Origin of the sequence: Fortiea sp. LEGE XX443 (genome assembly GCF_015206815.1) — a bacterium.
GTDB lineage: Bacteria > Cyanobacteriota > Cyanobacteriia > Cyanobacteriales > Nostocaceae > Nostoc_B.
The window spans coordinates 1-57,671 of record NZ_JADEXZ010000018.1; the positions used below are offsets into that span (position 1 = coordinate 1).

A 57,671-nucleotide genomic window follows, 5' to 3' on the forward strand; every position below is an offset into this window, starting at 1 on the left:
CCTAAAGCCAGATTCTCACGCGTTACTCACCCGTCCGCCACTAAATGCCTAAGCATTCCGTTCGACTTGCATGTGTTAAGCATACCGCCAGCGTTCATCCTGAGCCAGGATCAAACTCTCCGTTTTGAATTGTTTGCTTTTAGCTCTTTCTTGGCTGCTCTTTTTTAACCTCAGCCTGGTTACTTTATTTTCTTGACGCAGGCTATTTGCCTTATAATGGCTTTCAAACTATAATATTTTCAAGGTTCGGCTCCCTCGGACTCCGCTTTGCAGCGCTCGTCTCTCAGGCACTTATCTAATATATCTATCTTCTTTGAGCGTGTCAACCTTTTTTTTAACTTTTTTTATCCCCTCTTAACTACCCAGAAATAGTTTTCTTCTCAATGACTTGTTCACGTTGTGATGGAAAAACCGCTGTAAATACGTAACAGCTTAATTAATTGAGATTTTTGACTTTGCTCATGATTTCTTAATATAGCCAAGAGCTAAATAGACGCGTCACCCTTGGCATGACAATGTAGGTCAACAGTCCAACCATGATAACGGAAATGATCAATGAAATAATTAAAGGAGGTAAGTTACCAAGCAGAGGTGCTATGAGTTTATTTAACAAATTACTCAATATATATACGACTGCCCAAGTCAGCAATGCTGTTTTATAACGAGGTGGAGTCTTTAGTGGCTGACCAGGAATAGAAAACCAAGCTTCTAATCCACTGATTTGTTGAACATAAGGGTCAGATTGAACCAACTGTTGACCCTGAGTGAGCCAGTATTTGCGATCGCGTGACTCCATCCATACCTTTAAATTTTCATAACTGTCAAAACGGAAAATAATCACATATTCTGATCGCACACCTGGTTGTGGTCGAATCACATTTGTACCTAAGTGACCAGGATAAATTCTAGAAACACCAGTAATATCTTTTAACCACGCCTCATAAGTGCTTTCACATCCTGGTTTAACAATTTGTGAAATGACTACGGTTACAGATTGATCTTCTTGTTCCATCTCATCCTTATTTCACCATTAGGCTTTCTTTATAGTTTTTTTCGTACCAAGATCACAAAAGGCATACCTCAATACTCAAAAGTATCAACAGTGTGAAACTCCACCCCAGTCCATACCTGAATGGCGCGTTGATTAAATAGTGCGATCGTCACCCGCACAATAGAAGGTGCAAACATCCGTTGAGCAAAATCTAAAACTGCTGCAACATAGTAATGCCCTCGACCTTGTCCTGTTAGATTTGGGCGAATACCCATGCCAATATCTAGTCCTGGCATACTGTAATCACCTCCAGGCACTTGACCGTCTTCGCCAAAACTACAATAGCCAACAAACTCTCTTGGCTCTTCAAAAATACTGTAGAACTTGTTTCGAGGAGCAAGAAAATATTTGATATTCTGTTCAATTTCGTTGGGGTTTAAATTGTAGAAATCATAAGGTGGATCGTAATGCCACCCAGTTATCTCTCGCGCATTGGCTTTGTTTAAAAGTTGAATACTCAAGGGCATTGCCAGCCTCTCACATAATTCTGAGCTAGGCTATTAAAAGACATAGCCAGTTTTACCCACTTCAATTCGGACAACATTAGCAGCAACTATCCCTGTAGGTGGCGGTAAAAACATTCCGCCATTCATTACAACGTAGATAGCGGTGCGATCGCTTTCTGTTTGACCAAAAGCAACTGCTGTACTTCCAATTACGCCTTGTTCGGCTTGAGCAATAATAGTTGTACTACCATCTGGTGCAATCTTCACCACACTGTTGTAGATGTGTGTTGCTCCGTAAAGATTACCTTCCACATCAAAGGCAAAGTCATCAATATTAGTCTGCTCTACAAAAATTTCCGGCTCACCAGGTTCATTGGCATTACCAATAGGAATCCGCAGTAACAACATTTTTTCCGTATTTGAAACGTAGAGGGATTTACCAAAACGCTTCAACCCATTAGCAGCAGGAATGACGTTTTCTGAATTGCTACGAGCCAGTAAAGAATGTTCGAGCCAGATGGCGCTACGGCGTTGAGCAATATCAACCAACCAGATTGCCCCTTTGTAGGAATCGGCTGCTAAATACTGAGTATCAGAAAGAGGAGTAATGCCGTTGAGAAATATTGCATCTGGTAGTGTCAGCAAAGTTTCCACCGTCCCATCTGCGGTCACTAGTGAAACTACAGGTATAGAATCAGTATTCCATCCAGTCACCACCAAATTCCCGTTATTAGTCAAAGCCAAACCACTTACTTTACCTTCAACACTGGCATGAATTTGCTGATTCCCATCTGGGGTAATACGAACAATTTTACCTGCTTCATGATTAGTCACAAATATTGTGCCATCTGGCGCGATCGCTAGATTTTCTAAAAAAGTATTGGCTGGAAACGAGGTAATAATTTTAGCAGGAGCCAATTCTATCGGCGTATCCGCGTAAATAGGGGGCAACATTGCTGAATTTTCCATAAAAACCTACCACTGTAATTGAATCGGCCCACCAAACTTTCGCATCTCTGCAAAGAATAGTCCTTGCGCTCCTCCATCGGTCAGCGTTGCTAAATAGACAGCGGTTTCGGCTCCTTCTTCTGCTGTAAACGGCGCATTTTCGCCTCCCATGTCAGTTTTCATCCAACCTGGAGAGTAGGCATTAACGAGAATATTATCACCTTGGAGTTCCTTTGCCAGAAGGACAGTTAGCCCGTTTACTCCTAGCTTGGAAAGTCTATAGGAAGGAGCTAGTGGGTAATAATCATTAGTAATTGTACTTAGAGATGCCATTTCAGTAGAAACATTGACGATGCGACCGTAGTTGTTAACTTTCATCAATGGTATTAAAGCTTGAGAAATTCTCAGTACCGCTAGAACATTGGTTTCAAATGTGAATCGCATTGTTTCCAGTTGAACTGTCAATAAGCTGGATTCTTCTGGCTTGGCTGTGGGATTAATGCCCGCATTATTGACTAAAATATCTACCCTGCCGTAGGTTTCCCTTAGCCAATGAGTAAACTGTGTCACACTTGCATCACTGGTAACATCGAGTAAGTGATAGTTCACATCAAGCCCTTCACTAGATAATTGCTGCTTGGCAGCAAGACCATCTGTTTCATTTCGACTCGTCAGCACGACATGAATGCCAATTTGAGACAATTTCCGAGAAATCGCATATCCTAATCCACGATTACTTCCTGTAACCACAGCAATCTTTGTTTGATTTGTCATTTTGATAATTTTTACAACTTTTAGCTTTACTTTACTGAGGTGTTATAAATTAATCAAATTAATTAAAATAATACATTTAATCGATGGAATTAATAGATTTGTCAGCCATTGATCTGAACCTACTTGTTGCCTTTGAAGTGCTTTTTGAAGAAAGGAGTGTCACAGCAGCAGCAACACGATTGTATTTAGGGCAACCAGCTATGAGTGCGGCACTGGGAAGGCTACGCACGCTATTCCAAGATGAGTTATTTATCCGAATTGGTAGAGAAATGCAGCCCACAGCAAAAGCGCTGGAAATTGCTCCTGGTTTAAGAGCCGCTTTACAACAAATTCGGCAGACATTAGAAGCAAGCCAAACATTTGACTCAACTACTTCTAAAAGCACCTTTACAATTGGCAGTTCAGATTACACCAGCTATGTCGTCATGCCTAAGCTTTTGGAAGTTTGCCACCGAATCGCACCAAACATTGATTTTCGCTTAATTGGTTTTGCAAAAGACTGTGTGGGAGAACTATTAGAGCAACGAAAGATTGATATAGCCTTAGGTGTTTTCCAAGATCCGCCCAGACAGACGATGCAGATGCCATTATTTCCAGAACACTTTGTTGGTATTTGTCGTCGTGGGCATCCCGTTATTAATCAGGATACGATCTGCGCTTCTTTGGAAGATGCTACGCGATCGCAGCAGCGCTACGCGATCGCACCAGAAATTTTCGCTAATCTTCTCCATGCTCTTTTCACTATTAGACAAGATGATGTTGGTGAAATCGACAAGGTGCTGGCTCAATGCAACCTCCAGCGTCGAGTTGTTTTGACAACTCCCCATTTACTAGTGCTACCAGCAATCATTTCATCAAGTGACTTGGTTGCTGCTGTTCCATCGCGATTGGTAGAACCGTTTGTATGTCAAGGCAAATTAGACATTTTTGAACTTCCTGTACAAACTGAACCGTGGATGATTTCGATGTTGTGGAGCAAACTTACAGATCAGGATCAGGCAAATCGTTGGTTACGACAAATGCTCAAAAGTGTTTGTGAAGGAATTTAACAATGACTATTGACTATTGACAAATGACCATTACCTACCAACTTTCGCTAAATTGGAACAAGGTAAACTTAAGGAAATGTTAAATGTCAGCACAATTGTTACTGGTAGATGATGAACCAGGATTGAGAGAAGCCGTGAAAGATTATTTACAAGAAAGCGGCTTTAGTGTTCAAGTTGCCAGTAACGCCCGTGAAGGCTGGGAGTTAATGGAACAGAACACACCTGATTTAGTGATTTCTGATATCATGATGCCTCAGGTAGATGGCTATCAGTTCCTGAAGCAACTACGGGAAGATCCCCGCTTTCAAGCACTACCAGTTGTCTTTTTAACTGCTAAAGGAATGACAGGCGATCGCATTCAAGGCTATCAAGCAGGTGTGGATGCCTATCTACCTAAGCCTTTTGATCCAGATGAATTAGTAGCAATAGTAGAAAACTTACTTTCGCGCCGCCCTATTAAACCTACCTTTACCGGCGAAGACAGCGAAACTCCAGATATTGCCGAACTAGCAAACCAGATTGCCCAAATCAAAGCATTATTAACACAAAGAAGTGCGATCGCTCAATCTCCAGCTCCTTTCAAAATTGATTTGACCCCCAGAGAACAGAGTGTTTTAAACTTAGTAGCTGAAGGGCTGATGAATAAAGAAATTGCTCGTCGCTTAGAGACTAGCGTTCGTAATGTAGAAAAATATGTCAGCCGCTTGTTCAGTAAAACTGGCACAAATAGCCGTACAGAGTTAGTTCGTTTTGCACTAGAACATGGTCTTGCTAAGTAGATGCGTTTTGAGATATTTCATTCCACATCAGGACTCAATGGCTGTTTTAGCCATCTCAAGTAACACAGCTTATCCTAAGTTGGTAGAAGAGAGCTTATATTGGGAATCTACATAGCGTAGTATAGCCACTTTTAAACATGGCATAAGCAGGAGCGCTGATAACAAGCTAACTTCTGCCTTGAGAGTGCTGAATGCTAAATTTTTAGGTGCTGAGTAAAAATACTAGCTTCTAATTTCGGTGTTGCTAAATCATGGGATGATTTCACCCAATTTGGAACGAATTTTCAATGGTTTCAACCGCCAATTCATCCCGCATTTATGCAACGCCGCCTCTTTTTTATTGATTGTCGGCATACGCTGACCTAATTAATTGAACCTTACACTTGATCAAAAAACCCCTTGTGCCAGATTGAACGGCGAAATTTGGTTAAGTCTCAGATTAAAATTGCTCAAATACATGAGCCATCAATAATATTTGCTTAATATTTTAGATTGGCCAGGTAATTAACAAACAAATATGGTTACTAGCTAATGATGTTTTCTATTGAAGCAAAACCCTGGTTGGCGAAATCGCACTGGTAGATAAATCTTCATAAACCATAACCCGCCCTGAAAGCAAAGCATTACCGTATTGTATTGGTTGGCTTCCAAGTATCTTTGTAGTGCAAAGGGTAAGGGCTACCGCAGATGCTTAATCCAGCTTTTCTAAGAGCAATGTGAACTTCAGCTTGTAGCTTTCTAGGAGAGTATACAAGCCGATTCATGATGAGGTAGCACAGCACAGGCAAATGAGCGAACCGATAGAATTTACCATTGCGATGCCTAATATAGGAACTTCCACTACTCAACTGCTTGCTTTAGTGTCAACTATTGAGTGTTATCAACAGCATTGCGTAAGCGCATCAGTTGACGGCGCATTTGAGGTGAGGCTTTGAATTCCGAGACTTCTTGAGCCTTAACAGAGGCTTGTAGTGTCTCTAGAAAGTCATCAGACCCTTCAGTTAATGCGTCTAGTAGCACCTGCAACAGTTGTTCTCGATCGCCCAAGAGGCTCTTTTCTTCAATCAATCGGAATTTGAGATGAATTTCGCACTCATAAACACCTACTTCAATATTATTTATCTGGCGTGGTAATGCTTTCGAGTTCATAGTTTTGCGGATTCCTGTATTTGGTGGTCATCGAGGTGAGGAACTATTATCCTCAGCAAACATGCTTTATATTTTTTTTGAATCCATACTGCTGCAATTAAAGATTTTTTTTTCAATCCATAATGATATGGATTTCATTTCTATCTCCTGTGTTTTTTTCAGCTAGTCTTTCACTGTCTAAGTTGTGATCTTCCTCCGCCAGACGTGGTTTAGGTAAGCCATCACTATTATTCAGTTTTTAAGATTCTATACAATAAAGTTTTTGTAAGAAGTTGTTCTAGCTTTTTAAAGCTTTTTACATCAACTTTATCTTCACGTCAATAAAAGTTTGAGTTTTTACTTACTTTTTAGTAATTATACGTAAGTAAATCCGCTTATTTTTTCCAATTTAATTAACCATAGAGGAAGCTTCACCATAATTACGTAAAAACACTTGATGTTAGTTTTATTCATCAATAATTTCAGGAGATTTTGATGAATAATTTATCAAGAGTAAAATAATGCTTCCTAGTAGGAAGATATACTTGAACCCTAGCAGTAAAAAACAAAGTCACAACTTACCCATCCAAATTAAAAATAAAAAAGCAGGGGGGAAGGGAGCTCTTAGCAGGGGAGAAAAGCCACCTACAAGAGATGGGGTTTTAACCAAAGGTGAAAGGGAGCAAGGGAGCCTTCACCCACAAGGGGTGAGGTTTGTACCTACAGTCCCCTCTTCTCCCTGCTCCCTGCCCCCTGCCTCTAATCAACAGTCTAGGCAATGGTATATGAGTTTCAGTGATTTAGATGGAAATAAACGAGTATTTGAGCATTAGCGGAATCAGCACTCAAGAGTTTCACCCAAAAGATACAAAAAGGAACCAGGGTACAAGGGAGAGAATAACAAATAAATAATCACCAATTAATTAAAGCTTATAGTTAGAGCAGATTAAGGACTAGGCAAACGTCTACAATGATTTCAGTGTAATCAACTCAAACCTTACACATTCTATGGACAATCCAATGCTGCTCAAGTCCACAACCCGACATATCCGCATTTTTGCCGCAGAAATTGACCGGGATGGCGAACTAGTTCCTAGTAATCAAGTCTTAACGTTGGATGTTGACCCAGACAACGAATTCAACTGGAATGAAGATGCTCTACAAAAGATTTATCGTAAGTTTGATGAACTAGTAGAATCATCGAGTGGGGCAGACCTGACAGACTACAACTTACGCCGCATTGGTTCAGATTTGGAGCATTATCTGCGATCGCTCCTTCAAAAAGGCGAAATCAGTTACAATCTAACCGCTCGCGTCACCAACTACAGCATGGGAGTTCCCCAAGTCGCAGTAGACGATAAGTAGTATCAGACTGCACAGAACGCACAGAAGCACAAATCCAAAATTGCGAGTACTCCCCATAACTCAGCATTTTTCCCAAAATTGTAAATTCAACGTTTATCTGTGCATAGGTCTTTTTGTTCAAGAGTTAGGAGTGATGTGTGTTCTCACTCCTAACTACTTAGGGGCAGAATAATGCCCCTAATAATTTAAAAATGTTAATTTATACGACTTTCTGTAACTCTGTGAGGTCTTCTTAGTCAACTTTTTTGAGAAAAACCCTTAAAAAATTTATATTTTCATTTTTTTTAGCAACATCGAAAATTACATCGCCTGATCATAGGGAAAAACTCTAGACACAATTATTGTGTTCCAATGATTGGACTACGCTTCTAATGCTGATTTTATCTTTGAAGTATCAAAATTTTTGACCTTTAACAGCAAGCCACAATAATTTGTGAATTGGCTAAGTTGAACAATACAGAGGTTTTATGATTTGTACAGCACAGTGCTGGCTGTAAGTTTGGTATTTCAGCAAACAATTTGTTAATTCTTAAACAAAATTAATTTAAGTTTCGCAAGCGATCGCCCAACATAATTTAGTAAAGCACATCTGCTTGGTTTAAATTAGGGTTTGTGGTGTAACTCAATGGGTAAATTTGGAGATTTTTAACTTTAACTAAACCATATTGACTTAAAAATTAAAGAAAAGACTGCATTATGTGTCCCTTTCTAATGGTCTAATTTAATCAAAGCAAACAGTTACAGATGAGTAGAGGTTAAGCTTTGTTGACAGGGTTAGAGTTAGTTGCTCTGGCCACGGAAAGTCACAGAACAATAGAAGTTATGATGAGGCTGTAGAATTGGCCAAGGAGTGTGGTATTTGCATAAATTCACAAAATCAATTATTGGCATTAGCTGCGAAATACCAGCTAGAATCATGATCCCCAGTTGGATGCGTCTATTTGCAAAAACAAGAGTGGTCTAGATTACTGCTCACTGCCTATGCTTTTGAAGAAATGGCCAATCGCTGATCTGTGCGAAAACTATGGAAAATGATGCGGCAACTCTCTACTGCCCAAATGAACTTTGTCAGGCTGCCAACCCCCTGACTCACAAGTTTTGCCAACGATGTTCTACACCCTTGCCCAAACGATATCTCTGGGCTGTGGGTGATGTTCTAAATGTGGGTAGTCCTGGAGAAATCTTAGCCGATCGCTATTTAGTCATCAATGAATCTGTGGTTTTAGATACTAAGCCTGGATTACTCCCTCAAGGATTAGAAGCAGAAAATTTACAAACCATTAGAGCTTATTTGAGATTAATTCCCTACAGCTTACATATACCGCAGGTATATGGGATGCTCTCTCTTCAGGACGGACTCTCTCGAAAAGAAATTCTACTTTTGGAAAAACCGCCGTTATTGGTAGAACCGACAACAGACACACAATTACGGCTGTGTCCCCAGTTAACTACTGCTTGGCGCACTGCTACATCTATGCGTCAACTGAATTGGCTGTGGCAGTTAGCTCATCTATGGCAACCTCTGGTGAGTGAAGGTGTTGCTTCTAGCTTAATTGACAGTCACTTATTAAGAGTAGAAGGTTCTTTAGTACGCTTATTGGAATTACGGTTTGACACCTCAACAGCGCCACAGCTATCGCATTTAGGAGATTTTTGGCAGCAGTTGTTGCCAGACACAAAACCAGTCATAGCGGAATTTGTTAACCAAGTTAGCAATTTTCTTATTCAGGGAGACATCAATTCACCTGAAGTACTAATTGCAGTCTTAGATCGCGGATTGGCAGAATTAGGAAAATTGCAATCTCCGACAATTAAAATTATCACGAAAACTGACACTGGCCCCAAACGGCAACGTAACGAAGATGCCTGTTACCCACCCAGCGGCACACTGTTGAGTAAACCACCCCAAGCAACAGCCTTGGCTATTGTTTGTGACGGAATTGGTGGACACGAAGGCGGTAATGTCGCGTCCAATTTAGCAATTGAAACAATTCAACAGCAAGTACAGCAACTTACCAAAGTTCCTTACGATCATCTAGAACCCTCGCTGCTACTGGCTGATTTAGAGCAAGCTGCGGCAGTTGCCAATGATAAAATTAGCCAGCGCAATGACAACGAAAATCGTCAGGGCAGAAAGCGCATGGGTACAACCTTGGTGATGGCATTGCCAGTAGCTCACGAAATTTATATTACTCATGTTGGTGATAGTCGTGCTTATTGGATTACACGAGATTCTTGCTACCAAGTCACCCTTGATGATGATGTTGCTTCTAGGGAAGTCCGCCTGGGATATGCTATTTATCGTGAAGCTGTACAACAAAGTGGTTCAGGCTCCTTGGTTCAGGCATTAGGGATGAGTCCCAGTGCAGCGTTACATCCGACAGCACAGAGGTTTATTCTTGACGAAGATGCAGTGTTTCTGCTGACATCGGATGGCTTAAGTGACTTTGACCGTGTAGAAGAATATTGGGAAACAGAAATATTACCAATTTTGACAGAAGAAACAGACTTAGTAACAGTTGCTGACAAATTACTGGAAATTGCTAACACCAAAAATGGACATGATAATGTGACGATCGCCTTAGTCCATTATCAAGTTAAATATGTTGAGCCAGAGCTAACTCTCAAAGCTACTATTGTTGAGCCTCCTACCATCACATCTGCCAATATAGAGCCTAAACCTCTACAGCCTACCTTACTAGAAGACATTTCCGAGCAGAAAACTTTAATTCCTGAAGACAAGCCTGGTTTCTTTCGCAAACTACCATTACACTTGATTGTTCCCATAATGATCATGATCGCCGCAGGTTGGTTGGGGCTTTTAGTGCGAGGATTCCTTTGGCAATCACAGCCAGTACCTACTTTTTCTTCTAGTCCGTCTACCACTATCAAGCCTGCAACTAACCAGCGATCGCTGGCTAACCTCGCTCCTGGTTGGGTAATTACTAACAGCCAAGAAATTACCTTAGGTAATCAGAAGTTACCACCAGGCAGTTTTTTGCAAGTGGTTGAGCCAGAGCCTAGCACTACACCAAATTCTCAGGAATCTTTAGTAGATTTGCGGCTTTGCTCCCCAGAAAACAGCCCACCTGACCAAACCGAGAAAATAATTCGTCGAGTAAAATTAGCTCAACTCCAACGCCCAGACATCGCTGTATTACAATCGAACGAAACCAGCAGCTGTGAAGCTTTATCACCACAGCCAGATAGTTAAACTCCCGCGTCTGCCCAAAGTCCAGGAGAATAATATCAGTGAAAATAAGACCAATACTCGATAAACTTGTAGAAGCCTGGAATAATACATCTAATAACCAGATTAAAAACTCACAGGGTAAGAGTTTTCCGCGAGGAAAATTGTTATCGCAAGTTGTTGGTTTCTACCTTTTAGTTTAAAGAACCCATGCCATCCCTGAACTTGGCGATCGCCCGTCTCATCAACACTGGCACAGATAGCTTTGCCATTTGGGTGGTCAAAGCTCCCTACCCTAGTGGCTATGTTCTGCGTGACTGTGTATGGCCTTCAGAACTCAATCAAGTTTGGCAAGAGTGGCAGCAAATGTTTGCTGGACACAGTGGTTTAAATATTACAGCCAACACAGCACCTCAATCAGCTAATCCTCTCTCGTTCAACTTGGGTTCGGCTGCATCTGGCCACATGCCTGGTTACGGCGGTCGTTTGATGCAGCACTTAGGAATTTATTTGTGGCGTTGGGTATTCGACGGGCCAATTCTCAGCAGTTTGGAACGCAGTTGTGGGATTGCTATGGGGCAGCATACACGTTTGCGCTTTCAATTAGAAATTCGTGACCCAGATTTAATCGCCCTACCTTGGGAAATTATGCAGCCTAAACCTGGCCAATCAGCAATTTCTCTCTCTCAAGATTTGCTCTTTAGCCGCACTACAAGCGAGGTTGAACCCCTGCCTTATTTACGCACGGATCAGGCAATTAATATCTTATTAGTTTTAGGTCATGATGAAAACCTACAACTTGAACAAGAAGCAACAATCCTCCAACAAATCTTGGCGAATCACCCGCTCATAAATCGCAACTCTTCAGGATTCGCGCCTTGTATGGTGAAAACTCTCATTCAACCAACACCACAGGAGTTGATTCAAGATTTAGAGACTAAAGCTTATAATGTGTTTTTTTACGCTGGTCACGGATTGCCAGGCCCAGATGGAGGACTTTTATTTTTACGTCCAAATAAGACTCTCAACGGCATAGAATTGGCCCAAGCATTAACTCGGAGTGGATTAAAATTGGCTGTTTTCAATGCTTGTTGGGGCGCACAACCAGCAGCAGTTAATCACCAAGCAATTCCAGCTAGTAGTTTAGCAGAAGTGTTAATTCGGCACGGTGTACCCGCAGTTTTGGCAATGCGAGATGTAATTGCTGACCATGAAAGTCACAGTTTTATTAAAGCCTTTGCTGAAGCTTTGCGATCGCGCAAGCCAATTGATGAAGCTGTAGCAGAAGCTCGACAAGAAATGCTAACACTATATAAGTTTAACCAGCCCGCTTGGACTTTACCAGTTCTGTATTTGCATCCAGAGTTCAATGGCGAACTCGTGAAAAGCATTGATGAGGGGGGAATTACAGAGTTACCGGATACTTCAGTTATCAATATCAATATTGTTACTTCTAAGGCTTGTTTGCGATCGCTCTCTCCAGAAGGTAGAACTTGGTTTTTACGAACAGGTGTAACTCGCATTGGACGCACCCAAGATAATGATATCGTGATTCCTGAACCATCGGTTTCTAAACGTCATGCCGAAATTTTATGCCGAAATACTTTCGCTGGCACAACTCCAGTCAGAACTTATTACTTACAAGATTTCTCAACTTACGGCACAACTTGGTGTTTAAGTTCTAATGGTTGGCAACAAATCCTTCGAGAGGAAGTACCTTTACAATCAGGAATGAAGTTAAAGTTTGGGAATTCGCGTAGTGAAATTTGGGAGTTTATTATCGAAAATTAAGGACTATCTCAGGATAAAGAATGAAATTTTATGCTGGATACTTCATACTTTCTTGTTTCTCAACTTTAAATAAAATCAATTTAATTTTTGCGGAAACTCTAATTTACAACTTGTATCAGTCAGTACTGCTAAATAATTCATCAGGAGTCGAAAAATGATTAAAAAAATCAACAATTCTCATAATGTTCCATCCTTGACAAATCAAGTGGAATTAGAGCTACTAGAAGTACTCCTGCAACCTGAAGATAGTGCTTATCCTTGGAATCCTGCTGATGATCAAGCAGAAGCATATTTTGATGAATTAGAACAGCAGTTTGTGAAGCAGGATTTATTGGAGGATGAACTACATATCAGAGCGCAGTCTTTTTACGAAAAACTAGACACTCTATGGTCTGAGGTTGCCAGTTGTTCAGACTACAAATGTAATACAAGAGTGGGAATTTTCGAGAGTCTTTGTGAAACTTTACATAACACTTTTGCTGTTGGAGTACCTACAGGCTGGCTCAATGCGATCGCCCAAAAAGCCACAGAAGTTGTGGCAGCGCAGCAATCAATAGGCGAACAACTGGTAGAGTGTGTTCAAACCGTATTACCTACTTGGGGTGCAGAGGATCTAGCAGTTTTTTCCCGTCCTTATGTTTATACTATGCGTAGCAGCGAACCGCAAAACCTCACATCTATCATCAAAAAAATTGAGAACCGAGATTGGACAACTTTATCAGAAATCGAGCAAGCAAAGGTGAGTGTAGCGATCGCCTATTATGCTCTCAGACAGCTAGACAAATTGGAAACTGAAGCTTAAGTTCTGGGCTGAAATTAATTCTTCGTGGCAATTGATTGTTTTATATGTGCTATTTGTATTGCTAATCCCAAAATTTCCAACTATCTTTCTTTAGGTAGAAAAAAACTAAAGATGATCTCACATTAAGCTAATTCTTCAACGAGTGCTATCTATCTTCAGATAGAAAAAACCGTTGAGTTCACAAAGCCGGAAAAAACTACGCCTTGTAAGTAGATTAACTTATTTTATGCTTGCCATTGAGAGTTGCTTGTTTGAGCAAAGTATTTTGAGGTAAATCACCAGTCCATAGCCATTCATTCGTCTCTGTTGGGGTTTGGACACGCAACAACTGCGATCGCAGTTGTTCTCCTTCTAAAACTTCTTTTTCTAATAAAGCTTCTGCTGTCTCAATCAACAACTGCCGATTTTGTTCCAAAATTGTTAGGGCGATATGGTGTGCGCCATCGACAATTTCTTTCACTTCTTTGTCAATTTCCTCAGCAAGTCTGGGACTTACTGCCCGTCGCGGATTAGTTAAACTGTCGAGAAACTGTTGTTGAATCTTCTCAAAGGCGATCGGCCCGAGTTCACGACTCATGCCATAAAGAGTGACAAATCGCTCTGCTAAGTCGGTGGCTTTTTGGATATCATCACTAGCACCAGTAGATGATCTGCCAAAAATTAATTCTTCTGCGGCGCGTCCACCCAATAGTGTGACAATTCTGCCGCGAATTTCATCTTCTGTCATCAAAAAACGGTCTTCTTCTGGTAGTTGCAAGGTGTAGCCCAAAGAACCCACGCCACGAGGTACGACAGAAATTTTTTCTACTGTACCAGCACCAGGCATTAAAGCACCAATCAGTGCGTGACCAACTTCATGATAAGCAACTGTCTTTTTCTCAGTTTCGTTGAGAATGCGTGACTTTTTCTCTAATCCTGTTAACACTCGTTCGATCGCTTCATTAAAGTTAGCCATTGTCACGGCATCATTATTATTACGGGCTGCTAATAGTGCTGCTTCATTCACCAAGTTAGCTAAATCTGCCCCAGCAAAACCTGGAGTCCGGGCTGCCAACTTTGACCAATCCACATCAGCTGCTAGTTTCACATCTTTAGAATGGATTTTGAGAATTGCTTCTCGACCAATTTTATCTGGGCGATCTACCATAATTTGACGATCAAAACGACCGGGACGACGTAAAGCCGAGTCCAGAACTTCCGGGCGGTTGGTCGCCGCGAGGAGAATTACCCCGGTGTTGGCATCAAAACCATCCATTTCTGATAGTAGTTGGTTGAGTGTTTGTTCCCGCTCATCATTGCCGCCGAGAAGAGGACTACCACTAGCGCGTGATTTGCCTAAAGCATCTAACTCATCAATAAACACAATACAAGGTGCTTGCTTCTTGGCCTGCTCAAATAAATCCCGTACCCTGGCTGCACCAATGCCAACAAATAGTTCAATAAATTCCGAACCAGAAATACTGAAAAAAGGTACACTAGCTTCGCCAGCGATCGCTTTTGCGAGCAATGTCTTGCCTGTTCCTGGCGGCCCCACCAGCAAAACACCTTTAGGAATTTTTGCACCTAAGCGAGTATACTTGCTGGCATTTTTGAGAAAATCTACAATCTCTTGAAGTTCTGCTTTGGCTTCATCTACACCAGCCACATCGTCAAATTTTACGCCTGTAGTTCCTTGAGAATAAATCCGCGCATTACTCTTACCAACAGTTAAAGCGGCGGGGCCACCAATTTGACTGCGACTCAACAACAAGCCCCAAATAGCAAAGAAAATCACTGGTGGTAAAATCCAACTAAATAAGGTAGAAATCCAACCTGTGCCACTGGGTGGTGCGGCTGCAAACTCAACTTGATGTTTTCGCAGAATTTTTGGTAATTCTAAATCCATTGGCACAGGTAGGGTAACAAAGACTTGATTGGGTTGAGTGTCTGGTTGTAATGTAGTTGTTTCTGGTTTAAGTTCATATTCAATGCGCTCAGAACTGATGACGGCACGAGAAACCTTACCCGCTTCTACCTGAGCTACAAAGTCACTGTAGGGTACTCTGGGATAGCGAGGTTCACTAAAGAAAATCAAATTTAAACAGACAATTAATGCTAACCAGAGCAGTAAACCCCCACCAAATTGTCTGGGTTCAGGTGATTCAACGTTGCGTTCGCCATCAGTTTTCACTGGCATGGTGAATTACTCCTTGATGAAAAAGTTAATTCAGCGACATATTATCTAAGTCTCTTTCTCCTGGCTGAGATGATTGGAGGTAGTGTTTAAACCATTGACTTGCCAATCGTGCTACTTCTTCTAAAGCTCCGGGTTCTCCAAACTGATGAGTTGCTCCTGAAATAATCTCTAGTTGTTTGTTGAGTACGGGAATATTTGCTAGTGCATCCTCATTCATCGCGATGATGGGCAAGTCGTTACCACCGACAATTAACAAAGTCGGAGCTTGCACACAAGCTATAGCTTCACTGACTAAATCAGTTTGTCCGCTACGGGAAACAATTGCCTTCACAACCATCGGACGTGTTGCAGCTGCTAGTAATGCTGCACCAGCACCCGTGTCTGCACCAAAATAGCCGAGTTTGAGATGGCGAGTGTAGGGATTTTCTGACAACCAGTCTGTGACAGCAACTAAGCGGTTGCTAAGGAAGCTGATGTCGCTGCGAAAATGTTTGGTACGCTGGTCTATTGCTTCTTCTTCTTTGGTGAGTAAGTCTATTAATAGAGTTGCTAGTTTAGCTTCCTGACGCAATACATGGGCAAGATAGTGATTGCGAGTACTGTAGCTACTACTTGCACTGCCATGTGCAAACAATACAATGCCTTCAGCACCAGCTGGCACAACTAATTCGCCTTTGAGCTTGATGTTTCCCAGTTCGATAATGACTATTTGCTCTTCAACGTTCAATAATAATGTTGTATTCATGGCTTTACCTTCTAATTAATTTAGATCAGGACTTACGCAACAGGATTTTTATGGAGGTATAGCAGTAGCCAAGACAGTTAGGACATCGGCCAATGATAAAACTCATGCACTAAAAGACTTTTCACCCTGTCACCTGTCACCTGTTCCCTGTCACCTGCTATATGGTATGAGCAGTTTGATCGCTTATACTCCCATCCCTGCATTAGTGTTCATAACTGACTGTCTTGCCAATAAGTTGCGTACTTCTGTGTCGGTTGTTTGGGAAAAGTCTTCGTACCAAAGACCGATCGCATAGAATGGCTCTGGCGTGACTAAACAAACTACTTCGTCTACTTCGGCTTGCAACTGTTCACAAGTTATAGGTGGCGCGACAGGAACAGCCACGATCAGGTACTGGGGTTGCTGTTGTTGAACTATGGCAATAGCAGCACTTATAGTTGAACCTGTGGCGATGCCATCATCTACTAAAATTACAGTCCGATTTTTGATTTTTGGTGGGAGTTTATCACCTCGATAAGCGCGATCGCGTCGCTGTAATTCCTGCAATTCTTTGGCTGCAACTTCGTCAATTGTCTGGCGATCGATACCCAAACTATTGACAACATCGTAATTTAACACTCGCACTCCACCCGAAGCGATTGCACCCATCGCCAGTTCTTCATGATCAGGTACGCCAAGTTTTCTGACTAAACATATATCTAGTGGTGCATTTAGGCTTTTCGCGATTTCAAATGCTACTGGAACACCGCCACGAGGTAACCCTAACACTAACAAGTCTTGACGGTTAGCATAGGCTGTTAGTCGTTTTGCTAACATTTTGCCAGCTGCTTGGCGATCGCGGAATTTATTCGTCATAATTTTAAGCTCCCGTGGAGAGGGACGCATGGCTGACATTGGCAATGAAAACTTGTCATTGGGTTCACCCTTGTTTGCTGATTCGATCAAGGGTGTAAATTACTAGTTCAGCTAAAAATTTATCCAATACGGTTTGGTGGTTGATTAGACTTCTATTTTTGGCGAGATATCTTGAAATTAATACTCATCACATAGGCTAAAAATATCTCTTTCCTTCTCCCCACACTCTTATCCGAACTAGCTCTCCTGCTTTTGGATTTAGAAACTAATTTTGAGGTACTTGTGAATTTTGAAGATTAACCCTTGAACATTGAAATAAAACTTAATGTCATTGGTTAACATTTTTACCTTGCGTTCATATTTTTCTTCTACTTTAATATTAGCTCCATATCACATTAATTGTTTCCAGTCGATAAAAATCCCAAAAAAATTACATGCTTAAATAACGTGAGTTCGACGGAGATCAAAAACCCCTCTCCAAACCTCTCCTCTGCAAGGAGGAGCCACTGCGTTGGGCGGCTTTGCCGACTCCCTCAGTGGCGTTAGAGGCTTTAAAACTCTGATTTTTCCGTTGGAAACTAGTAATATTTCTGCCCCTCTCCGCGTCGGAGAGGGGTTGGGGAGAGGTTCATCGAATTCACGCTTAAATAATATTTACTGAATGTATTGATGCAACACTTAGAAAAAACTGACTTCTGCTTTTTGGCTTATTTTCCGACTATTCCATTGAGCATATTTAAGGACAGCCGTACATTTCATTCTTATTCAGACTCATCAATATTTAGATGCGATCGCCTTGGAGGATCTGAGTCTCTAAAGTTTTACAAACAAATTAGATATGATTGCCATATGACCCATCATTACACAGCCATTTACCGATGGGTACAGCTTTCCCAAAAGCTTTTTAATGAATAAAATGCGGCAGGCAAATTTTTCAGTTTGTCGAAACCCTAAAATATTTTGCAAAATCTGATAAACTGTTCTTTTACTATTTGCTTGGAATTCCGGAAACAAAATTCCAACCTTTTCTAAAAAAATCAGATATTGTGAATAATCAACAAATAAAGACTCTCTAGCAAGGTCAAACTCTTACACTGCCACATTTAATGTGAGTTGTGATTCTGTGATATTAGAGCAGATTTCTGACCTATATAAGGAATTTCTTCGATGGGGAAGTTATCGTTATCGAGGTCATCGTAAATTAGCAGCAATTGTTTTTCGCCTAAATAATTGAGTATCTTACCGTTGTACTTACTGGCATCTGCTCCCAGACCTTGAATGCGAATTATGCCATTAAATACGGTAGCTCTGGCTAGATAAATTACAGGGTCATCACGAAAAGGAACGTTAACCGTGGTGGTGGCGGTGAGATGTGCCATGCCTCTCTCGTCCATTTCCTTACTTAAAGCCATAGCTGTTTTTTCCAGTCCGCGAATGGCAACGATCGCCGCCGCAACTGCCATTGTAATATCTGTCCCATCGTCAGCTATAACCTGACGGGAAGAGAGAAACTCATAATTCTCTTCTCCTAGGTCATGGCGTATGCGTTGATGTACGATGTTACGTGGATTGTAATGGGTAAGTGCGCCCACAATTGCCCCACAGGCTGCACGGGGTTGTCGCCAAGGAGATTCTTGGGTTTTGCCGTAGATTAGTTGTTCTTCTAAATCTAAACGTCCCACATGGGTTTTTAAATCTAGGGCGGCGAGGATAAAGGACTGGGAATTCCCTTCATAAATTTGCGTGCGCCAATTTTCGTCTAATTGGTGGGCAATGGTGACATGAGCTAAGGTAGCACCATCATCAGTACCGCCACCCGTAGGGAAAAACGCCTCTGTTTTTAACTCGCCAATTTCCGATAGGGTAGCAAACCGGGAAGCAATCACATCACGATAAACTCTGGTTGACTCTCCTTGATGAATGCGATCGCCACAGTTAGTATATGCCAGGGTTGTCACCACACTGGGCAAGGTCAAATCTGCCCCACAAGCTTTTAAATCAGAAATACTAGCACCGGCAAACTGTAATTCATCTCGGAGTATTTGCAGGCCATTGACCAGAGTATAGCGATCGCTGACAATCTCATTCAAGTAAATGTTTTTTGAACTATCCTCCTGCCCAAATCTGGCAGATAGTTCCCAAAACTTTTTAATTCTGGCACTCGCTAAAGATGGATCAAATGTTGAAGAAGGCATGGTTTTTGGCTGTAGAGATTGGATAAGAAAACGAGAAAGCAAAAGATCAACCCAGTGAAAAACCTCTAGCAACTGTCTGTGTCTTGGTGCGAAACTTTAATCAGGTAACTCATACTCCCCAACAATCCGCTTGGCAAACTCTGGTACATGCGCCTCCAACTTCTCCTGATGATGCCGCTTCACATACAGATAATTTCTTGTAAAGTGCGAATCAATGGAAAACCGTGCATATTCCAAACCTTTGGGGCCGATTTTATCAATCACCACAGCCATCAGTTTTGCCACCCACATCGGTAATGTTACAGCCTTGTCGTAAGCAGGAATACCCTGTTGTACAGCTTCTTTGCGGTTTCCTTGGGACATGACTGGCTGAGTGTCTATCTGGTCTTTTACTAAGTCCAGCATTTGTTTACCTGTATCATTTCTCACTACAATCCATTGCCAGCCAAAGGGTGCGCCCATATAACCTACAACTAAATCTGCTAGGGAGTTGACGTAATCGAAGCAACTCATACAGGAAGGGGCGAAGACATCTTTGAGTTGATTGGTTTTTAAGCCAAAGAAGGGTACTTTCTCGATTGAGCCATCTTCATGCTTGAAGTGAATGCGGAAGTCTTGCATAAATTCGTAGTGTACTACTGTGTCAGGCGATCGGCTGGTGGTTTCTAAGAATTTTTGCAGTCCGGCGCGGGTCACATTGTCTACGCAAGGTGTCCCTAAAACGTATAATTTTTCTAATCCCAGTTGCTTTTCTACTGCCCTGAGTGCCTGAATTTGACAACCAACACCAATTACTAATAGTCGCTTCATTCCCGATTTTTCTACCTGTTCCAAAATCGAAAGGTTGGGAGAGAGTGTTGGTTTATTTACCCGCGCTGCTAGTATTTCTGCTGGGGTACGGGCAATTACAGGCATGGGTTGGAAGCGGTCTTCTTTGGTATTTTGGACACAGACAACACCTTCTACTAAGCGGCGATTCAGCATTTCTATGGCAATGGTGCTGACAATGCCTGTCCATTGTGCGCCTTCGATGGGCTGCTGTTTCCGCGCCGCCATCATGTCTTGATGCACACCAAAGTAGAGTTCATCGGGGTTGTCGAGATGGCGAGAACGAGTGTGGGTTTGTGCTTCGAGGGTGTCTATTTGCTGATTGATAAAAGCGCAGGCTTCCTTGACATAGTGAATATAGTATGTATCACATAGTCCACATTCGCTGCACAGTTCTTTGGCAGGACGACGACTACCGGGTTTTAAGGCTTTGGCTTTTGTATGCTTGCCAGAATCAACTGAGGTCATATATATAAATGTTTGTTTTATCCAGGAATCCTTTTATTACAATACCTTTACAGCCTATAAACTTGACGATAGAAATTGAAAAAGCATTGCTGGCAGAATATTTAGATTCATGCTCTTAATATTTCGCAATAATAACTAACTGTAAACCGAAATTTATCTGATTGTTTGTTAACAAGTATTAAGCAAAAATTGGTAGATAATCTGTATAACCCCGTGATGTAAGATCCAGGAGATAGTAAAAGGCGATAACAGAGTCTGAATAGCAATGGCACAGGATCGGAAGTCAACGGTTGTAATCACAGGTGCATCCTCTGGGGTGGGTTTGTACGCTGCAAAAGCATTTGCTAGAAGAGGATGGCATGTTGTCATGGCCTGCCGAGATTTGGCAAAGGCACAAAAAGCTGCCCAAGATGTAGGCATACCCCAGGACAGCTATACCATCATGCACATTGACCTGGGTTCTTTAGATAGTGTGCGCCAGTTTGTCAATAACTTTAGAGCCAGTGGCAAATCCTTAGATGCATTGGTGGGGAACGCAGCTATTTATATGCCATTAATCAAAGAGCCGTTACGTAGCCCAGAAGGTTACGAGTTAACCATGACCACCAATCACCTTGGTCATTTTCTGCTGTGCAACCTCATGCTTGAGGATCTGAAAAATTCCTCGGCTGCGGATAAGCGACTGGTGATTTTGGGAACTGTCACCCACAACCCAGACGAACTGGGCGGTAAAATTCCGCCGCGTCCTGACTTGGGTGAATTGGAAGGCTTTGTGGCAGGGTTTAAACCACCGATTTCGATGATTGACGGCAAGAAATTTGAACCTGTCAAAGCTTATAAAGACAGCAAAGTTTGTAACGTGCTAACCATGCGGGAACTGCATCGGCGCTATCACGAATCAACTGGTATTAGCTTCACTTCTCTCTATCCGGGATGTGTGGCAGAAACGCCCCTATTCCGCAACCACTATCCTTTGTTCCAGAAAATCTTCCCCTTGTTCCAGAAATACATCACTGGGGGATATGTGTCTCAGGATTTGGCAGGAGAAAGAGTTGCCGCAGTGGTTATCGAGCCGGAATACAAGCAATCTGGTGCTTATTGGAGTTGGGGAAATCGCCAGAAAAAAGATGGTAAATCTTTTGTGCAGAGAGTTTCTCCTCAAGCACGAGATGATGAAAAAGCTGAACGCCTGTGGGATTTGAGCGAGAAGTTGGTTGGGTTAGCGTAAACAGTGCTGAGTCCCCAGCTTTTAAGCAAGGTTGGGGGCGATCGCATCACACAGCCGAGAAACTTGTTAGAGTGAAAAAAACTAGAAGATAACTAACTGATTTCACACTTCAGACTTCATAATTGACTCTAACTTAAGACAGATGTAGTATTTTATTAAATCGAAGGGGAGTAGCTACTGGCAGAAAGTTTCCAGCCAGTTCGTCTGAATCAACATACTGGTGATGAACCTGGTTCAGATGTCAAATGTTAAATATTTGAAAGCGAGACCTTCACTAAGTTCACAGACAAGATGTGAGCTTGGTGAGGTCTTTTGGCTCTCTTCAAGCTCACATCGGTAAGGATTCTTCAGGAGCTTGAGAGAGTGATAACAGCTTTTACCGCAGGTTTATTATTAATTACCGTTTCAGAGCTTGGTGATAAAACATTTTTTATCGCTGTGATTTTGGCAATGCACCATTCGAGGCGGTTGGTGTTTGCTGGGGTGACAGCTGCCTTAGCTGCCATGACCATCCTTTCGGTGCTATTTGGGCAAGTTGCATCTTTGCTGCCAAAAATTTACATTCATTACGCCGAAATAGCTTTGTTTCTTGCCTTCGGTATTAAGCTGTTGTACGACGCTAGTAAAATGCCTACTGCTACTTGTAATACAGATGTGGTAGAAGAAGCAGAAGCGGCTGTCAAACAAGCAGACTTGCAACTACCAAAGCGAAAAACGCCTTGGGCAATTATAACAGAAGCTTTCTTATTAACATTTGTAGCAGAGTGGGGCGATCGCACACAAATTGCCACCATTGCTTTAGCCGCTGGCAATAACCCGATTGGGGTGAGTATTGGAGCTATTTTAGGACATGCTATTTGTGCTGCGATCGCAGTTATCGGTGGTAAATTCATTGCCGGCCGTATTTCCGAACGTCAACTCACCTTCATCGGTGGATGCTTGTTTCTGATTTTTGGTGTGCTTGCTGCGGTAGAAGGCGTGTGATTTAAGGCAAAAGTCAAAAGGTAAAAGTAAAAACAGAAAATTTCTTTTACCTTTTGCCTTTTTACTTTTTACTTGCAGGAGCAGGAGTTGGGGTAGCAGTTGCGGCTTTGTTAATTTCGTCTCTATATTGAGTCGGCGCTAAACCCACAGCACTATCAAACAGAGGTTTAGCTTGCGTCATTTTCCCCTGTTCTTTCAAAAGCATGGCTTTAGCTAGGACAGGGCGGAAATCCTTGGGATCTTTCTTGATGGCTTGGTCATAGACGGTAATAGCTTGAGGATAGCGTTTTTGAGCAGCATAAATATTGCCCAGTAGTACCTGCACGGCCACTACATTCACACTTCCAGGCTGAATGGTATTAGCTTGGTTAGCATTAGTTAACGTGTCTTGCAATAAGCCAATAGCTGCTTCCGGGCGTTGTTGATCTAACAGCAGCGCCACCATACCCTGTAAAGCCTTTAAATCTCCAGGTTGAGTATCGAGAATCGTGCGATAAGCTTGGGCGGCTCCTTCTTTATCACCAATTTGCTGCTTGGCTTGTGCTAGTAATACTCCATACTCCGACCTTTCGGGATTCAGTTTAGCTAGTTTTTCTAAAGGGGCAATTACCCCTTGAACATCACCTTGATTCAGACTTAAAAGTTGTAGCCGCGCTTGTAATACACCTTTAAGGGCAGTTTGATTTTCAGGTTCCCGTTGTAAAACCAGTTCATAGCCCCGTACCTCGTCTTGCAATTTTGATTTTTGGTCAGAGGAGGCTAAGTTACCTTGAGGACTTGCAGTATTCTGGTTTATAGATGTCGTGTTATTAAATGCGCCAATTATGGGAACCACGGATACACCCACAAACATTAGAACTGCTAATGCCAAGATGACCCGAACTATCCAACGATTACGCGATTGAGACACAGTTTTGTAATTCTCCAGAACTTTAATGACATTATCTATTGACACAATTGGGAAATTAAAAATTTCCAAAACTTTGCGGAATACCGCCAATTGTCTGTGAATTTTATAACAAATAACTATTTACGCTGCTAAAGTAAGTGATGACTTTAGGGGGAGCCGTCAGAGTTGTACCTATGATATGCTTCCGAAACTGGTGTCTAGACGCTAGATTAAACATTTAGAGTATAAATGTAAATTTAGCGTTTTTAAAATTGTATTGGGCGCTCTCGTGTGGCTTTGTAGAAAACAAATATACTTTACATCAGCCGCACAAACGCTCTTTCCATCTGCTTAGTAAAATCCCACAATGGGATGTGTCTCCGCCGCAAGGAGTTTTTATGAATTCCGACCTGATGCCTTCGCCTGAATCTTCTAATTTGCCTGAGTCCAATCAACCTGAAACCAATATTGAGACGACCGCTAATGTACCAACACTAGCAGCCCCAGTCTCTGAATCGGAAAATTCAACTGTTGACCCTAGCGAGACCACCAGTGATGGGAACTTAGCCAATCGACAGCAACCGATTCCACCGCCCAGTGAACCAATGCAGTACAGAGCCATCGGCTTAGTCCGAGGTCGCTACATTGCAACTAGTGAACAGTTTACTCAAGGTACGCTCCTGACTGCTGATGGGGTGGAACTCCAAGCCGTTCTGCTCGGTCGAATTATGAGCTTAGTCAAGAACCACCTTGATTTAGAAAAAAATCATCTGTGGGTAGTTTATCCCCGGACTAAACAAGAAAACGATGCCTTACACATCCAAATCGTTGGTGTATGGGAACCAGAAAATCTAGCTAAACAGCAAACACAAGATTCGGCGGCTAGTGAATTGCCAACAGCCGATGCTGCTGTAACTGAGAACTCTGAAGCAACTAAAAGCGACATTAAACCCTCATCAGATATTCCCGATGGTGGTTTTTCTGTGCGCGGCGAGGTAGTTTACCAGTCTTTCGATGACAAGAACTTAGTTGTCAAAATTAAGCAGGCTCCTCGCAAACAAGATGAAAAACCCAAGTATTTTAAGCTAAAACTCAAAGGTGTCCTGACCACCAAAGCTGTGGGCAAATTTTGGGACTTCCAAGTAAAACGAGATGGCGATTTATTAGCTATAGAAACGGCTGAAGCGATCGCAGATTTGCCCAAAAAACGCAGACCACCCCTAAGAGGAGGCGGTGGTGGTGGGTTTCGTGGTGGTGGTGGCGGTGGTCGCCGGCCATTCCCTCCCAGACGCAATGGAGACAGCCAAAGCCCAAGCCCACGGCCAATCAAGAAAATAGGCGGTGGCGAAGCTTCTGCGGTGTCAAAACCCCTACCAAAAACCTCTACGCCTGCTCCTAAGCCGATTAAGCGACAAAAACCAACGCAAGAGTAGTGCTGAGTAGTGAGTGCTGAGTGCTGAGTAGTTTTTTTCTACTCAGCACGTTGGTTTAAAAATCTGTCCAACGGTCTTGGGGTAAAAACGATCGCTCCATTGGAATTGGGGCGACTGGTTCTGTCAGAGTAAAAGTGCCAGCTGCAATCCATTGTTTTAACTCTATGGCAACTTGCCGAGATAAAAACATACTGGCTAAAGGTGCAGTTCGCACAGTTTTATTTTCAATGGTGAGTCGCCCAGATTTGAGTTGGGCGTAACTCACCAAACCAAAGGTAGGACGCACGCGCCTGGGAATAGAAAAATCGACGATTGGTGCTACTAAATCTTTGTCTTGCACTGCACAGCGTTCAACTACAACTTCGTTTAATACGGGGAATGGTACACCAACACCCAACATCAACGAAGCCCCATAACTTTTGAAGTAACAACCACGCACCCATCGCTCTGCCATTTGCTTGGCATCCCCAATTAAGGCTAAGGTTGCAGATGGGCCGATGGGTGTACGATTGGCTAACCGCTTTTGTAAGGGGAAGTGTTGTGTACCTTCCCAAGCTATGTAGCCGATACCGCCGCCTAAGAAAATCCGCGTTCCAATACCCACTAGTTGCAAATCGGGGTCGTTGAACAGAGGAGAAATTGCCCCTGGGTTAGAGTAGACTGCGTTTCCTAAATGGGGTTGTAAGGAACCGAGATAGGTAAACAGTGGGCGATCGCCACCATTCACACCCACGATAAAATTTTGATAAAGGTTGCGGGGATTGAATAAATAAAACTGATTTATGGTGTCACGGGTAATTGTAGTTTCAAATGTTGCCCGTGGGTAACAATCTGTGACTTGTCCCTGCGCCCTGACGTGTACTTGTTTACCTGCAATCAAATCTTCAATAACGTGACCACCACCACGTTCCCGGACTTCTTCTCCGTCCATTGTATCAACAGCACAACTAGCACCCAGGTATAAATCTACAGCCCCAAAACCTGTATATGCGGGTACACCATCTATCCAACAACGGCGAATTTTGATTGGGGGATCAGTGTGTCCCAAATTAATAATCGCACCGCTGGATTCCATTGGCTCAAATGTGCCAGTGGTAATCACATCAACTTCTTTTGCCACTTTGCTCACGCCGACTTCTGCGACTCGTGCTTTTACTTCTTCAACTGTCAAAACGACTGCACGCTGGCGGCTGATTTTCTCGTTAATTTCGGCGATCGTTCGCATAATATACCAAATTGGGATGGGTAGGTATTTTACCTTACACAGTTTTTTTATTATGGGGTCTTCAACTGTTAACGCTTATCTTTCCCCTGTTCCCTTTTAATAGGCTGACACAGACTTCGAGGAAGTTAAATTGCGATCGCTCTCTCACTCAAAAACCCAGTCATCCAGACTGGGTTTTTGATGGGTCTATATTCACCAATAGACTATAATAATCCCAAGAGGAAGAGGCTTTCTTTACTTGTTAGAGGCGATAGTGAAATCAACTAACAAGGGTATTTTACAAGTTCATCACATCATCTGTTTACTTCAAGTCATGCTTGTTGGTCTATCAATTCATCATGGACTTGTGAAATCCTACTATATTCAGCCACTTTCTGCTCAGGTAAACGATTTTCTGGTATCTGCGGATCAACAAAACATCCAGCAGAAGAAGTAAAACGATTCACTTCTACTCGTAAACTTAAAGGTGTGACGTGTACAGTAATAATTCCATCATACTTTGTCAGCACAGCTAAAAAAGTACCGAACAAAGTCAAATAAACAAAATACTTATAATAGCGATTGCTTAGTGGACTCACTTTCCCCTCCAGATCCTTAATTTGGTGATTATGAAGTCGGGTGTCTGCCAATATACTTTGCCAGTATATTGGCAGACACCCAAAGATAAAGCAGACAGTTGAAGTGGTTAGCTGCTTCTGTCGCTAAAAGCCTCACTTAAAAGACTATGTTATTCATATAACATAGTCTTTTAAATTTCGTCAAGTAAAAGCCTCATATAAAAGAAGCATTTAAAAAACACATGTTTTTTTATGAAGAGTGGCATAAAAATGCTATCTTATCGTGAGGTGCAAATAAGTGAGGCTTTTGTAAGTTAGCAGGTTCACAGATGACTCAAATTTCGGAAGACACTGTTAAAGACTTAGTTGCCAAAGAAGGTGTAACTGATAGCGAGCTAGAAGTTCTAGTTTTAGCTTTAAACGGTAAGTTACCAGCAGAGATTAAGACAATCTTAGGAAGGCAGTCTGAGAATGCAGTGCAGAAAACAATGTCTCGAATTTATACCAAATTCCGAATTCCTGGTGCCGGTCCTGGAAAACTATCTAAATTGCAGAATATTCTCTTAGATCGCCTTCAAGCCAAGCAAGGTAAGCGAAAAGTCCTAATTGCTTGGGCTGGTAGTAATAGTAAGCACCAAGCTGAACAAATTCGAGATGTCATTTTTAAGCATCCACAGATTGAAACCTTCATTTTAGATATTGATGAAAGTTTAAACCCAGCTTGGCTTTCAGACACTGAACAGCTTATTTCAAATATAGACTTTGGTATTCTGTGCTTGCCCAAGGAATGCTTTGAATACACATGGGTCAATTTCCTTATAGGCTTATTTTATGGAAAACTCCAGAATTTTAGGGTTTTACGCTTCATTAAAAAGGTTAATTTTAAAGCTCCAATGTACTATCCCTCAATTGATGGTACAGATAAAAATAATTTAATAGATTTACTGCATGAAATAATCGGTGGGGATGTAGAAGAAGCAAAGGATTGGATTAACTACAAACTTTCTACTTCTAACTGGTTTAAAAAAATACTTGAAGAAGAATTAGATGATTTCTATCAAACTGAACTTTCAACAGATGGAATTATCTTAAAAACCTTACAGCCAATATTAAAAAATAATGATTTTTATCAAACAAACAAAATATTCCAGCAAGTTATCATTAACGATATTACTAATATAGAGCGACGGATTGAATTTTTGGTTTCCAATGGCTTAGTTTACAAGATGCCATTAGAGTTATATCCGCGCCATCTTGCTGCTTTGCAGCAAAAGTACCAAGTTCGCGTAAAAGCAGTGGCAATTGTTGATGGAGTAGAATCTTTTTGGGCAAGTGATGAAGGAGATGAAGTTGCAAAAACTGCTAATCCTGAAAGTGAGAGACTTTTTGTTTTTTCAAATGAGAGAGATTTTGAAAATAGCTACCATTTTCTACTAAGACACGCCTCTTATTACAAGGTATTTGTAACAACAAAAGATATATATATGCCCTATGCACAAGAATTTTCTATTAGAGATGTTTCCAATATATTGAATGTTAAGTATTTAGATTCCAATCTACCTACTACAGAATATGCAATTATTGAAAGTAGCGATGAAATGTATCAATTAATTGTATGGTACGACCAGGACAATATTAGGGAAAGTAGGAGTATAAGGGTGGTTAATTTCTCTCCTCTAGAGGGTAATATTTCCCAGTACAAAAAAATTCTCTCAGATTTCTTAGCACGAGCTAATAGGAATAATGAAAAAATATATCAGATCACATTGCAAAATTCAAATCAAAAAATCAAATCAGGAAAAGCGCTGGAGCAAATAGTAGCTCAAAAATTTGAACAAATTAGAGATAATCTTTTCAGGAAATCACTAGATGAGTGTCTGAAATATCCAAATAAATTGCTAAAAGATTTACAAAAAGTCAGAAATAGCTTAAAGCGTTTAGATGATAAGGATCATGTTATTGAAAAAGCTCTTCAACTTGTACGCGAGAGGCTCAATTCTCAAACTGCGGCTATTTTTTTATTTTCAAAGGATGGATACTTACATCGTCAGAAAATATTAGGTGTTGATGCAAATAGCTATGAAATTGATGAGAAATGGTTTGAAGATGAAGCTTATAAACCTGGTGAAAGTTTCACAGGTAAAGCGGCTATTCCTAGTGAAGATAGTTTTGGGAAACCTTACTCAGCGAATGATCTGAGTGAAATACTGCTAGATACTAAAAGCAAAGAGAAGTATTCAGAAAAACTTGGAGGTATTTATTCTGCTATTGCTGTTCCTTTAGATGGTGAACACAAAACTTTTGGAGTACTTGAGGTTATTAATAAATTTGATCCACTCAGAAAACAACCTATTACAGATTCTGGTTTTTCTCAAGAAGAAATTCATTGGTTATCTACAATAGGCTTATCAGTTGCTTCTGCAATATCAAATTTACGAAAAAAAATTCAGGTAAAACTGCTTGGAGATTTGTCAGATTCTTTAGTAGGCTCTTGTAATAATGATTCTGATATAAAAGAAGCATATAGAAGTGTTGTTCAACGTCTAATTTCAGAGAATACAGCTTTTGAAGTATGTATACTACGAGTAAAAAATAAGAAGGGTTTCCTTGAGGTGGTGGATAAAGCAGGTGTTGAGAGAATTATCTGGAACAAAAGATTAGATGAACCTAGAAGTAATGAAGATGGATTAGTGGGAAATGTCATGAGTATAAAAAAATATGTCATAATTCAAGGAATAAATAATCAAAATATAAAAGAGTTCAAAAATCAGGATTGGATAAGACTTAACGAATTCAAATCTTTTGGCTGTTTTCCGCTTATCTATAAAGCAGAAGTAGTGGGAGCAATTTCTTTATATACCGGGTACGAATATGATTTTCATCCTGGCTGCCAAGAATTCTTGCAGAGAGTAGCATCCCTAGTTGCTGCTTTTATAGGAAGAGTAAAAGAGTCAGAGGCTGTGAATCACATAGTCCAAGAACTTGACAATTGCCCTACTCAATCTATGGATTTATTACAGCTTAAGGAAGAAGAGTTACGTGAGCAATTGTTTGTTGTTCAACAACGTTATGATACTATTCGGCAAAGACTTGGTGAAACCTTTGGGCATCCACAGGAATCCAATAATTTAGAATCTAGTGAAGAACCTCCTCAAAAGATAGCCACCAAGTACTGTTCTTAACAATGCTTAATTAGCTGTACAATCCACTCGTAACCTGCTTACTCCAAGCTTCAGGCGTGTAGTAAAGCTTGTGCTTACCAACAAAGCACTAAACCTTCACTGTGACCTGTTCTCTTTTACTAAATTGTTTCTGGGTCAATATTTAATTCTCGCAGTTTAGCTGCTAACCTTTCGGCTCGTTCTTGAGCTATTTCTTTTTGTAGGCGTTCTGATTCTGCTTCTTCTTCGGGAGTGGGAACTAACTGACCTTCTGGTGTAAAAAATCGCAATAAATTCTCATAAATACCCAAGTATAAACCTAACTGCTGACTCCACAAATGTCCTTGAGTATTTGCATCTAAAGCTTGGTATTGACCATCGACTAAATGAAACCCAGCAAATTCTTGAGTTTCTGGGTCAAACCAAAAATAATCGGGTGTACGGAAGGTGTTTTGGTAAAGTTTTTTCTTCAAATCTTTATCTGTTTTAGCAGTTGATTCCGAAAGAATTTCTAAAATTATGTTAGGATACTTGCCTTCTTCTTCCCAAACTACCCAACTTTTACGGGTTCTGCGTTCGGTGTCTAGTACAACAAAAAAATCTGGGCCTCGGAAGTCTTCTGTTTTGTGTTTGTTCCAACTATAGTAGATGGTAAGATTTCCGGCAGTGTAAAAATCATTTCTGTCTCGCCACAACCACTTAAGACATTTTAGTAAGAGCATAATCTGCTCAAGATGCAGTTCTGTTTCCGAGGGAGGTTCGTCGCTATATAAATCACCTGGGGGAAAGATAACATCTTCTGGAGTCGCTTGAGGAGCGTCTAATTCTTTGGCGAGGGACATGAGGAGATTACTGCATCTGGTAGTGATGGGTTCATTTTAGCTCCTGTATTGTTTGACATTGAAAATGCGATCGCTAAACTTTGCGTTCTCTCTAAGAGACCACAGGCAAAAAAGCACCTGCTAAAATCTACTTCAGAATGTGCCTAATGTACCATTTGAATGGTACAAATGAGAGATACGATTCCCAGCATCAGCGCTATAACGGTAAACTTGTATCGCAAAACCCACCTACAGCCTAAAACGATGAAAGCATCTGCTAAGTTCGACTTTGAAGACGAGAAATTTAATGCACCGCCTTCTCAAGTCATCCCCTGGTGTCAGATGATTAATCCTCGGTATGGCAGTGATGGTATGCAAACCTATGGTCTTGCAATCAAGCTAGATAATGCAAATGCTGTGGGTTTTCAGCCAGATGAAAATTGGCAGCAAGTAGAGCATGAATTTAGCTCTGGTGTCGAAACAGTTTTTATGACTACAACTCCGCGCTTGGTGATAGTGCGCCGTGGGCCTTTGTCAGTCAAAGATCGAGAAACTGGCATTAAATTAGGTACGCTGAAAGAAAATTATGATGCCTTTTTAGCTGACAAACTTAAATTTAAAACTTTTACTCGCTATTTAATTTTTTTAGTCAGCGAAAATAAAAAATTTTTACATGAATTGCCACTGCAATTAACTCTCAATGGTGCAGCAGGAGCAAGTTTCAGCAAAACTTATTGTGAATTTCAGCAAGGTAAAGTCGTCAGTGGTTTTGTTTGTGAATTAGAAAGAGCTTATGCAATATACCGCAAGCAACCACTAACTCCAAAAGGGCCATTATTCCACGCGCATGGAATTTTCTGCCCCATAATCGAGTGTGAAGAAAGAGGTATTGAACCCAATACAGTGCTAGTTGCTTCTACTGTGGACTACAAACATCCAACAGTTGGAACATTAACACAATATCTTATTGCTTCTGATGCTCCTGAGTCTACAATTATTTGCAAATATTTTGAAGAATACAAAGAATTTGGTAAGGAACCTGTAAGAACAGAAACCAGTAAAATATCTATGGCAGGTGTTTCCAGTTCCTATATTTATGCTGATGAAGAGGATTTTGCCTATCCGCCCTACTAACAGAGCTTTTCACGAGTGACTATAGTCACTTAAGTTGTTTGATTCTCAAACCACGAATCATTAGTAGACAAAAAAGAAAATAGGGAACATTCAAAAAGTATCGAGTCTTACTTTCAGGACTTACGCAAAATTATGGAAAAACGAACCGCAAAGGACACAAAGGACACGAAGTTAAGAGGGTTTCAGAGAGTTATTGCGTAAGTCCTAACTTTGATTCTCATACTTCAATAGATATGCTGGTATTAAATTTAGCTGTGCCTCTCAATTTCTAATATTTCTTCAACCTGCATAAATATTTGGTGAAGCTGCAATTCATCCTGCCAGCAAAACACTATTAATTGAGGTTAATAATGCCATGATTAAGGCCTACAAATTGACTTTATCCCTGGTAGTTTTAACATCTCTAGAAATAACACCCTTAGAATTAGCGCAAAGTACACCTACTGATATTAAAAGTAACTGGTCGCAATCATGTATTATCAAACTATCCGAGCAAGGCATCATTAGTGGATATCCAGATGGCACTTTTCGGCCTAATGCTCTTGTAACTCGCGCAGAGTTTGCAATGATGGTGAGTAAGGCTTTTCCTAAAGCTAAAAAAATGCGTGATCCAGTCCAGTTTGTCGATGTACCCTCGAATTACTGGGCTGATAATGGGATTAAACAAGCTTCTCAAACAGGATTTATATCAGGTTATCCTAATCAAATTTTCAATCCTAACCAAAATATTCCCCGCGCTCAAATCTTAGTCGCTTTGGCAAGTGGGTTAAAATATTCTACGACTACACCTGTAATTACAACTTTAAATGCTAATTTTATTGATGCAAATCAAATTCCTGATTATGCACAAAAAGGGATAGCAGCTGCAACTGAAAAACAACTTGTCGTTAACTATCCTGATGTTAAATTACTCAATCCTAATCGATTAGCAAATCGGGCTGAAGTATCTGCTCTGTTGTGTCAAGCTTTAGCAAATTCTAAACAAGCTGGTAGTATTTCAGAAAAGTATATTGCAGGTGGTGCTATCTCTTCATCGTCGATATTTGTCACAGTTCAACAAGGCGCAAGACAAAAATTTCAAGGCTTAGGATTTAGTTCAACTGTTGGTGGTGGTAGAGGATACGCGAAGTTAACACAGCCACAAAAAAATAAACTGCAAAAATTGCTGTGTACAGATGCCAAATTTAAGATTGTCAGGCTATGGTTCAAACCAGATAAATACGCGCCGCAGCCTGGCATAGAAGACATGTCTGTATTTGTAAATCCTTACGTAAAATCAGGATTTATTTCTGATGCTTTGGCAAATGGTTGCACTACACTTTTGATAGGGCCGGATAGAATTCCTGATTATATGGCAGCGTCTAATAGTAGGTATATTCAAGATTCTCAAATCAAAAATTATGCCGCGCTTTTGGTGAATTTGATAGATGACTTGAAACAAAATTATAAAATTAAAATTCATGCCACAGGTATACTTAATGAACCGAATGATGGGCGAATAAGGATCTCAGATGCTCAGTGGCCAATCATGATTCAAACCCTGCGCCAACAACTGGATCATCGTGGTTTGAAAGATGTGAAAATAGTTACCCCAGAACTAGCTAACGGTGATGCTGTGGCTGTGCGAATTATCAAAGCTATAAAAAATGCTCCGAAAGCGTGGAAAGATTTAGCAGCCATTTCGACTCATTCTTATAATATGGCAGCAACACCAGCGATCGCTAAATTTATTGAGGGAACAGATAAGGAGTACTGGATTACAGAGGTTGGAACTAATGGTAAGGAAGAACCAGGAAATGCTTTAAATGCTGCTTCTGCAGCTGCTCGCTTTCTGAGCGATATGAATAATCGAGTAACTCACTGGATTTGGTTTATTGGACATGCAAAAGCAGATCCTCGTGATAATGCTACACGCATAATCCGTTATTCTTTAGATCCATTTCAATATGATTTGTTCCAGAAATATTATTATCTCCAGCAATTAAGTCAAACATTTGACATCGGAGCCGGATTTAGGAGAAGTATTAGTTCTCTTGACAAAAGCATGACTTGGACTTTCGGTAAAAAACCGCGTATTACTGTCGCATCTGCGAAAAACCTTGATGGTTCGTGGGGAATAGCCATCAGTAACTATACGGCTGAGAGATTTGCTGATCCTGTTATTTCAAAATGGGAAAAAACGCAAGGTGGCTATGCAGCCAAAAGTTTTGAAGTGACAGTATATGTAGAAGAACTTGCTCAAGCTGGAGACATCAAAATGCGGATGTATCGCTCAAACAGCAATATAAATAATAAATATATAGGCGCTCGCGTCATGCGTAAAGGCAGAATTACGATTCCAAAAGTAGAAAGTTTGGATTTAATTACTCTGCGTAGTCGGTAGAAACGTTGCAATTGAATAACAAGATCCCCGACTTTTTCAAAAAATCGGGGATCTGAGTCTCTCTACAAATCCATATCTATTTTTTCAGCAGTAAATAATATAGTGAACCATTGCCACCTGTAACACCAGCGCGATCGCCTGCTAGTTTACCAGTTCCCATAAAATAGTCTACCCGTCCAGGGCCTTTAATGGCACTGCCTGTATCTTGATCAAGTACAAAGCGGCTAACGGTGCGATACTCTAATTTACCCCCAGCAGCCGGATAAGGTAAGGAAGTATTGATCAGCGCTAATGCACCCGGAGGCATAATTGATTTATCTGTGGCAATGGAACGTTCTGCTGTCACAGGGACATTCAGACTACCAGTAGCTTTTCTACCACTAGTTTCTTTGAAGAAAATAAAGCGTTCCCAACGGGGTAAATAATTATTCAACTCTAGAGGATTTTGCTGGAAGTAACTAATTAGACGCGGCATTGTTAATCCACTGAGTGGTAATTTACCATCTTTGGCTAATTCTCCGCCGATACTAGTCCAAGGATAATCAGTTCCCCCGGCGTAACCCACAGAAGTAGTCTTACCATTGGTTAACTTGATTTGAGCAGAACCTTGGATGTGTATCAAGTATGCGTCTAAGCGATCGCGGAACCAGAGAATTTCTAAACCGCGCAACTGGCTTTTGTCTCCCAACAAACCATCTTTTCCTTCCAAATTAATCCTATTTGGGTGAGGTTTAGCCCATTGGTCGAAATTCTGCGGTAGTCGATAAAGGGGATACTTATATATAGAAGTCCTAACGCGACTTGCTTGATAAACAGGCTCATAATAAGCAGTAAATTTAACAGTACCCTTGCCATCATTGCCCACAGACTTATAAAACACAAACTCTCGACGGATAGCAGCTTGGAGTTGGGTTGCAGATTTAGCAGTTGCAACTATTTGCCGAAAACGCAGCAAACTGCGACGCACGCGATCGCTTGTAATTCCTGGAACCGGATAATTTTTATAGGAGGCGATCGCGCTATCTTTTGCCAAATAACGTAAACTGTTGTCAATGGCGGCTAAGACAGCCTTGCGATCACCTGGTTTACCTTTACTACCAAAAATTTGCTCATCCCATCCCAAGCAAGTAGACACAGGCTTACAAGTATTACCGATGTTGATTGGTTGGAGTGGTAATTGTAACTCCGGTGGAGTGCTTGGCTGTGTTGGTAACGGTACAGGTAATGTTATTGTAGGAACTTGAGCAACAGCTGGCCAAATTGTGCTTACAAGGGCAATTCCCAGACTCAAAGAAGCCAAAGCAAGGGTTTTTCTCATGATTTAGTCGTATCTTTCAACACTAGAGCTAAACAGTGGTTCTACCCGGATTGCGACAATCCGAGATGGGCGGACAACCATATACTCTCCTTGAATATTCTTGATCGGTACGCTAATAAAGTCATTCGAGGCCGACTTGGGAACAAGTTCGCCACTATACCATTTTTGGAATTCTTGAATAGTCGGAAAACGTACTTCTTCACGATGACCATTTTCCAGCAAGAGGTAGACAGCATATTCGTTCGGTGTTCTAGGCATAAAGTTGAATCATGATAAATATGTTCAACCCATGTTAACCACGTCACCCCAGAATGAAAAGGGTAAGCATACGGGAGCAAGAAAAGCTGACTGGAGAGTTTTGCATTAATCAACCATGAGTTACTACTCCTATGTCTTAAGTTTGATTGTCCCTCTAGACGGCCAATACTTGAACCTGTTCCTGAAAAAGTTGCTGAGTAGAAGTGTGAAATTAACAGATGGTATAAATTGCGATCGCTCACAATTAAGTATTAAAGTCTGATAAGGTTGAATACTGAACGTTAAATTTCAATATTATGTACATTCCAAATGCCTTTCGAGAAGAAGACTTTGAGAAATTAGTAGCCTTCATGGGTGGCAATAGTTTTGCTACATTAATATCGATTCAAAATAATTTTCCTGTTGCTTCCCACATTCCATTTGTAATCACTGTGCAGAACAATGTTGTCAAGCTAACAGGTCATCTTGCCAAACAAAATCCACAGTGGCAGTTTTTTGGTATGAGTGAATCACTGGCTGTGTTCACTGGGCCTCATGCTTATATTTCACCATCCTTATATGAAAAGCGCGAGAGTGTACCAACCTGGAACTATATCGCTGTTCATGCTTACGGTATTCCGCAACTTATTACTCTCAGTGACTCACCGGAACTAATGGATAATATGATAGATGAAATGATCGATACCTATGGTGCTGATTACAAATCACACTGGCACAGCTTATCTGACAACTTTCGCCAGGGAATGATGAACGGGATTGTGGGTTTTGAAATGACAGTTACCCGACTAGAAGGGAAGTATAAACTTAGCCAAAATCGCAGCTTTACAGACCAATATAATGTTGCTCATGCCCTGCTACAAAATGCAGATCCAGACGCTCAAGCTATAGGTTCAGCTATGCAAACTAATTTGGAAATCAATCAACAGTAATAACAGTAAATTTCAATTAACAATAACAATATAAACCTCAATAAAAATTAGCAATGCCATACTTGAATGCTGCTAACAAAATTCGTGACATCATTGCTGAATATACCACAGCTACAACCCTATGGATAGATACAGAGGTCGCTGAATATAACAGTCGTAATCCCAGATTATCACTCATTCAAGTATTAGATGACCCTGATGACATGAGTGGCGATCGCGTTTTACTTTTGGATGTCCTAGATCAGCCTGATGTCGTAGCTAATTTTATTGAGCAAATTATGGTCAATTCAGGCATAGAAAAAGTATTTCATAATGCTGGTTATGATGTAAAATTTCTGGGTAATAAAGAAGTTGAAAATGTTACTTGTACTTTAGAAATAGCTAAAAAAATTCCTTACCATTTATTGCCAGCTTCTAATTAACAACTCAAAACATTAGCTACCACGCTGTGTAACTTTCACTATATTGATAAACAGGAGCAAAGTAGCGATTGGGGCAGACGACCTTTAACTGAAGAACAAATAGATTACGCTTATTTAGATTGTATTTATCTTGCTCAAGTGCATAGGCGTTTGTTAGAATTACAAACAGAAAGTAATCCTAATCCAGAAACAGAAGATTTAATAGCTCTCGGCGCAAGATACACACAAATAGAAGAGCAATGGAAACTATTAAATTCTGAGTTTGAACATTTGCAAGAGCGCGTTAAAAAAGCCATGCAGGTTCAAAATGTGCCAGAAACTTCTTTATTTAAGTTGACTACTTATGAACGTAAAACTGTGAAAACGCAGTTTGCCGAATTGGCAAGACTGGTACAAAATCAAGGATTAAGTTTAGATTTCCCTGTCACGTTAACTCAAAAACTCCAAAAAGATTTAGGTGAAAATCTAGAACAATTATCTGTAGATATAGATACAAGTAACGCTTTGCGGCTAACCTCCAAATCTCAAGAAACTAATCATGAGGATGAGTAAAAATAGTTACGGAATTGAAGTCTAAAATTTTAGTAGAATTTGAATATTGATTAAAGTATTATTTAAGAAATAAATAGTAATTTTTAAAGCAAGTCAAAGTATAATAAGCTACATAAAATTTTCTTCCTAGAAGCCTAAAAAGTAACTTCTAGAAGACATGATTATACATGTAAAGTTGATAAACTTCCCGGTTGAGGCGATAGATAACCGTTATTAAACCTAGGGAATATCAGTTAGACGTGTTAATTAACATTGCACATCTACATTAAATATTTAATTAAATTGGGTGCTAATTCAATCTAGGTGGAATGGTGGTTTAAAGCAACTTATGAAGCTGCGGTTATTGGAGCAAAAGCGGGTGAAGGTTAAAAAAACATTGACTATAGTTGTGCTTGCTATCTTGAGTGCAATTACCCTTATCTCTTGCAATAGAGACAAGAATGTGTTGGTGACAGAAATAGGCTTCACTCCCCCTAGCCGTCGGACAATTAAAACATCACAAGCCGGGACGCTGTATCTTCAAGGGCAAAATCAGCACCTCAAAGGCGACTTACAAGGCGCGATCGCTTCTTATACTAAAGCACTAAACCTCAATCCTGAATATAGTTCTGCCTACAAAGGACGAGGACTCGCCTACTTTGACACTGGAGACAAGCAAAAAGCGATCGCAGATTATAACGAAGCCTTGCGCTTTTCTCCCAACGATGCAGAAGCCTTTAACAGTCGCGGAAACGCCCGCGCCTCCCTCGGAGATAATCGAGGTGCGATCGCTGATTATACCCAAGCCATTAAGCTCTCACCCAACTATGCCGAAGCTTATAATAACCGAGCAAATGCCCGTGCAGCATTGGGAGAAAAAGACGGATCACTTGATGATTACGACCAAGCCATTATCCTTAATCCCAGATATGCGATCGCCTACAATAACCGTGGCAACGCTCGCGCCACAAAGGGAGACAAGCAAGGCGCAATATCAGATTACAATGAAGCTATACGCCTCAATCCGAGCTTTGCCCCTGCCTACAATAATCGCGGTAACGCTCGTGCCGCCCAGGGAGACAGACAAGGTGCAATCAACGATTTAGAACAAGCCGCCGCCATATTCCAACGTCAAAGTAACAACGAATTGTATCAACAAGTCATGAATAATCTTCAAGAACTTGGGCAATAGTAATTTTTAAAAATGCCAAGTTAATTGCCTTTCAACAGCGATCGCAGCTTGTAGTGCTTCAGGAAATTAAATAATGTTCATCTGCAATGGCTAGAGTAATTTCCGTAAGTCTGTTTTAGGAAATTGGTATAACAGCATCTTAAATTGGTAAAATTACAGGTCTAGAGAGAAGAGAACATCCAGACATGGTAGCTGCCCATACAGATTTAAATATTACTGCCTTAGAAGCAGAATATAGTCAGAAATCACCAAGGGAAATTCTTAAATTTGCCCTGAATACATTTGACAACATGGCAATTTCCTTCAGTGGTGCTGAAGATGTTGTGTTGATTGATATAGCTGCAAAAATAACCAAAGACTTCCGAGTTTTTACTCTTGATACTGGGCGTTTGCACCCAGAAACATACCAGTTTTTGGATAAAGTCAGAGAACATTATGGAATTAAATTAGAAGTAATGTTCCCCGATGCAGCCGAAGTACAAGCCTTGGTAGAAGAAAAGGGACTGTTCAGTTTTTATCAAGATGGTCACAAAGAATGCTGCGCTATCCGCAAAGTCAGACCACTGCGCCGCAAGCTGAATACCCTTGATGCTTGGGTTACAGGACAGCGTAAAGACCAAAGTCCCAGCACGCGCAACCATATTCCTGTAATTGAAGTTGATACCGCATTTTCTACCGAAGACCATCAATTAATCAAGTTCAACCCCTTAGCAAACTGGTCTTCCACACAGGTGTGGGAATACATTCGTGGTTTAGACGTACCTTACAACAAATTACACGAACGCGGTTTTGTCAGTATTGGTTGCGAACCCTGCACCAGACCTGTCCTACCTAGCCAGCATGAACGTGAAGGTCGCTGGTGGTGGGAAGAATCAACTGCTAAAGAGTGCGGTCTGCACGTAGGGAACTTACAAAAATAGTTAGTGAACTACCTACACTGACCTGACGGTACAGTGTAGGCTTCCCAATTCATTGGGGATTACCTCGGTCTTCGTAGATTTTTTACGTCCAAAAGACTTTGGTCTTATAGCAGTAGCCAAGGCAGTTAGGACATCGGCCAATGATAAAACTCATGCACTAAAAGACTCTTAACCCTGTCACCTGTCACCTGTTCCCTGTCACCTGCTATACATTCCCTCCAAGAGCAGAAGCGCTAGTTCCTAACGCCCATAGTCGCAAACCTTCGTTTTTAAGATTAATTGCCGCATTAATGTCTCTATCATGCTGTTTCTGACTATGAATTGCTGTTTTAGGGAAAAAATACCAGATTTTGTGATTTTCATACTTACCACAGCGCTACTTGTTGTCTGAGTTCTTCTATATTTAAGTAATCATGAGCAAAAGCTTTCCGTAATAACAAATGTGGAATAAATTCATCATATTTTTGCATTTCTGGGGCTTCTGCGGTACTAACTAAATCCTCTGCTGAAATTCTTTGCTCACATAATGCAGCAATTTCTGATTGTAGATATTTAAATTTACCTTTGCCTAATTTCAAGGTTAAATAATAGGGACTAGTTCCACCGATACTACTAATTTCTAAAGATTCTCGACAAAAAGTATTAATTAACCTTTCTAAAGTGCGATAACTGACTGTACCCATCCAAGGAAAGATACAGCATTTATTTTTGTCTAATTGCAATATATTAGATTTTTCTAATCCAGCAGATTGTGTCAATTGTCTGACTGTTTGTAGACGTTTTTTAGCATTATTTTGTAAATAGCTATATTCTACATCTTCCAGCAAGACCTGCCGCATTCGTCGTAAAATTTTAGTATGAATACTGCCACCACCACCACGCCAATAAACAGTAGCTTTACCATCTACTTGTTTGGCTAAAACTAGCTTTCTTTTAAAATCAACTTCTAAAACTTCCCAAGTTCTGCCTGCTAAACCAAATTGATTACCTACAGGTGGTGGTGTAACGATACTGCCAATTTCTGTTGTACCTTGCTTAACTAGATATTCTTGATTATCAGCAAACACAGCATAAAATTGAAATTTACCTACTATCCTTTCACCAGTCAAGCCGAGAATTAATTTACCTTGCTCAGTTTGCTGAATATGGTCAATATCAATTAAATAACGTAATAATAATTTGAAATCTTCTTTAGACAGAGCAGCAAAAGGTGGTAGGTTTAAAACTTGTTTAGCTAAATTAGCCGGGGATAGTTCTTCTGCGGCTAATAAAATACTCATTGTCTGATGATAAAGCAAGCTCAAAGGATATTTAATCGGCTTTATTGGTTCAATCCAACGTTCTTCTAAATAAAGTTGGATAATAGCAATACACTGCAAAAGTTGCCAGGGAATTTGCTCTGGTAGATATGCTTCTGATAATGGTTCATTTTCAGCACAGACAAAGCGCATATCAGCAGCTTCACCTCTTCTCCCAGCACGTCCTAACCGTTGTAAAAAGCTGGCTACAGATAATGGCGATTCTAACTGAATAACTCGCTCTAAATTACCAATATCTATACCTAATTCTAAGGTGAGTGTAGCAGCAGTAACAGCAGGAGTATAAGGTTCACGCATGGCATTTTCCGCAGCTTGCCTCAAGCTTGCTGATATACTACCGTGATGTACATGATAGATATCTGGCTGTGCTTGTGCTGTGCCAATTTGACGCAAGGAAGCAATTACCGATTCGGTTTGGGTGCGGTTATTTGCAAAGATGAGACATTTTTTATTTTGGCTAAGATTAAAAAGATAATTATCATATATATCTGATGAATTAATATCATCACGAATATAAAAATGTTCTACAGCAAGTTTAATTTGACGTTTTCCTACCTCAATTTTGGGAGTAATTACTTGTTTGTCAGTTCCAGAACGCAACCAATCTTCTGCCAATGAGTAGTCACCAAGAGTTGCTGATAAACCAATGCGTCGGGGTTGTGATTGAATTACATTTGCTAAACGCTGCAATTGACAAATAATCTGACAACCGCGCTCAGAACCCATGAAGGCATGAATTTCATCAATGACGACAAATTGTAATTCTCCAAATAAGTGAACTAAGTCATGATGTTTGTTAATTAACAAGCTTTCAAGAGATTCTGGGGTAATTTGCAGAATGCCTTTAGGATTTTTTAAAAGCTGATTTTTCCGACTTTGAGTAACGTCTCCGTGCCAGTGATAAACAGGGATATCTGCTGTTTTTAGTAAACCATTGAGGCGTTCAAATTGGTCATTAATTAAAGCTTTAATTGGGCCAATATATAATGCACCTATAGTATTAGTAGGGTAATTATGTAATACAGTTAAAACTGGTAAAAATGCTGCTTCTGTTTTTCCCGCCGCCGTGGCTGCTGCTACTAATAAGTGAGCATCTGTGTCAAAAATAACTTCACAAGCTGCTTTTTGCACTGGTCTTAATTCAGTCCAGTTGTTATGATAGATATATTCTTGGATGAAGGGTGCGAGTCTGTTGAAGGCATTACTCATATTTAATTAATCACAAACTAAATTCTGCTGCGTCATCTTCATCTACACCTAGATTTTTACCTACCGCTACAGGCTTAAATTTAGAACCCTGGATTAATTCGCTAAATGCCACTTTAGGATTTTGATGCAGGATATTCAGCACGCTAATAAAATCTCGGATAATTTCGCCAGGTGTGAGTAATGCTTCTGCACCCAAGCGACTAACGATTTCTTGCAAAAATTCTTGTAAGTTGCGATCGCTCAATGTCTTATCATAACCATAGTGGAGTACATGGATCTCTTTGAGGCGTTGTAAAAGCGTCAAAATTTCTGCTTCACTCAACGGATTTAACCGAATTACAGGCCCTAAAAACTCCTGAGCATTAGCTTGGGTAACAAAACGACTTTCTTTTGTCCGCCTTCGCCAAGCTTGGTCAGCAAACAGTCCGCGATTTGGGTCTTCTAAAAATTTGGTCGTGCCGCCAATAAAAATACCCAGATGTTCTGCTTTGCATTGCATGGTATCATTAAACATTGTCAGCAGTCTGTTATAGTTCTTCTCTCGTGTAACTGTAGTAGATATTTGGTATAGATTTACAGCTTCATCTAATAAAATTAATAGACCTTTATAGCCAATCTCTGCAACAAATTTGGCAAATAGTTTGATGTAGTCATACCAACTTTCATCATCAATAATAACGCGCACACCTAAAGCGGCTTTGGCTTCTATTTTTGTAGTAAATTCACCACGCAACCAACGCAATGCAGCATTTTTTAAATTATCATCATCTAATCTATAACCACGCCAATAAGCAATAATTACGTTACCAAAATCAAAGCCGTGGACTAAATCTTCAATATATTGAACAACTTCACGAATTTTAGCTTCAACTTGGTCATCAAAACCCTCGTCATTAGGGCGCAAATTAGTCTCTTTGGCAACTTCTTGTTGAATTTTATTAATCCAGCCTTCTAAAATTGAAATTAAAGCACCACCATCAGGACGTGTTTTTGTCGAAAGGTGACTCATTAATTCTCGATAAGTCGCTAAACCTTCATTATTACTTCCTGCGAGGCGACGTTCATAAGATAAATCAGCATCAGCTACTACAAAACCTTGCTCCATTGCACGGTTACGAATCATTTGTAGGAGAAAGCTTTTACCTGAACCATAGTTACCAATAATAAAGCGAAATGCTGCTACACCTTCTGCGATGTCATCAAGATTTTGGATGAGGCTTTTAAGTTCTTGTTCTCGACCAACTGCTATGTGTTCAACTCCCAGTCTCGGTACTACTCCCGCAGCCAGGGAATTAATTAAAGCAGTGGAAATTTTCTTCGAGATTTTGAGCTTTGCCATGTACTTCACTAGATTTGATGTTCAACGCGGGTGTATATAGCCCTATGTCACTAATAATTTTACGATACAAGTAATATTTAATTTGATGAGGCTGGTCTACTCATCAGGTCTTCGTACATAGCAATCATTTTTTGCACATTTACCAAATGTTCTTGATAAACTTCAGGGATATCGTCACCTGGGTCTATGATTAATTCACCAATAATATCATTTGCACGGTCATTAATAGAATCAATTAATAGATTTGGCATTGTAATATTTGCTTCGGAAATCTGTTTAATAGCAGTTTTTGGGTTATCTTCTTGTACGATTGCTTTTAATACTTCAATTTCATGACCTGGTAATTTTTCTAACAAATTAGTCCATTCTTCAGGTAAATTGTCAATAGTATCTTCAGAAGATGCTATTAAGGCGGTAAAAGGAAACACTTCGATTTCATCTTCTATTTGGGTATTTTCATGCACATGTTCTAAACCAAGTGTTTCAGTTTGTTGAAGCAATTCCCAAACTTGGCTTTGCAGTAAATCCCGTTCTCCTTGTAATATTAAATTTTGACTATTTAACTGTTGTATTTCTGATTGTTTTTCTCCTATTTGTTTATTTAATTCATTCAAATTACTAGCTATGTTGTCTCTTTCTGTTGTTGTAGCTGCTAATAATTGATTTTGCTGATTAACTACAAGTTCCATCTCTTGAATTTCAATTCTTAGCTCATACATTTTTTCCTCTAACTGAGGCTTGAGTCTGCCTAGTAAGGTTAAATTTGTTTCAATTTCTTGTTTGTCTTGTCGCAGCTCACTAATTTGAGTTTGTAACTGGACAATTTCAGCACGAGAAACATTATTATGTACTTCTAAACGGCGTTTTTCAGATGTCAGGTTAGCGCAAGTGTTACTAAGTTCTGTGGTGGTTTTTTCTAAGGTTTGAATTGTATTTTTCAGGTTATTGCTTTCAGTTTCCAATTGCTTTTTCTGCCCAGCAAAATTACCTAATTCTCGATGAAGACTATCTCTTTGATTGCGAGATTCAGCGATTTGATTTTGTAGTTGCTGTGACTCGGCGTATAATAAACTGCGATGCTCTTCAATTTGTTTGATTTCTCGAAAAATTCGAGCTTTTAGCGCTTCTTGCTCTTTAATGCGTTTGCGTAAGGTCACTAACACCAGCATTTCATGATTTCTACGTCGCTTATCGACAAATAATGCTGCGGAATAAGTAGCCAGTACAGTAATTGTGCCTGTAATGAAGGCTTTATTAAAATCCCAGTTGGGAACAAGACTAAGACCAAAACTGACACTAAAGGCAACTATGCCTAAGAGAAATCGATTGCTGACCATTACTGCTTGCATATTGCTAGTGTTAATTCGTAATTCGTAGTTCGTAATTAAGTTTTTGGCTGAGTATCAAATTTAATATTAAGTAGAAAGGTGCAAATAAACGGAACTATGTAACGGAAAGTAAAGTAGCTTGAAAACCTCTTCCCTTCTGCCTTCTGCCCTCTGCCTCCTGCCTTGTCATAACGACAATTTTTAGCACCGACCTACTTAGTTGTACTAAATAAGGATATATCTGCTTTAATAAAATCAATAAATTGTCTGGCTGTGCGTCCAGAACGACCATTATTACGAGTTGCCCACTGTAATGCTTGATATTCTAAATCTTCTGGGCTGAGATTAATTTTGGCTTGTGTTGCTAAATGGCGAATTATTGTTAAATAAGTCTGCTGATTAGCTGGCTCAAAGGTTAATGTCAGACCAAAGCGATCGCTAAATGATAACTTCTCCTGCATGGTATCCCAAGCATGGATCTCTTCGTGGTCTTTGGGGGCAGGTCTATCGGCGAAATACTCCCGAATTAGGTGGCGGCGGTTAGAGGTGGCGTAGACAACTACATTTTGAGGTCGCGCAGTTAAATTGCCTTCTAAAACTACCTTAAGGGCTTTAAAAGCATCGTCATCTTCTTCAAAGGAGAGGTCATCCACAAATATGATAAATTTTTGGGGCAACCCGCGTAATTGTTCCACAATTTTTGGTAAATCTTGCAAATCCGATTTGGCTACTTCCAGTAAGCGGAGGTGGTGTTCTCCATACTCATTCAACAAGGCTTTGACTAAAGAAGATTTCCCTGAACCTCGACTACCGTAAAGTAATACGTGCAGTGCAGCCTCACCTGATAATAAAAATTCTGTATTTTTGAGCAAAGCATCACGCTGCAATTCATATCCCACCAGGGTACTTAATTTGATGGGGTCAGGATAAGGAATACCAACAAACTGCCCATCTTGCCAACGCAAGGCGCGATACTCGGCAAATAAACCCACACCAAATTTTCGATAACAAGCGGCTAACTCTTCTACTGCATCAGCCCAGTTTTCCCAATCTGGCAAACACAGGCTTGTATTGTTATCTGCATCATTCTGTTCTTGATACCAGACAATAGGCGAAACTGGCAGGTGAGCTACAGTCTGTACCCACTCGCTTAGAGAAGCGGTGCTGCATTCGTAGAGGGATTGTAATATCTGTAAATCATTTTGGGCGGCGGCAACTAACGCTGGAGGTAAATCTTGGAAGTCTCGCTGTTGTGCCAGTCGGCTAAAGGGGTTATCACAAATGAGAATTTGCGAAATTAAGTAGTCTTCCCAATTTTGATTTCGTGCCGCCAAGGAGTGAAAGTAATTGCCATAAGCTTGAAGACAACCCCTCGCATCAGCATCAGTGTAACGTATTGCTTGCAACAGTTCCAGAAATGCGATCGCGGCTTCGCTCTGGAGAACAGATTGGTAAAGTAAAAGAGATGCTGCTTGACGCTGGAGGAATTGAACCTGGGCATAAGACGAATTACTTGCCGTTGGCATCGCTGGAATATCCATCAATCAACTGGGTGATGTAGCTAAATAGCTATGGTAAATTGTCTGCTGACCTTGGCTGTAAAGTCAAAATCTACATAGGTTTTAACAATGAATTTAGGTATAATCGCTGCTTTCGCCTACGGCATCTTAGCAATTTTCGGTGGGATTATGGGCTACGTTCAGGCTCGTAGTCAGGTGTCACTCCTCAGTGGTAGTGTTAGTGGGTTGTTACTTATTTTATCTGCTTACTTGCAACTCCAAGGGCAAACCTGGGGTTTGATTCTAGCTGCTTTCGTGACTGCTATTTTGGTGGTTGTCTTTGCTGTGAGATTAGCTAAGACACGCAAGCTTATGCCTGCGGGATTAATGACTGTTTTAGGTGTGCTGACACTGGCTGTAATTGTGCATCAGCTGTTAGTAAGATAAAAACTATTTTCTCTGCGTAAATCTTCCTGAGCGATAGTACATTTATATTATTGCATTACTTTGGCGATCGCTAGAAAACTAGGCTGAATTGGTCAAAAATATAGCTTCCTACTGAAATCTAGATGATAAATTATTAATATTTAACCGGAAAAAACTCATCATCGTCCTTCTAAAACATCCGGTTTTGTTTATTAAGTAATGATAAATAAAAATAATAGTGCATGAAATTGCCGCAGTTTTGAGGGTCTACCCCTTTGAGTAGCCAGGGTTTGTAAGTTTAGTAGCGCCATTTCAGGATAAATAACAGTCCTTACTGAGCGCTAAATCCTGATTATTGCAAAACATCAATCTTTAGATAGTGTTTTTTCTTTAACTAAGCAATTAGCAAAGCATATTGCTCGGTAAATAAAAGTAGTCTAACTGTTATAGCAATCCTAAATAATTTGTGAGCAACAAGATACTCAACTTTTTTGAGATGTCAGTAATCTGCCATTTTGGCTTTTCACAGATCAAATAATAATTGCTATATTAACTAACCTAATAAAAAGGTCTTTTAGACTACTAAATATTTATCATCATAGGGAGATAAACTACTGTAAAAAGATTTTCATGGCTTTCATTAACAAGATAAAACCTGAATTAGCAAGACCTTGAGCTAAGTGTTATGTTGTGAATACTAATCTATTAATTACTGGTTTTAGTTAGTTAAAATCATAAATACAGAAAATTAAATTTTAAATTTTCCTGATATCGATAAATGTTAACGCATTAAATAATAAACTAACTAAATATGTGATTTTTGATAGGAGTATATAAAAAATTTTAACGTTTTGTGGGGTTTTATTAGCAGTGGTAAAAGCAAATAAAAGATTGTAATGCCAGTTTGGCAGTTTTATATTTTGAAAATGAGGTATTAGTATGGTAGAAGAAAGATGATTGATATTTTAGACACTTGTTGCTATCTACTTAAGGTCTTCCAGTAAAAATAATCCCGAAATTAAGTAATTGATTATCTCAGCACTTTTACGAAATAGGAAATAATACATGTTATTACCACTATCTTCTCAAAACGTTATCCAGTATCTGCAAGCAGCAGAACTGTATAGCTTAGAAGATGGCAATTCAGTCAACCCTGAGTTGCCAGGAAGTAGCAAAAAGAATTTCAATTTACTAGTGACTCTGGGAAATAATCACCAACTGCTAGTTAAACAAGAACGCCGCCAAGCAAATGATGGAAATCCCCACGAATTTTTTAATGAGTGGCTATTTCACCAGTTATTGCGGCAGTTTCCAGTTTTAGGTAATATTGCAGCGATCGCATCATTAGTAATACATTTCGATGAGGACAATTCCATCCTTGTCCGCAATTATTTAAGTGAATATCTCGAATTAGGTAGTTTTTACCAAAATAATTATAATTTTCCTCCAGAAATTGCCACTGCGATCGGCACTACAATTGCAGGGCTACATCGCACAACTTTTCAGCGCCGAGAATATCGAGATTTTATGGCAACTGCGCCAGAAGGACAATATCGGTATAATTTCTACAACCCAGCACAGGGTATAGAATCACTGACTCCAGATATTTTTGGCGCAGTTCCCAAAGAAGCACTACAATTTTATACTTTCTATCAGTGCTATGAGAGTTTAGAATTTGCGATCGCAGATTTAGCCTATGAATGGAAACCTTGCTGTTTAACTCACAATGATTTGAATTTGAACAACATTTTGCTTCATTCTCGCTGGGATAAGTTAGATAATTGCTTAGTACGTCTGATAGATTGGGAAGCTTGCGCCTGGGGAGATCCAGCATTTGATTTAGGCACTTTAATCGCCAGCTATTTAAGAATTTGGCTTTCTAGTTTACTCATAGATTCCATGCTAGAGTTAGAAGAATCATTGCAGTTAGCAGTCATACCACTAGAAGCTATTCAACCATCATTAATGGCTTTAATTCAAGCTTATCTGAATGCTTTTCCCGCTATTTTAGAACATCGTCCAGACTTTTTGGAGCGTGTCATCCAGTTTGCTGGACTAGGGCTAATTCACCAACTGCAAAAAACAATTAAGTATCGACAACACTTTGATAATACTGATATGTGTGCGCTACAAGTAGCACAAAATCTGCTAACTATGCCTGAAAAATCTGTACAGACTATTTTCGGTGTTACCAAAGCAGAAATTATTGAACCTATGGCTAAACAGCATCAACTTGCCCAACCGCAAAAAGAACAAAAATTAGTTCGTCTGTATTACGAAAAAACCCGTTTGCGGGGGTGTTAACGGATAGTTTTAAAAGCCTTGATACTCCCCACTCCCTATTCTCTATTAAGCAATGCTAGACTCTTCTACCAATCCCCTGTTACATTCTCTATTCGATATTGCTAGGAATATCCACATTGAATCCAACTTCTCGATTCATCATCCTCACTATCAACCTTTTGCCTTGCCAACTAAAGTAGCAGATAGATTTCAGCAAAATTCTGTGGCTTTACAGCAGAAATATCTGACTCTGCTATTGCGAAACTTCCTTTATGGGATTTATTACAACGGTTCCCTACAGAGCATTTTAGCTGTCAATACCGATACACCTAATTGCTTGACACACCAAAATTTAGCTAATAATCATCATTTGGGTATTGATTGGGAATTTTACGAACAACTGCACAGCAGCAATCACGGTACAGGATATTTTGATCCTAGTTGGCAAGTGTTACGTCAAGAACCTGATGGTAGTATGGCAGTAACAAAATGTGGTTTAACACTGTATATTGAGCCAGATTGCCATCTCAAACCTAAAAGCAAATCTGCCAAACCTGGGGAATCAGTATCGATTTGGATGCCTAAAAATCATCTACAAAATGGCTGTTATGTGGCGGTAAGTGATGTCGGACAAGAACAGCAGAGTTTAGATGCTGATTTGGGAACAGGAAGAATTTATTTTAATATTACGGCAGATGGGGCGATCGCACTCATGGATAGCCTGACGCTGCAACTCAACAAAGCCGCCATTCAATTTACCTTTCAAGTACTTTACAACCCTTCAGCCTACGGACGCTACGACTCAGGGTTACTCTACTTTGAACGAGACGACTACCCAGCAATTCACCGAATTCTTCAGGCTGTCTACGCAGAACATCAATCTCATTTTCAGCCAGAAATACCTTTGTTCACTAAATTTTTAGCTCCAGGACTAAGTTTAGCCGAAGAACCAATTCAAAAATTCGCCGCTCAAGAAAGTTTTGGCATGAACCGTTGTCAAATTGTTGCTCATGCTTTATTAGAAGTTTGGCAAAAAGGTAAGAATGCAATTGAGGAGCGCATGAAGTCAATTGAGCAACACTTTGCACTACACTCAGTTGATCTGCAACGCCCTTACCTAAACCCTACTTCTGATGATATATATTACCCCTTAAATTGATAACTGTCGCCGTTACAGTAATATGATTTTGGATAGCAGGCTATCAGCCTGCTATTTTGGTTTTTTAATTTTTAATTTTACAAAATGTCTTTTATCTATAACCGTACTGTTCGCTTTCCAGACACCGATGCTGCGGGTGTAGTTTATTTCGCTAATGTTTTGAGCATTTGCCATGAAGCTTATGAAGCATCTCTAGAAGCATCGGGAGTTAATCTCAAAGCTTTTTTTACTAATCCTTCCGTTGCGTTTCCTATTGTTCATGCCAATGTCGATTTTTTACGTCCAATGTATTGCGGAGATCAGTTAAATATTAGTTTAATTCCTCAAAAATTAAGTGTAGATAAGTTTGAAATTACTTACGAAATTACCATTGCAGATGTATTAGTTGCTAAGGCTATTACTCGCCATGTTTGTATTGATGTAAATAGTAGAAGTAAGCAAGAATTATCTGATGAAATTATGCAGTGGCTAGAAACGAAGCGCAGAGATGCGGAAGGCGCAGAGAGGCGGAAATCAAGAGAGGTTATGTGAGAGAATTTTTTAAAATTAAGTGTTGCTGAATCGAAGTAAGAATCTGGATGTAGAGACGTTGTATTGCAACGTCTCTATTCTCTTCTCTATAAAGATTTTGAAGTATTCTTTTCAGAAATCAAAGTATAGCAACAGCCAAAGTGATTAGGACATAAACAGATGGTAAAACTTAGATAATAAGTAGAAAGGTGCAAATAAACCGAACTATGTAACGGAAAGTAAAGTAGCTTGAAAACCTCTTCCCTTCTGCCTTCTGCCTTGTCATAACGACAATTTTTAACACCGACCTACTTAAAAGACTTTTAACCCTGTCACCTGTCACCTGTCACCTGTTATAGTTTCTATAACCTTGCACACTGATCTTCTTTACTACCTTGGACGATATTACCGCCACCAGTTGGACTAGGATTATTTTCCTTACACTGCAAATTGCCGTTAATGCGATTTTGCCGAATCGTCACCCCTCCAGTATTTTGAAAGGCTTGTAAATTTCCCCCAATCTGATTTTGGTTAGCAACCATTCTTCCTGAGTTTGACTCGAACTGCACATCTCCAGTAATGCGTGTACTCACCACACGAGCAGCACTACCTTGCTTTACTTGGATGCTTCCACCCACGGTAGTACTAGAATTGACATCAACTAGAGTTGCTCCCTCTGCTTGAATATTGCCATTTACTTTTGCACCTATGGCGTTGAGGGTTGCGCTGCGTTCAACAACAATATTTCCTTTAACAGTTGTTCCTTTGAGTGTACAAATCTTACCTTGGGGTACTTTCACATTATCAACGGTGATTGCACCTAAGTTTCCTTGGCAGGTAATTTCTTCCGCCATTACCAAATGAGGGAACATTAAACTAGTGCTAAGTCCGATCAATGTCATCGCAACACCAGAAATTGGTTTTAGCATCATGGTTAAAGTTTTTGTGATAGTTTATGGTTATTAATGTCACATTGATAGATGAAACTTGCTTAAATAATTCATGAGAAAAAGTTCATCAATAATTTTGCCAGTGTATTGTAGACATATCCGAAAATGATTGTAGGGCGCGAATAACTTTGAGAGTACCAGTAAAACCTAATGGCAATGGAGATATCTCAGCAGCAGTGGCGGCTTGAAATATTAAAGTGCGAATTGCGTAATGGCTTAAAAGCCAACCGTAGATTTCTTGAACAACTTCGCGGGGTTTGAGGAACGAATAGGAGTTTTACGCCCATTGAGATGAGTTTTTAACTCATCAATAGTATTTTCGATTTCCCAACGTTGATGATATTCAGTAGCTAACAACAAAGCTGGGAATAGAGCAATGTCCACCAAACTGGTAATTAAACGATAATTTTGTTGTTCATTGTCTGAGTCGATAGTATACTCTATCACCCGCACTTGAATCTTTGAACCACCTTTATTTCTACAATGTGCTGCCCTTAACCGCATGATTCAGCTAGGTAAGCCTGACAGTTACAAGGTGGAATAATTACTACTCCAATCATGGATTGGTGTGTCTTTTTTTTCATTCACGCAACAACGCCCTTAAAAACTACTATTTTTTCGTGGCTTTACTGTAATTAATATTAACTTTTCACAAATTTAGATATTTTTACGAGCCTTTCTAAATATAAATATACTATAAACAACAATATGCTATTTCAAGCTTATTCAGCATTTTAGCAGAGCAGATACACCGATATTTTAGATATTGATTATCATAGAATTATTAACCTTCAGATTGAGTTAATAATTAGAACAATATCTGAACTTAGCAAATAGGTTATTTTAATATGCTGCCACACAAAATCCTAGTTGCTGAGAATGAAAACTTCCTAGCTCTTAATTTCCAAAAAAGTCTAAAGGAGTTAAGATATAAAATTTCAGAGAATCCCTTTTCAAGAGAAGAATCCGTAAAATTAGGAGAGATTTATCCAGACTTAGTATTAATTAGTATATGGTTAACCAGGAAAGATAATGGTATCCAAGTAGCAGATATTATTCGTATATTTGTATTATATTTTACTGGGTATTTGGCATCTAAAAAATTACATAATCAAGAGCTAATAAAATCTTGTAGTGATATTGTAAAACCCTTCGCAGAATCAGAACTGCATATTGGTGTCGAAATGGCTATTGACAAGCACCAAACTAACAAAAAATTGCAGGAAGAAAAGCAAAAAATGGTGGCGATTATTAACAGTATGCAACATGCTGTAGTTGTCACATATCCTGATGCTTGTGTTCAATTTATGAATCCAATGGCTGAAGCACTCACAGGTTGGCAGGAAGGAGAAGCACACGGAAAAAATTTAACGGAAGTCGTGAAACTAATTGACAAAGATATAGAAGAAACAATTGAAAATTTAGCTACGCAAACAATAGCAACAGGAAAAGTGTTGCATTTACCAGATAACTGTGTGTTAATTACCAAAAATGGTAGAGAAATACTAGTAGGAGATTATGTTGCACCTATTCGTGATAGTAATGACAATATTACTGGTGCAGTGCTAGTTCTTCAAGAAGTGACCCAACGTAAACGGATGGAGGCGCAACTGCTCCAGAATGCTTTTTATGATGGATTGACGGCATTACCTAATCGAGCTTTATTTTTAGATAGGTTGAAGCAAGCCGTGGAAAGAAGTAAACGCCGAATTGATTATCGTTTTGGTATTTTATTTTTGGATTTAGATGGCTTTAAAGAAATTAACGATCGCTTTGGACACGCGGTAGGCGATGATTTATTAGTAGCGATCGGTCGCAGACTTGACTCATGCCTACGTAGTGGTGATAGCGTAGGACGGTTTAGTGGTGATGAGTTTGCTGTACTGCTAGAAGATATTAAAGATATTAGTGATGCTATTAACGTTGCGAAACGAATTCAAGATACTTTAGGCTTACCCCTTACCCTGAATGGAAATCAGATTTCTACCACAGCCAGTATAGGTATTACTATCAATCAAGGAGGTAGTGACCAAGCGGAAAACTTGCTCCAAAATGCGGATGCTGCAATGTATCATGCTAAACAGCAAGGAAAAGCTCGTTATGCTGTATTTGATGTAATCGCCAATAATTAGTATTGCAGCAGCCTTAAAATTATGGCACTCAAACCGAGAAGTGCGATCGCATTCACAAAAAACACAAAAAAAGGCGGTATGTTACCACCCTAATCAAAATATTGAATTGTGAATTTCACACCTCAAACCTAAACCACAGCAGATACTTGCTCCTGAAAGTAAGCTTGCAAAACTCTTTCAGCGATTTGGCGGCTAGTTAAACCTAATTCTGCCTTAGATTCATCTGGGGTAGCGTGTTCAACCAAAGTATCTGGGATACCAATCCGCTTCACAGGTACAACGATATCAGCATCTAGTAAAGCTTCGGCTACAGCAGAACCAAAGCCACCCATCACACAACCTTCTTCTAAGGTGACAACCCGGCCAATCTTTTTAGCCAACGGCAAAATCAATTCTGTATCCAAAGGCTTGACAAAACGGGCATTAATCACCGTTGCTTCAATGCCATGTTCACTGAGAATTTCTGCCGCCTGCATACTGGGATAAACCATTGTGCCGTAGCCAATGATTAACACGTCATCACCATTGCGGAGAATTTCACCCTTACCAATTTCCAAAGGTTCCCAACCTTCTTCCATCAAGGGTACACCGTGACCATTACCACGAGGGAAGCGCATGGCGATCGCGCTACTGGTATGGTTAATACCAGTTACAATCATCCGTTGTAGTTCTGCTTCATCCTTGGGTGCCATCAACACCATATTAGGAATGCAGCGCAAATAAGCAATGTCATACATGCCTTGATGGGTGGGGCCATCAGCACCAACAATTCCCGCCCTGTCTAAACAGAAGAACACGGGCAAGTTTTGAATACAGACATCGTGAATGATTTGGTCATAAGCCCGTTGTAAAAAGGTAGAGTAGATAGCAGCCACAGGCCGCATACCTTCAGATGCTAAAGCCGCAGCTAAAGTAACAGCATGTTGTTCTGCAATCCCAACATCTATATATTGATTGGGCAATTTAGCTTGTAGTTTGTCTAAACCTGTTCCTGTGGCCATTGCTGCTGTAATCCCGATGATTTTCGGGTTTTGTTCAGCTAGTTTGACTAAGGTGTGGGCAAAGACTTTGGCATAAGCAGGGGGTTTTGGTTTGTTAGAAGGGATTGCTTTGCCAGTGGTCAAGTTAAAAGGAGTTTGGGCATGGTAGCCTACTTGGTCTTGTTCAGCTATTTCATAGCCTTTACCTTTAATTGTGGCTACATGTACCAAAACTGGCCCAGGGATTTGATGCGCTTGTTGGAAAGTCGCAATCAATTCTTCCAAGTTGTGTCCATCAACTGGCCCCATGTAGGTAAAGCCTAGTTCTTCAAACACTGCCCCTACTTTAGGAACCGCCAAACGCTTCATCCCTTCTTTGATGCGTCCGAGTTCGGGAGACAAAGATTCACCTACGAAAGGAATTTGCTTGAACTGTTCTTCAAAGTTATCTTTGATGAACTGCACTGGCGGACTGAGACGCATTTTGTTGAGATAGCGAGGAATTGCGCCCACGTTGGGAGAAATAGACATCTCGTTATCGTTGAGAACCACCAGCAGGTTAGTTTTGGGCAAGTGTCCAGCATGGTTGATGGCTTCTAGTGCCATACCACCAGTTAAAGCACCATCACCAATGACAGCGACAGCTTTAAATTTTTCTCCTTTGGCATCTCTGGCTAATGCCATACCCAAAGCTGCGGAGATACTTGTAGAGGCGTGACCTGCGCCAAAGTGGTCGAACTTGCTTTCGCCACGCTTGAGATAACCTGCAATTCCGTCTTTTTGTCTGAGGGTATGGAAGTTACTGTAGCGTCCTGTGAGCAGTTTGTGGGGATAAGCTTGGTGTCCTACATCCCAAATAACTTTATCCCGATCTAAATCTAAAGTCTGGTAAAGCCCTAGGGTTAATTCTACAACACCCAAACCTGGCCCCAGATGACCGCCTGTTGTTGCTACTGTTTGTAAGTGTTTATCTCGAATTTGGCGAGCAATCTGTTGTAGTTGCCGGATAGATAAACCGTGCAACTGATTAGGATGGGTGATTTCACTCAGATGCATATTATAAGGTTTTCCTCTCTAATTTCTACTTCTGGTATTCTGATTTTCCCACGGTCGGGTTGTCCCCATAATTATGGAGAGTTGCAATTCTGTTACATAACGTGTAAAGAATTAGAACTTACGCAACGAGACTCTTTACTTTAGGGGATGTAAGGGTTTTGAATACCTACACCTATATACCCTTACCCGACCAAACCCTTGATTTTTTGTTTTTATGGGTAAGTCTTAAGAATATGGCTACGTTACTTCTGTTGTTCAGGGGAGTCTGTATTATTAGGCACACCTGGAACTTCTGGTGTATCTGGTAGTTGTCGCTGTCGTTGTAAATATTGACTCAATACGTAAGCTATATCCCCACGAGTCATGGGCTGTAAAGGGGAAATATTGCCTTGACTATCTGTGTTGATAAATTCTTCAGAAATTACGGTAGCGATCGCTTTTCTCGCCCAGGTCGGAATTGATGTAGCATCGGGATGGGATGAGAGAATTTCATTGACGGTTTCATCACTAAACTGAAACACACCGTAAGCCTGGGCAAATATTGCTAAAGCTTCTGCCCTCGTCACTTTTTGGTTAGGAAAAAACAAATTACCCCGATAGCCTTTCATAATGTCTGTTTTTAAGACTACCTGAATATCTTTAAATGCCCAATGGGAAGATGAGACATCGGGAACTACAACGTTCTCTTTACTCACAGTTTGTCGTTTATCTAGCCGAAATACTTTGACCATTATCGAGGCTAATTCTGCCCGACTAAGCAACCTTTCGGGATAAAAATTGCCATCTGGAGAGTTGGTCATCCATTTGGCCGCAATTACCTGTTGAATGGTATCTGATGTTGTCGGAGAAGCGGTTTCTGTCGATTGTGCCTGAACAATTGGAGGAAAACTGTGGAGTAGCACAACTAAAGAAATGGTACTAAGACACTGGCTGATATTTCTCGTCATTTTTCAGATACTCATGCGAACACAACAAAACTGTCAGACTGAGTTTAGATTCAACTTTGGTCTACCTGGATTCGGAAACTCATTAATTTCTTATTGAGTGACGAATAATAGTTAAGTAATGTTGCTAGGCTAAGTTGAAGATAGCAGCATACTGGAGCGATCGCCAATCTAAGTACAAGCGAACTATTTAGATTATATATATGAATCAAGTAACAACCCCGATCAATCAACCTGGATTAGTCTTGACACCAGGCCCAGAAGGCTGGTGGGACTCCGAACGAATTTCTTCACCACAGGTCTTGCGCTGTCTTGATGGAACTTGGAAGATGTGGTATTACGGTCGGGATGCTTCCTTTGACCGTCAAATTAATCTGCCTACAGGTCGCTGTGGTTTAGCAATTTCTGCTGATGGTATTCATTGGCAACGTGTCCAGGGATTGTTAACTAAAGGGGCTGTCTTTGAACCGCACCCAGATTATCACCGCTTTGACTCAGCCCATGTTGGTGTCAGCAATGTCTATTTCCGGGATAGTCTTTATTGGATGTGGTACTTCGGTGG

44 protein-coding genes, 1 rRNA gene and 2 pseudogenes (1 of these 47 running past the window's edge) are annotated in these 57,671 nt (G+C 40.3%); 22 read left to right on the forward strand and 25 right to left on the reverse strand.

Annotation, left to right across the window (positions count from 1 at the left end):
• From IQ259_RS09440 to IQ259_RS09460, 5 genes are all read right to left on the reverse strand, one after another.
• Positions 1-126 (reverse strand): 16S ribosomal RNA (locus IQ259_RS09440); the annotation flags it as partial.
• A 343-nt stretch (positions 127-469) separates the two neighbouring features.
• Complete coding sequence (locus tag IQ259_RS09445; protein ID WP_193883982.1) at positions 470-1,012, reverse strand: antibiotic biosynthesis monooxygenase; 543 nt, start codon at positions 1,010-1,012, stop codon at positions 470-472.
• A 68-nt stretch (positions 1,013-1,080) separates the two neighbouring features.
• Entirely contained in the window at positions 1,081-1,518 is a 438-nt protein-coding gene (locus tag IQ259_RS09450; protein WP_193883984.1) for a GNAT family N-acetyltransferase, read from the reverse strand.
• A gap of 33 nt (positions 1,519-1,551) precedes the next feature.
• The gene (locus IQ259_RS09455) at positions 1,552-2,466 is read right to left on the reverse strand and encodes an SMP-30/gluconolactonase/LRE family protein (RefSeq protein WP_193883986.1); all 915 of its coding nucleotides are present in this window, start codon (positions 2,464-2,466) and stop codon (positions 1,552-1,554) included.
• A gap of 6 nt (positions 2,467-2,472) precedes the next feature.
• A complete protein-coding gene (locus IQ259_RS09460) occupies positions 2,473-3,219 on the reverse strand; it encodes an SDR family oxidoreductase (RefSeq protein WP_193883988.1) in 747 nt (248 codons plus the stop codon).
• A gap of 83 nt (positions 3,220-3,302) precedes the next feature.
• Between IQ259_RS09460 and IQ259_RS09465 the strand changes: the two genes are divergently transcribed.
• Entirely contained in the window at positions 3,303-4,268 is a 966-nt protein-coding gene (locus IQ259_RS09465; RefSeq protein WP_193883990.1) for a LysR family transcriptional regulator, read from the forward strand.
• Between the two features lie 83 nt (positions 4,269-4,351).
• Entirely contained in the window at positions 4,352-5,047 is a 696-nt protein-coding gene (locus IQ259_RS09470) for a response regulator transcription factor (protein ID WP_193883992.1), read from the forward strand.
• Positions 5,048-5,914: 867 nt separating this feature from the next.
• Here IQ259_RS09470 and IQ259_RS09475 read toward each other — a convergent pair.
• Positions 5,915-6,196, reverse strand: coding sequence for an Npun_R1517 family heterocyst differentiation transcriptional regulator (locus IQ259_RS09475; protein WP_015113073.1), 282 nt, complete (start codon positions 6,194-6,196; stop codon positions 5,915-5,917).
• 987 nt (positions 6,197-7,183) lie between these two features.
• Here IQ259_RS09475 and IQ259_RS09480 point away from each other — a divergent pair.
• The 4 genes from IQ259_RS09480 to IQ259_RS09495 all read left to right on the forward strand — a co-directional run bounded on the left by IQ259_RS09480 (position 7,184) and on the right by IQ259_RS09495 (position 13,323).
• Positions 7,184-7,540: an NAD(P)H-quinone oxidoreductase subunit M gene (locus IQ259_RS09480; protein ID WP_193883994.1), complete on the forward strand. Its 357-nt coding sequence runs from the start codon at positions 7,184-7,186 to the stop codon at positions 7,538-7,540.
• 1,024 nt (positions 7,541-8,564) lie between these two features.
• Positions 8,565-10,754, forward strand: a complete 2,190-nt coding sequence (locus tag IQ259_RS09485) for a PP2C family serine/threonine-protein phosphatase (protein WP_193883996.1) — start codon at positions 8,565-8,567, stop codon at positions 10,752-10,754.
• A 186-nt stretch (positions 10,755-10,940) separates the two neighbouring features.
• The gene (locus IQ259_RS09490; RefSeq protein ID WP_193883998.1) at positions 10,941-12,521 is read left to right on the forward strand and encodes a CHAT domain-containing protein; all 1,581 of its coding nucleotides are present in this window, start codon (positions 10,941-10,943) and stop codon (positions 12,519-12,521) included.
• 154 nt (positions 12,522-12,675) lie between these two features.
• A complete protein-coding gene (locus tag IQ259_RS09495) occupies positions 12,676-13,323 on the forward strand; it encodes a hypothetical protein (RefSeq protein ID WP_193884000.1) in 648 nt (215 codons plus the stop codon).
• Between the two features lie 214 nt (positions 13,324-13,537).
• On the opposite strand, the gene ftsH is transcribed toward IQ259_RS09495, so the two are convergent.
• The 5 genes from ftsH to IQ259_RS09520 all read right to left on the reverse strand — a co-directional run bounded on the left by ftsH (position 13,538) and on the right by IQ259_RS09520 (position 20,590).
• Positions 13,538-15,499, reverse strand: coding sequence for an ATP-dependent zinc metalloprotease FtsH (ftsH, locus tag IQ259_RS09500; RefSeq protein ID WP_193884002.1), 1,962 nt, complete (start codon positions 15,497-15,499; stop codon positions 13,538-13,540).
• 25 nt (positions 15,500-15,524) lie between these two features.
• Positions 15,525-16,244, reverse strand: a complete 720-nt coding sequence (locus IQ259_RS09505; protein ID WP_193884004.1) for a dienelactone hydrolase family protein — start codon at positions 16,242-16,244, stop codon at positions 15,525-15,527.
• 183 nt (positions 16,245-16,427) lie between these two features.
• Positions 16,428-17,099, reverse strand: a complete 672-nt coding sequence (locus IQ259_RS09510) for a phosphoribosyltransferase (protein ID WP_193884005.1) — start codon at positions 17,097-17,099, stop codon at positions 16,428-16,430.
• 1,103 nt (positions 17,100-18,202) lie between these two features.
• Complete coding sequence (locus tag IQ259_RS09515; protein ID WP_193884007.1) at positions 18,203-19,294, reverse strand: hypothetical protein; 1,092 nt, start codon at positions 19,292-19,294, stop codon at positions 18,203-18,205.
• Positions 19,295-19,390: 96 nt separating this feature from the next.
• Positions 19,391-20,590: a Coenzyme F420 hydrogenase/dehydrogenase, beta subunit C-terminal domain gene (locus IQ259_RS09520; RefSeq protein ID WP_193884009.1), complete on the reverse strand. Its 1,200-nt coding sequence runs from the start codon at positions 20,588-20,590 to the stop codon at positions 19,391-19,393.
• Between the two features lie 265 nt (positions 20,591-20,855).
• Here IQ259_RS09520 and IQ259_RS09525 point away from each other — a divergent pair, with 265 nt between their 5' ends.
• Positions 20,856-21,818 (forward strand): protochlorophyllide reductase, encoded by a 963-nt coding sequence (locus tag IQ259_RS09525; RefSeq protein ID WP_193884011.1) that lies wholly within the window; start codon positions 20,856-20,858, stop codon positions 21,816-21,818.
• A 363-nt stretch (positions 21,819-22,181) separates the two neighbouring features.
• The gene (locus IQ259_RS09530) at positions 22,182-22,802 is read left to right on the forward strand and encodes a TMEM165/GDT1 family protein (protein ID WP_193884013.1); all 621 of its coding nucleotides are present in this window, start codon (positions 22,182-22,184) and stop codon (positions 22,800-22,802) included.
• A gap of 61 nt (positions 22,803-22,863) precedes the next feature.
• On the opposite strand, the gene IQ259_RS09535 is transcribed toward IQ259_RS09530, so the two are convergent.
• The gene (locus IQ259_RS09535) at positions 22,864-23,712 is read right to left on the reverse strand and encodes a tetratricopeptide repeat protein (protein WP_193884015.1); all 849 of its coding nucleotides are present in this window, start codon (positions 23,710-23,712) and stop codon (positions 22,864-22,866) included.
• Between the two features lie 377 nt (positions 23,713-24,089).
• Here IQ259_RS09535 and IQ259_RS09540 point away from each other — a divergent pair, with 377 nt between their 5' ends.
• Positions 24,090-25,124 carry a hypothetical protein gene (locus tag IQ259_RS09540; protein WP_193884017.1) on the forward strand — a complete coding sequence of 345 codons (1,035 nt, stop codon included), beginning with the start codon at positions 24,090-24,092 and terminating at the stop codon, positions 25,122-25,124.
• 55 nt (positions 25,125-25,179) lie between these two features.
• Here IQ259_RS09540 and IQ259_RS09545 read toward each other — a convergent pair whose 3' ends face one another.
• Both IQ259_RS09545 and IQ259_RS09550 read right to left on the reverse strand, forming a co-directional pair.
• Entirely contained in the window at positions 25,180-26,349 is a 1,170-nt protein-coding gene (locus IQ259_RS09545; RefSeq protein ID WP_193884019.1) for a homocysteine biosynthesis protein, read from the reverse strand.
• 311 nt (positions 26,350-26,660) lie between these two features.
• On the reverse strand, positions 26,661-26,927 hold the full coding sequence (locus IQ259_RS09550) for a hypothetical protein (protein ID WP_193884021.1): 267 nt from the start codon (positions 26,925-26,927) through the stop codon (positions 26,661-26,663).
• A 308-nt stretch (positions 26,928-27,235) separates the two neighbouring features.
• On the opposite strand from IQ259_RS09550, the gene IQ259_RS09555 reads away from it, so the two are divergent.
• On the forward strand, positions 27,236-30,088 hold the full coding sequence (locus IQ259_RS09555) for a GAF domain-containing protein (RefSeq protein WP_193884023.1): 2,853 nt from the start codon (positions 27,236-27,238) through the stop codon (positions 30,086-30,088).
• A gap of 119 nt (positions 30,089-30,207) precedes the next feature.
• On the opposite strand, the gene IQ259_RS09560 is transcribed toward IQ259_RS09555, so the two are convergent.
• Positions 30,208-30,909 carry a Uma2 family endonuclease gene (locus tag IQ259_RS09560; protein WP_193884024.1) on the reverse strand — a complete coding sequence of 234 codons (702 nt, stop codon included), beginning with the start codon at positions 30,907-30,909 and terminating at the stop codon, positions 30,208-30,210.
• Between the two features lie 243 nt (positions 30,910-31,152).
• On the opposite strand from IQ259_RS09560, the gene IQ259_RS09565 reads away from it, so the two are divergent.
• Entirely contained in the window at positions 31,153-32,022 is an 870-nt protein-coding gene (locus tag IQ259_RS09565; RefSeq protein ID WP_193884119.1) for a DUF5895 domain-containing protein, read from the forward strand.
• A gap of 355 nt (positions 32,023-32,377) precedes the next feature.
• Positions 32,378-34,405 (forward strand): S-layer homology domain-containing protein, encoded by a 2,028-nt coding sequence (locus tag IQ259_RS09570; protein ID WP_193884026.1) that lies wholly within the window; start codon positions 32,378-32,380, stop codon positions 34,403-34,405.
• 76 nt (positions 34,406-34,481) lie between these two features.
• Here the strand turns inward: IQ259_RS09570 and IQ259_RS09575 are convergent, their stop codons facing one another.
• Positions 34,482-35,723, reverse strand: coding sequence for a murein transglycosylase A (locus tag IQ259_RS09575; protein WP_193884028.1), 1,242 nt, complete (start codon positions 35,721-35,723; stop codon positions 34,482-34,484).
• Between the two features lie 3 nt (positions 35,724-35,726).
• Positions 35,727-35,981, reverse strand: coding sequence for a hypothetical protein (locus IQ259_RS09580; protein ID WP_193884030.1), 255 nt, complete (start codon positions 35,979-35,981; stop codon positions 35,727-35,729).
• Positions 35,982-36,277: 296 nt separating this feature from the next.
• Here IQ259_RS09580 and IQ259_RS09585 point away from each other — a divergent pair, with 296 nt between their 5' ends.
• The 4 genes and pseudogenes from IQ259_RS09585 to IQ259_RS09600 all read left to right on the forward strand — a co-directional run bounded on the left by IQ259_RS09585 (position 36,278) and on the right by IQ259_RS09600 (position 39,975).
• A complete protein-coding gene (locus IQ259_RS09585; RefSeq protein ID WP_193884032.1) occupies positions 36,278-36,910 on the forward strand; it encodes an FMN-binding negative transcriptional regulator in 633 nt (210 codons plus the stop codon).
• A 53-nt stretch (positions 36,911-36,963) separates the two neighbouring features.
• A pseudogene (locus IQ259_RS09590) lies at positions 36,964-37,884 on the forward strand (ribonuclease D).
• Positions 37,885-38,212: 328 nt separating this feature from the next.
• A complete protein-coding gene (locus tag IQ259_RS09595; RefSeq protein WP_193884034.1) occupies positions 38,213-39,055 on the forward strand; it encodes a tetratricopeptide repeat protein in 843 nt (280 codons plus the stop codon).
• Between the two features lie 185 nt (positions 39,056-39,240).
• Complete coding sequence (locus tag IQ259_RS09600) at positions 39,241-39,975, forward strand: phosphoadenylyl-sulfate reductase (protein WP_193884036.1); 735 nt, start codon at positions 39,241-39,243, stop codon at positions 39,973-39,975.
• A 365-nt stretch (positions 39,976-40,340) separates the two neighbouring features.
• Here the strand turns inward: IQ259_RS09600 and IQ259_RS09605 are convergent, their stop codons facing one another.
• From IQ259_RS09605 to IQ259_RS09620, 4 genes are all read right to left on the reverse strand, one after another.
• Positions 40,341-42,503 (reverse strand): DEAD/DEAH box helicase, encoded by a 2,163-nt coding sequence (locus tag IQ259_RS09605; protein WP_193884038.1) that lies wholly within the window; start codon positions 42,501-42,503, stop codon positions 40,341-40,343.
• A 10-nt stretch (positions 42,504-42,513) separates the two neighbouring features.
• Entirely contained in the window at positions 42,514-43,842 is a 1,329-nt protein-coding gene (locus tag IQ259_RS09610; protein ID WP_193884041.1) for an ATP-binding protein, read from the reverse strand.
• A gap of 77 nt (positions 43,843-43,919) precedes the next feature.
• On the reverse strand, positions 43,920-45,191 hold the full coding sequence (locus tag IQ259_RS09615; RefSeq protein WP_193884043.1) for a tellurite resistance TerB C-terminal domain-containing protein: 1,272 nt from the start codon (positions 45,189-45,191) through the stop codon (positions 43,920-43,922).
• Positions 45,192-45,382: 191 nt separating this feature from the next.
• A complete protein-coding gene (locus IQ259_RS09620) occupies positions 45,383-46,711 on the reverse strand; it encodes an ATP-binding protein (protein WP_228014462.1) in 1,329 nt (442 codons plus the stop codon).
• An 87-nt stretch (positions 46,712-46,798) separates the two neighbouring features.
• Here IQ259_RS09620 and IQ259_RS09625 point away from each other — a divergent pair, with 87 nt between their 5' ends.
• From IQ259_RS09625 to IQ259_RS09640, 4 genes are all read left to right on the forward strand, one after another.
• Positions 46,799-47,116: a TMEM14 family protein gene (locus IQ259_RS09625; protein WP_193884045.1), complete on the forward strand. Its 318-nt coding sequence runs from the start codon at positions 46,799-46,801 to the stop codon at positions 47,114-47,116.
• Between the two features lie 1,044 nt (positions 47,117-48,160).
• Positions 48,161-49,399, forward strand: a complete 1,239-nt coding sequence (locus IQ259_RS09630) for a phosphotransferase (protein WP_193884047.1) — start codon at positions 48,161-48,163, stop codon at positions 49,397-49,399.
• 52 nt (positions 49,400-49,451) lie between these two features.
• On the forward strand, positions 49,452-50,537 hold the full coding sequence (locus tag IQ259_RS09635) for a T3SS effector HopA1 family protein (protein ID WP_193884049.1): 1,086 nt from the start codon (positions 49,452-49,454) through the stop codon (positions 50,535-50,537).
• 84 nt (positions 50,538-50,621) lie between these two features.
• Entirely contained in the window at positions 50,622-51,068 is a 447-nt protein-coding gene (locus IQ259_RS09640) for a thioesterase family protein (RefSeq protein WP_193884051.1), read from the forward strand.
• A 341-nt stretch (positions 51,069-51,409) separates the two neighbouring features.
• On the opposite strand, the gene IQ259_RS09645 is transcribed toward IQ259_RS09640, so the two are convergent.
• Positions 51,410-51,979: a DUF4097 domain-containing protein gene (locus tag IQ259_RS09645; protein WP_228014463.1), complete on the reverse strand. Its 570-nt coding sequence runs from the start codon at positions 51,977-51,979 to the stop codon at positions 51,410-51,412.
• An 85-nt stretch (positions 51,980-52,064) separates the two neighbouring features.
• Positions 52,065-52,477: pseudogene (locus tag IQ259_RS09650) on the reverse strand (transposase); the annotation flags it as partial.
• A gap of 368 nt (positions 52,478-52,845) precedes the next feature.
• Between IQ259_RS09650 and IQ259_RS09655 the strand changes: the two are divergent.
• Positions 52,846-54,129: a diguanylate cyclase domain-containing protein gene (locus tag IQ259_RS09655; protein ID WP_193884059.1), complete on the forward strand. Its 1,284-nt coding sequence runs from the start codon at positions 52,846-52,848 to the stop codon at positions 54,127-54,129.
• 128 nt (positions 54,130-54,257) lie between these two features.
• On the opposite strand, the gene dxs is transcribed toward IQ259_RS09655, so the two are convergent.
• Together dxs and IQ259_RS09665 are read right to left on the reverse strand one after the other, a co-directional pair.
• Entirely contained in the window at positions 54,258-56,165 is a 1,908-nt protein-coding gene (dxs, locus tag IQ259_RS09660) for a 1-deoxy-D-xylulose-5-phosphate synthase (protein ID WP_193884061.1), read from the reverse strand.
• Between the two features lie 242 nt (positions 56,166-56,407).
• Entirely contained in the window at positions 56,408-57,112 is a 705-nt protein-coding gene (locus tag IQ259_RS09665) for an S-layer homology domain-containing protein (protein ID WP_193884063.1), read from the reverse strand.
• A gap of 200 nt (positions 57,113-57,312) precedes the next feature.
• Between IQ259_RS09665 and IQ259_RS09670 the strand changes: the two genes are divergently transcribed.
• Positions 57,313-57,671 carry the 5' end (the start) of a glycosyl hydrolase gene (locus tag IQ259_RS09670; RefSeq protein WP_193884065.1) on the forward strand. It continues 700 nt past the right edge of the window, so the window shows 359 of its 1,059 coding nt (coding positions 1-359); the start codon lies at positions 57,313-57,315; the stop codon falls past the right edge of the window.

Coding starts and splice junctions, on each gene's coding strand:
- IQ259_RS09565 (WP_193884119.1), top strand. CDS start 31,153: ATGAAAGCATCTGCTAAGTTCGACTTTGAAGACGAGAAATTTAATGCA.
- IQ259_RS09555 (WP_193884023.1), top strand. CDS start 27,236: ATGACTCAAATTTCGGAAGACACTGTTAAAGACTTAGTTGCCAAAGAA.
- IQ259_RS09665 (WP_193884063.1), bottom strand. CDS start 57,112: ATGACGAGAAATATCAGCCAGTGTCTTAGTACCATTTCTTTAGTTGTG.
- IQ259_RS09515 (WP_193884007.1), bottom strand. CDS start 19,294: ATGCCTTCTTCAACATTTGATCCATCTTTAGCGAGTGCCAGAATTAAA.
- IQ259_RS09465 (WP_193883990.1), top strand. CDS start 3,303: ATGGAATTAATAGATTTGTCAGCCATTGATCTGAACCTACTTGTTGCC.
- ftsH (WP_193884002.1), bottom strand. CDS start 15,499: ATGCCAGTGAAAACTGATGGCGAACGCAACGTTGAATCACCTGAACCC.
- IQ259_RS09655 (WP_193884059.1), top strand. CDS start 52,846: ATGCTGCCACACAAAATCCTAGTTGCTGAGAATGAAAACTTCCTAGCT.
- IQ259_RS09485 (WP_193883996.1), top strand. CDS start 8,565: ATGGAAAATGATGCGGCAACTCTCTACTGCCCAAATGAACTTTGTCAG.
- IQ259_RS09580 (WP_193884030.1), bottom strand. CDS start 35,981: ATGCCTAGAACACCGAACGAATATGCTGTCTACCTCTTGCTGGAAAAT.
- IQ259_RS09585 (WP_193884032.1), top strand. CDS start 36,278: ATGTACATTCCAAATGCCTTTCGAGAAGAAGACTTTGAGAAATTAGTA.
- IQ259_RS09600 (WP_193884036.1), top strand. CDS start 39,241: ATGGTAGCTGCCCATACAGATTTAAATATTACTGCCTTAGAAGCAGAA.
- IQ259_RS09455 (WP_193883986.1), bottom strand. CDS start 2,466: ATGGAAAATTCAGCAATGTTGCCCCCTATTTACGCGGATACGCCGATA.
- IQ259_RS09505 (WP_193884004.1), bottom strand. CDS start 16,244: ATGAATACAACATTATTATTGAACGTTGAAGAGCAAATAGTCATTATC.
- IQ259_RS09450 (WP_193883984.1), bottom strand. CDS start 1,518: ATGCCCTTGAGTATTCAACTTTTAAACAAAGCCAATGCGCGAGAGATA.
- IQ259_RS09495 (WP_193884000.1), top strand. CDS start 12,676: ATGATTAAAAAAATCAACAATTCTCATAATGTTCCATCCTTGACAAAT.
- IQ259_RS09480 (WP_193883994.1), top strand. CDS start 7,184: ATGGACAATCCAATGCTGCTCAAGTCCACAACCCGACATATCCGCATT.
- IQ259_RS09460 (WP_193883988.1), bottom strand. CDS start 3,219: ATGACAAATCAAACAAAGATTGCTGTGGTTACAGGAAGTAATCGTGGA.
- IQ259_RS09645 (WP_228014463.1), bottom strand. CDS start 51,979: ATGATGCTAAAACCAATTTCTGGTGTTGCGATGACATTGATCGGACTT.
- IQ259_RS09540 (WP_193884017.1), top strand. CDS start 24,090: ATGAATTCCGACCTGATGCCTTCGCCTGAATCTTCTAATTTGCCTGAG.
- dxs (WP_193884061.1), bottom strand. CDS start 56,165: ATGCATCTGAGTGAAATCACCCATCCTAATCAGTTGCACGGTTTATCT.
- IQ259_RS09510 (WP_193884005.1), bottom strand. CDS start 17,099: ATGACGAATAAATTCCGCGATCGCCAAGCAGCTGGCAAAATGTTAGCA.
- IQ259_RS09445 (WP_193883982.1), bottom strand. CDS start 1,012: ATGGAACAAGAAGATCAATCTGTAACCGTAGTCATTTCACAAATTGTT.
- IQ259_RS09560 (WP_193884024.1), bottom strand. CDS start 30,909: ATGTCCCTCGCCAAAGAATTAGACGCTCCTCAAGCGACTCCAGAAGAT.
- IQ259_RS09630 (WP_193884047.1), top strand. CDS start 48,161: ATGTTATTACCACTATCTTCTCAAAACGTTATCCAGTATCTGCAAGCA.
- IQ259_RS09620 (WP_228014462.1), bottom strand. CDS start 46,711: ATGGATATTCCAGCGATGCCAACGGCAAGTAATTCGTCTTATGCCCAG.
- IQ259_RS09575 (WP_193884028.1), bottom strand. CDS start 35,723: ATGAGAAAAACCCTTGCTTTGGCTTCTTTGAGTCTGGGAATTGCCCTT.
- IQ259_RS09545 (WP_193884019.1), bottom strand. CDS start 26,349: ATGCGAACGATCGCCGAAATTAACGAGAAAATCAGCCGCCAGCGTGCA.
- IQ259_RS09640 (WP_193884051.1), top strand. CDS start 50,622: ATGTCTTTTATCTATAACCGTACTGTTCGCTTTCCAGACACCGATGCT.
- IQ259_RS09475 (WP_015113073.1), bottom strand. CDS start 6,196: ATGAACTCGAAAGCATTACCACGCCAGATAAATAATATTGAAGTAGGT.
- IQ259_RS09610 (WP_193884041.1), bottom strand. CDS start 43,842: ATGGCAAAGCTCAAAATCTCGAAGAAAATTTCCACTGCTTTAATTAAT.
- IQ259_RS09525 (WP_193884011.1), top strand. CDS start 20,856: ATGGCACAGGATCGGAAGTCAACGGTTGTAATCACAGGTGCATCCTCT.
- IQ259_RS09490 (WP_193883998.1), top strand. CDS start 10,941: ATGCCATCCCTGAACTTGGCGATCGCCCGTCTCATCAACACTGGCACA.
- IQ259_RS09615 (WP_193884043.1), bottom strand. CDS start 45,191: ATGCAAGCAGTAATGGTCAGCAATCGATTTCTCTTAGGCATAGTTGCC.
- IQ259_RS09605 (WP_193884038.1), bottom strand. CDS start 42,503: ATGAGTAATGCCTTCAACAGACTCGCACCCTTCATCCAAGAATATATC.
- IQ259_RS09570 (WP_193884026.1), top strand. CDS start 32,378: ATGATTAAGGCCTACAAATTGACTTTATCCCTGGTAGTTTTAACATCT.
- IQ259_RS09625 (WP_193884045.1), top strand. CDS start 46,799: ATGAATTTAGGTATAATCGCTGCTTTCGCCTACGGCATCTTAGCAATT.
- IQ259_RS09595 (WP_193884034.1), top strand. CDS start 38,213: ATGAAGCTGCGGTTATTGGAGCAAAAGCGGGTGAAGGTTAAAAAAACA.
- IQ259_RS09635 (WP_193884049.1), top strand. CDS start 49,452: ATGCTAGACTCTTCTACCAATCCCCTGTTACATTCTCTATTCGATATT.
- IQ259_RS09520 (WP_193884009.1), bottom strand. CDS start 20,590: ATGACCTCAGTTGATTCTGGCAAGCATACAAAAGCCAAAGCCTTAAAA.
- IQ259_RS09470 (WP_193883992.1), top strand. CDS start 4,352: ATGTCAGCACAATTGTTACTGGTAGATGATGAACCAGGATTGAGAGAA.